We start from the raw sequence: 56934 nt of genomic DNA, 5'->3' as shown, positions 1-56934 counted from the left end.
TGTAAGACCAACTAATATCATGGGTTGTACAAAAAGAATTTGTGAACTTTATGCGCTAAGTTCAAGTTGTGAAAATTTTGAAGTAGCTTGTGTGCGTTTTGGTAATGTTTTAGGCTCAAGTGGAAGTGTCATACCTAAATTTAAAGCTCAAATTGCAGCTAATGAACCACTTACTCTTACTCATCCTGATATAGTGCGTTATTTTATGCTAGTAGATGAGGCTGTGCAGCTTGTTTTACAAGCTGCAGCTATTGCCAAAGGTGGGGAGTTATTTGTACTTGATATGGGTGAGCCTGTTAAAATCATGGATTTAGCTAAAAAAATGCTTTTACTTTCTAATAAAAAGTTAGAAATTAAAATCACTGGACTTAGAAAAGGTGAAAAACTTTACGAAGAGCTTTTAATCCATGAAGATGATTTGAAAACTCAATATGAAAGCATTTTTGTCACCACTAGTGAAATTAAAGATTTAAAAATTTTAAATCAAGAAATAGAAAGATTACTCCAAAGCACAGATCCTGCAAAAGTTTTAAAGGAAATTGTGCCTGAGTTTAATCATAACAAAAATGGAGAGTGATTAAATTCTAATTTTATTTTTAAATGGTATAATATAAACTTTTAATTGATTAATAAAAATAAAAACGATACAATTACACTTTTATGTAATTACATCAAGATAAAGGAAAAAAAGTGAAGTTATTAGTAGTTGATGATAGTTCTACCATGAGAAGAATAATCAAAAACACTCTTGTAAGATTAGGTCATAAAGATGTTTTAGAAGCTGAACATGGAGTTGAAGCTTGGGATTTGCTTTCACAAAATGATGACATAAAAATTTTAATTACTGACTGGAATATGCCCGAAATGAACGGCTTAGAATTAGTAAAAAAAGTAAGAGCGGAAGAAAAATATGCTGATATGCCTATTATCATGGTAACTACAGAAGGTGGTAAGGCAGAAGTTATCACAGCTTTAAAAGCAGGTGTAAATAACTATATTGTAAAACCTTTTACACCTCAAGTATTAAAAGAAAAACTTGAAGATGTTTTAGGAACAAACGAAGGTTGATTATAGGTTTTTATGCAAACACATTATTACGAACTTTTTTTTCAAACAGATAAGGAATATTTAGATTTATTCCTTGATCTTGTTTTTTCTCTAGATATAGATGCCATAGAAGAAAAGGATGATGGCGTTTATATACGATCAGAAGAAGATATAAAACTCATTCAAATAGCCTTGCAAAGCTTTCATCAAAAATTATGTGAAAAATTTAACACTAAGATTTATTTTCATTCTACTTTAGAAAAAAAAGAAAATAAAAACTGGATAGAAGAGTATAAAAAAGGCATACAAGCTTTAACCATTGACAATATCCACATTCACACCACTTGGCAAGAAGCTATACAAGATAAAATCAATATCATTATAGACCCTGCCCTAGCTTTTGGCTCAGGACATCATGAAAGCACTTACACTTGTATAGAATTTTTACAAAAATACACAGATGATTCTAAATTTTGCTTAGATGTAGGCTGTGGAAGTGGGATTTTAAGTATCATCATGGCAAAGCTTGGAGCTAAAGTGCAAGCTTGTGATACAGACGAGCTAGCCGTAGTTGCAAGCAAGGAAAATGCAAAATTAAATCAAGTTAACTTTGATGATATTTGGGTAGGTTCTATTAATAAAAGCTTACATAAATATGATATAGTTGTGGCAAATATCATTGCTGATATTTTAATCATACTAGAAAAAGATCTTAAAGAAAAAACCAAAGAAGGTGGAATTTTAATCTTATCTGGTATTTTAAACAAATATGAAGAAAGAATTAAAGATAAATTCAAAGATTTGACTTTGTTAGAATGTAAACACAAAGGAGAGTGGTTGAGTTTAGCTTACAAAAAGGAAACAAAATAATGAATAAAAAACCAAACGAACCAAAAGATAATCCAAACAATAATAGCTTTTTTAATAAAAATCCTATTTTTATTTTCGCTATTTTTGCCATTGTGATGATTCTTTTATTTAAAGGATTTTCAGATGATGGTAGCATGGGTATTATGGGCGGAGAAAATACCAAAAAAGTTACTTATTCTGAATTAAAAACTTTAATTGAAAACAATCAAATTGCCCAAGTTAACATAGGTCAAACTACCATAAAAGCAGTGTCTAAAGCAGGAAATATGGTATATATTACTAAAAAAGTTCCAAATGATGCTACTTTTGTGCCTTTACTTGATTCAAAAGGCGTTTCTTATGGAGCTTTTAATGAAAGTAATTGGTTTATAGATATCTTGCTTTCTTGGGTTTTACCGGTATTTATTTTCTTTGGTATATGGATGTTTTTAGCCTCTCGTATGCAAAAAAATATGGGCGGATCTATACTTGGTATAGGAAGCTCCAAAAAGCTTGTAAATTCAGAAAAACCAAAAGTTAAATTCAATGATGTTGCAGGTGTTGAGGAAGCAAAAGAAGAAGTTAAAGAAATAGTTGATTTTCTAAAATATCCTGAAAGATATATCAATCTTGGAGCAAAAATTCCAAAAGGACTTTTGCTTGTAGGCCCTCCAGGTACCGGTAAAACTTTACTTGCAAAAGCAGTGGCAGGAGAAGCTGATGTACCATTTTTTAGCGTCTCAGGTTCATCTTTCATAGAAATGTTTGTGGGTGTTGGAGCTAGTAGGGTTAGAGATTTATTTGAAAATGCTAAAAAAGAAGCTCCAGCTATTGTATTTATAGATGAAATTGATGCTATAGGCAAATCACGTGCAGCAAGTGGCATGATGGGTGGAAATGATGAAAGAGAGCAAACTTTAAATCAACTTCTAGCAGAAATGGATGGCTTTGGTACTGAAAGCTCGCCAGTAATCGTACTAGCAGCGACAAACCGTCCTGAAGTCTTAGATGCAGCATTACTTAGACCGGGACGTTTTGATAGACAAGTTTTGGTAGATAAGCCTGATTTTAAAGGCAGATGTGATATTTTAAAAGTTCATATGAAAGATGTTAAAATTTCACCTGAAGTAAAAGTAGAAGATATCGCAAGATTAACAGCAGGTCTTGCAGGTGCTGATTTAGCAAATATCATTAACGAAGCAGCTTTACTTGCAGGTAGGGATTCCAAAAAACATGTAGAACAAAAAGACTTAGTTGAAGCAGTAGAAAGAGCTATAGCAGGACTTGAGAAAAAATCACGTAGAATTAATGATAAAGAGAAAAAAATCGTAACTTATCATGAATGTGGCCATGCTTTAATCGCTGAAACCACAAAAGGTGCTAAAAAAGTAAGTAAAGTTTCTGTTATACCGCGTGGTTTAGCAGCTTTAGGATATACACTCAATACTCCTGAAGAAAATAAATTTTTAATGCAAAAACACGAGCTTTTAGCTGAAGTTGATGTACTTTTAGGTGGACGTGCAGCTGAAGAAATTTTCATTAAAGAAATTTCAACTGGTGCAAGCAATGACCTTGAACGTGCAACTGACATCATAAAAGCTATGATTTCTATGTATGGTATGAGTGAAATTGCAGGTTTAATGGTGCTTGAAAAACAAAGAAATACTTTCTTAAGTGGTGGACAAACTATCAAAGATTATTCTGATAAAATGGCTCAAGATTTAGATGAGTATGTGAAGAAAACCTTAGATGAACGCTATGCGGGTGTAAAAGAAATTTTAAAAACTTATAGCGGTGCTATAGAAGTAATGGTACAAGCACTTTATGAAGAAGAAACTATTGATGGTGCTAAAGTAAGAGAGATTATTAAAAACTATGAAGAAGAAAACAATCTTCCAACGCGCTTAGAAGAAAAAGAGCAAGAAGTTACTAAGGATAACTAATGAAAACAAATTTTATTGCAAAGGCTGGCTGGAATTTACTTATAATTCTAGCTATAGTTTTTGCAATAGCTCAATTTATATGGGGATTTTCTTGGCTTTTATGGTGTATTTTTATACTTTTTGCTTGCCTTTTTAGAGCTAGTAAAATCGATTATATAGCAGATCCAAATACTATCATAGCTCCCATAGAAGGAAAAATAAAATGCATTAAAACAAGCTCATATAAAGAGCTTGGCGAATGCATAGAAGTGCAAATTATAAACAATATCACCCATCAAGGCAGCATCATAGCTCCACTTAATATGGATATAGAAGAAACTAGACCAAGACACGGGCTTTTTTTATGTCCATTTATGAAAAATACAAATTTAATGGGCGAAAGAATGCTATTTTTAGCACGCTCTAAAGGCAAACAATGGGCATTACGCATCATTTTTGGCGCCTTAAATAGAAAAGTTTATATTGATGATTTTGGTCATCATTTAAACCATGGACAAAATATAGGTTTTATGTTTGATGGCAGTGTGAGTTTATTGCTTCCAAAAGATACTAGAATTTGCGTAAATGAAAACGATAAAGTACGCATTGGTGCATTGATAGGGTATTTAAATCCATGAATTTTAAACTAATTTATATTTTACCTAATCTTTTTACAGCTGCTTCCATATTTTTAGGCATTATTTCAGTGATTGCTTCTATTAATCAAAATTTTGATAAAGCATTAATTTATATCATTTTATCATTAATTTGTGATGGTTTAGATGGACGCGTTGCAAGAGCTACTAATTCTACTTCTAAATTTGGAGTTGAGTTTGACTCACTAGCAGATTTAATAGCCTTTGGTGTTGCACCTGCTATGCTTTTTTATATGAGTATAGGTTATGAATATGATCGTTTTGGCTCCTTAATAGCTGGTTTATTTGTAGTTTTTGGCGCTATACGCTTAGCAAGATTTAATGTCACCACAGGTACTTATGAACCTTCAGTTTTTATAGGACTTCCTATACCAACAGCTGCAGTTGTAAGTGCTTTATGGGTAAGTGCTTATTTATATTATGATTTTTTACGTGATTTTTCTTTGATGATAGTATGTATTCAAATGCTTTTAGCTTTTTTAATGGTAAGCAATATAAGATATCCAAGTTTTAAAAAAATTGATTTAAAACGGGCAAATGTTTTAAAAGTATTAATCCTTTTAGTAATCTTATTTTCCATGCTTTATTTGTATTTTTTAGAAAGTGCGTTAATCGTCGCAAGCTTATATGTACTTTATGGAATCATTCGAAGCTTTTTTACTCTAGCTCGTAAATTTAAAAAAGATTAAAATTTTATTTTCACTTCACTTTTTAACAATATACTTCTCATTATTTTCAAAAAGGAGTAAAAATGAATAAAAACAAATTATTCAGACAAATTCACATTTACATTAGCTTATTTTTCTTACCACTAGCATTTTTATATGCTGTTACTGGTTTTGCTTATATAGCTGGTTTTGATGGGGAAAGTGGAGCTAAAATTCAAACTCAAAAAGTTCAAGCCATTGTCCAAGAAGGCGCTGAAGCTGAATTTTTAATTGATTTTTTAAAGAAAAATAACTTAAAACTTCCTTCATCTTTAGAACCAAAACTTAACAAAAAAGGTGATGGTATAGAGCTTGGCACTATAAGCTATACTGCAAGTATTATTAAAATAGATGAAAACAATTATGAAATCATCACAAAAGAAAGAAGTTTACTTGGAAATATGATTTTGCTTCATAAAGATAAAGGTATGTGGTATTTTTCTGTGGCTGGGTTAGCTTTTGCACTTGCTATGATAATCCTTTATATTTCAGGACTTTTAATCACTATCATAGCTATACGCAAAGATAGAGGCAAACAAATCGCAGTTTTAGGTGCTGGTTTTGTTATAACTTTAATTATAGCTTATCTTAGTGTATAAATTTAAGGTATATCTTATAATCAATAAGATATACTTTCCCTTTTAATACGGACAGATGGGTGAGTGGCTGAAACCACACCCCTGCTAAGGGTGCAGATCTTAACGGGTCTCGAGGGTTCAAATCCCTCTCTGTCCGCCACCTTATAAAATCCATTTCCTTTCATCTATTTTAATAGTTTTTATTGCTATAATTAATACTATCAAACTGAATAACCTAAAGGTAAGTTTCACATACTATGCAAATTTATGCTTCTATTGATTTGAAATCTTTTTACGCTTCAGCTGAATGTGTTTTAAGAAATTTAGATCCTTTAACAACTAATCTCATTGTAGCAGATGAATCAAGAACAGATAAAACCATCATACTGGCAGTTTCACCTGCACTAAAAACTTACAATATACCTGGTAGATTAAGGCTTTTTGAGTTTAAACAAAAAATCCACTCAATCAACCAAGAAAGATTAAAACAAACTCAAAAACACTGCTTTAAAGCTAAAAGTTTTGATACATTAGAACTTAAAAATGATTTAAACTTAGAACTAGATTACATCATCGCCAAGCCCAGAATGGCTACTTATATAGAATTTAGCACAAAAATATACAGCATTTATTTGAAGTATTTTGATGCTAAAGATATTCATATATACTCTATTGATGAAGTTTTTATTGATCTTAGTTCTTATCTTGAAAAATACAAACTATCAGCTTATGAGCTACTTACTAAGGTTTTACTTGATATTTCACATACAAGTAAAATCACCGCAACAGCAGGCATAGGTACAAATTTATACTTAGCTAAAATTGCCATGGATATACTTGCTAAAAGACAACAAGTAGATGAAAATGGCTTACTTATAGCCTTTTTAGATGAAAAATTATACAGATATAAATTATGGCAGCATAAACCTTTAAAAGATTTTTGGCGTATAGGTAAAGGTATTGCCTTAAAACTTGCAGATTTAAACATTTATACTATGGGAGATCTTGCAAGATTTTCTTTAAAACATGAAGACTTGCTTTATAAACACTTTGGTGTTAATGCTGAACTTTTGATCGATCATGCATGGGGCGTTGAAACTTGCACAATGAAAGATATTAAAAATTACAAATCACAAAATCACTCTAAAATCATGGCTAAGGTTTTACCTTTTGCATATGATAATAATCAAACAATAAAAGTTTTAAAAGAACTTGTAGATCATTTAGTACTTGAACTTATACAAAATAACCTTAAAACAAACCATATTACGCTAGATATACAATATGATAAAAGCAATTTAGAAAATTCAAGCTTTTTGGGTTCTTACAAAGGAGCTACTACTAAAGATAATTATGGAAGAACTATACCTAAAAATGCTCATGGAAGTATAAATCTAGAAAATTTTACCCATTCTTTAAAAATCATCAATAAAAAATCCTTGGAACTTTTTTGCAAAATCAGCGATAAAAACTTAAGTATTAGAAAAATCAGCCTAAGTTTAAATAATATCACAGATAAAGCTCAAGAAAATTTCCAAGAATTAAATTTATTTAGTGATTTTAATGCAATTTTGCAAGAGAAAAATCAACTTGAAAAAGAAGAAAAGCTCCAAAAAGCAAGACTTCAAATCATGCAAAAATTTGGTAAAAAAGCTATTTTAAAAGCTTCAAGCTTGGATGATGAGACTAAAGAAATTACTTCTTTAATAGGAGGTCATAATGCATGATGATTATAAAGATATAATAAATATAAAATATCAAAAATCAAAACATTTTCCACCAATGCCAAGAGAAAAAAGAGCGGCGCAATTTGCTCCATTTTCAGTGCTAAATGGTTTTAGCAAAGCGATTTTAAAAACACAAAAAGATATGGAAAAAGCATTAGAAAATAGCAAATATCAAGAAGAAAGCTAAGTTCTTCTTGATAAAAATTTTATTTTGCGTTAGAGTATTTTTCAAACTCTCCACTTTCATCAATTTCATTGCCATAAAGTTTGTGTAATTCATAGTAGTATTTTACAAATTCCTTACACTCTTCATCAAGTGGTAAAAACACCTCATCTTCTAAAACACAAAAATCATCTAAATAATTTTTAGCATCTTCTTTTAACATATAATGTCTTGCTAATTTATAGTAATTTTGCATAAACACAGCCTTAAAACTCTCATAAGCTTCCTCATCAAATTTAATGTTTAATTTCTCATTTGCAAAAGATAACACCCCTGATTTAAACAACAATGATAAATGAATCAAACCTTCTGTATAATAAGGCTTAACCTCCTCTACTCTTTGCCAAGCAATCAATCCTATAGCCCTTTTAATAAGCTCATAAAACACTGGAAGCTTTAAATCATCTTCTTCATGTAAAAAGAAATTCACAAGCCCGCCCGCAGTAGCTTTAAACTCTTCTATATTTTTAAATACACCACTTTCATTCATTTTCTTTTCGCTATCATTTGCCACAAAGAAAATATGTCCAAACTCATGACCTATGGTAGAAACTTCATAAATTCTTTTCCATAATTTTTCATTATAAAATAAAATTTCTCTCCCATAATCTAAAAATTCTTTTTCAAATACCATAGATGAAAGCTTCATAAAAGGCTTGGTTTTAGCATTTTCATAAACATAATTTAAAAAAGCAAAAATCTTTTTGCCTGCTATATTGCTTACATACTCATCATTTGGCACTACTTGAGCAGAAAAAAGTCCCTTAAGCTCTGCCCCATAAAAGATCATAGGCATACAAATATAAAGCTGAGTTTTTTCAAGATTAAAATTCACCTCATCAAACAAAGCTTCATCTTCTTCATCTAAATTTGCATACACCATTGCAAAACTTTCTTTGATTTTATCTTTAAACTCACTCCCATTAAAATCACTCACATCTTCTAAGCGTATATCCCACTCAAGTGCTACTGCATGCGTGTAAGAGTCTTCATAGTATTCTAAAGGATGGCCAATTTGTAATGGACATTTTACTTCCATCCACGCAAGCTCTGCTTCTTGCCATTTTTTAACCACTTCATTATTATCTTTTTCACAAAATGCAAATTTTAATTTTTCTATATAGTCAATATAAGCATTTTTTTCATCATCTAACGCACAATTTCTTAGTTTTTCTAAAAGTTTATCAAACTCATATTCAAGCTTTAAAACCTCATTTTCAAAAGCCTTTGCATAAGGTAAAAATCTCCAAAGTGTTCCTATTTTAACTAAAGCCCCATAGCTTCTTTCACAAATTTCACCATCTTGATTAAGCTGATAAAGCTCATTTTGTTTTAAAAACTCCAAAGCATCACTTAAATTTGGAAATTGTTCTTTTAAAATTTTATTATTTGTATCTAAAATTTGCTTGCTCCAAACAAGCTCAAAAGAATTCATAACTACACCTATATTATGCACACCTTGAACTAAAGCCAAATAAAACTCATCAAGTAAATTTTTACTCTTAATCTCATCGATTAAATCTTGATGTTCTACTTCATAAAAGGCTCTTACTAAAGAAAAAACTTTATATTTTATTTGAGAAATTTCTTCTTCATTTAAACCTTTTTTCTCAAGTTCTTGGACTAAATTTTCCTCTTTTAAATCCACCAAACGACGCAACATTGCCAAAACATTGCTTTTTTCATTTTCAAGATTAGCTAGTTCTAAAGCTCTATCTATCAAAGGATGGCTTTGATTAGTTTGAAGTATATTATAAAGACTATTGATATTTTGTTTCCTATTTTTCACAATTTTTGCTATTTGCTTAAAATCATTCATTTTTTACCTTTCTTTATTTTTAAAACTTAATTATAATGTTTTTTTTAAAACACAAGGAGAATGTATGAAAGATATGGGAGAACCTAAGCTAAGAGTTATAGCTATGCCAAGCAATACAAACCCCGCTGGTAATATCTTTGGTGGTTGGATCATGTCACAAATTGATCTAGCCGGAGCCATTGCCGCAAGAGAACTTTCCCCACAAAGAGTTGTCACAGTTGCGGTAGATAAAATCATTTTTAAAGAGCCAATTTTCGTAGGTGATTTGGTATCTTGCTATGCAAAAATCATCAAAGCAGGTAATACCTCTATCACCGTAGCAGTAGAAGTAGTTACTCAAAGAGCTAATGAATATGGCCGTGTGTATTGTATGCATGTAACTTCAGCTGTAGTAACTTATGTGAGTGTAGATAAAGATGGAAATAAATTTCCTATTGATGCGGATTTAAAAAGATTACATGGCTTTTAATATGTTTTATTGTATTTTTAAAAAACTTTTTATATCATCACAAAAAACTTTCTAAGGCTTATATATGCGTGGATATAAAATATTTTCTGGTTCAGCAAACGAGGAATTTGCTAAAAAAATCTCAAAATACCTTTCATTGCCTCTAAGCAATGCAGGTGTGAAGCGTTTTAGCGATGGTGAAATTAGCATTCAAATAGATGAAAGCGTGCGTGGTAAAGATGTGTTTATCATTCAAAGTACTTGTGCTCCAACAAATGATAATTTAATGGAACTTTTAATCATGACAGATGCATTGCGTCGCTCAAGTGCAAGCTCTATCACAGCTATCATCCCTTATTTTGGTTATGCTAGACAAGATAGAAAAGCAAGCCCTAGGGTGCCTATTACTGCAAAATTAGTAGCAAATCTTATAGAATCAGCTGGCGTGGATAGAGTAGCTACCATAGACTTACATGCTGGACAAATTCAAGGCTTTTTTGATATACCTGTGGATAATCTTTATGGAAGTATTATTTTTAATGATTATATTAAAAATAAAAACTACAAAAATCCTATCATCGCAAGTCCTGACATAGGTGGTATAGCAAGAGCTAGAAGCGTAGCAAAAGCTTTAGGACTTGATATAGTTATAGTAGATAAAAGACGCGAAAAAGCTAATGAAAGTGAAGTGATGAATGTCATCGGCGATGTAAAAGATAAAGAAGTGATTTTAGTAGATGATATCATCGATACAGCAGGAACCATAGTAAAAGCTGCTGAAGTATTTAAAAGCAAAGGTGCAAAGTCAGTTATAGCTTGCTGTACTCACCCTGTACTTAGTGGTGTAGCTTATGAAAGAATAGCCAAAGATGCATTAGATGAGCTAGTAGTAACTGACACTATACCTTTAAAACAACAAATGGATAAAATCAAAGTCTTAAGCGTAGCACCTATCTTTGGAGAGGTAATACGCAGAGTTTATCACAATGAAAGTGTGAATTCTTTATTTGTATAAATTCTTTGCAAGGATTACCTTGCAAAGAAAATCTAAACTTCAAATAATTCTACAATTTTATATTAATTAAAACTATATTTTGCTATAATTAATAAATTATTATTAATTAAGGAGCTATTATGATTAAAAATTTAATCTTAAATTTTGGTAGAACTATACTTGATATAGCGGCTGCATTAAGCTTTATTATAGCGATTATTTATTCTATTGCGCTGATGTTTACTCTAGGATTTATAGTAGGTCTAGTAACACTTATTGGATCTTTAGTTGCGATATTTTTAAGCTTTTTTGTAATTTATCTTGTCATAGATATAAGAGATGCACTAGTTAATAAAAACTAATTACTGGTGGAGACGAGGGGAATTGAACCCCTGTCCAAAAATAAAACAACCACGGCATCTACATGCTTAGCAAAGGTGAAAATTTCATCTAGCCAAACTCACCTTCCAAAATTTCAAGCTAGACTAAGACTTTAACTTCAATCAAAACTTGTCAAATTTCAATCTACACTATCAAAAATGACCAAATTCTAAGCTAGATAGTATCACTTAAAATTCAGGCTCAACTGAACTTACGCAGCTTTAGCGTAAGCAGGAGCAAATTTAACGTTGTTTGCGTTTAATTTTAATTTGAGCTTTATACGCTTTGCTCAAAGCGACATGCCACCAAGGCCACTCTACTCCTGTCGAAGCCAAGTCGTCCCCATTATTTAGAAATTTTATCTGGAACATTTGCAATTTGAGGGTTAAATACGCTTAAAAAAGAAGCATTTTTTTCATAATCACTGCAATATCTATCAAGCTGCTCACCCACTAAAAACATCCAATCCACAAATTCATCGCTAGCAGGCCCATCAAATTTAGCTGCTTCTTGCATAATTTCCTCACAAAATGTGCAAAAATTTGCAATCTCATCTAAATTTAATCTTTTAGCAGCCCAAACTACATTGTGGATATTTTGTTCTAAGTCTTTTAAAGCTTCTTTGTATTTTAAGCTATCACTGCTTAGCTTTACTATCAAAGGCTCTAAAACATCGCAAAGACTTCTAAAAAAATACAAAAAACGCTCGATTTCTTCAAGCTCGTAATCTAACTCTAATTGCTCTAAAATTCCCATAAAAACTTCTATAATCTAAGTTTAAATGTTTATTTTAGCAAATTTTAGATAAAATTAAAATTTCTTACAAAATAAAATGGAAAAAATATGGATAGAATCGTAGAGATTGAAAAATTCTCCCCTGATGAAACTTATGAAACAAGCCTTAGACCTTCAAATTTTGACGGCTACATAGGACAAGAAAACATTAAAAAAAATTTAGAAATTTTCATCAAAGCTGCTAAAAAAAGAAATGAATGTCTAGATCATATCCTTTTTAGTGGGCCTGCAGGACTTGGTAAGACAACTTTAGCAAATATTATCTCATATGAAATGAATGCAAATATCAAAACTACCGCTGCACCCATGATAGAAAAAAGCGGGGATTTAGCTGCGATTTTAACTAACCTTAGTGAAGGAGATATTTTATTTATCGATGAAATTCATCGCTTAAGCCCTGCCATAGAAGAAGTGCTTTACCCTGCTATGGAAGATTTTCGTCTTGATATCATCATCGGCAGTGGACCTGCTGCACAAACAATCAAAATCGATTTGCCCAAATTTACTTTAATAGGTGCTACTACAAGAGCAGGTATGCTAAGCAATCCTTTACGCGATCGCTTTGGTATGCAATTTCGCTTGGAATTTTATAAAAATGAAGAACTTGCTATCATTTTAGAAAAAGCAGCTCTAAAGCTTAATAAAACTTGTGAAAAAAAAGCTTCTTTAGAAATAGCCAAACGCAGTCGCTCAACCCCAAGGATTGCTTTAAGATTGCTTAAGCGTGTAAGAGACTTTGCTGATGTAAATGATGAGGAAATCATTAGCGAAAAAAGAGCTAAAGAAGCGCTTGATTCTTTAGGGGTAAATGAGCTTGGTTTTGACGCGATGGATTTAAGGTATTTAGAGCTTTTAACTGAAGCCAAAAGAAAGCCTATAGGACTTTCTAGTATAGCTGCAGCATTAAGTGAAGACGAAAATACCATAGAGGATGTGATAGAGCCATATTTACTAGCAAATGGCTATATAGAAAGAACAGCCAAAGGTCGCATTGCAAGCTTAAAAAGCTTTGATGTTTTAAAATTAAAATACAACAAGGGTTTATTTGATGAAAAGTAGTAATTTTTTCTTGATTAGTTTTATTTTATTTATTTTATTTTGGGTGCTTTTTTTATTTAAACCTTTTTTGATGAATATAGCCATAGCAAGTTTAATGGCTGTTTCTACTTCTAATGTTAATGTTAAATTCTTAAATATATTCAAAGGTAAAAAAGTCATAGCAGCAGCAGCTACCACTGCTTTTATGTTAGCTTTATTTTTTATACCTTTTGTATATGCTATTATAGAACTTGCAAAAGCAGCTAGCGGTTTTAATATAAGTTATATTCATAATACCATAGAATATTTTAAAAATTATTCTTTGCATCTACCTGAATCTTTAAACTTTATAGAGCCAAAAATCAAAGAAGCACTAGCAAGCATTGATTTAAATTCCATCTCTAAAGATGTTTTAACCTATCTTTCAAGCGCAACTAAATTTGGGACTAAATTTCTAACTGATATGGTGTTAATTTGTGTGTTTTATTTCTTTGCTAATCTTTATGGAGCCCAACTCATTGGCTATATCAAAACCATAGTACCTATGAAAAAAGAAGAAACTCAAGGTATTTTAAGTGAAGTGAGCAATGTAATGTCTGTTGTGTTTTATTCTATGGTGCTAAATGCCATTTTGCAAGGAGTGCTTTTTGCTATCATTACTAAATTTTATGGTTATGATGCGATTTTAATGGGAATATTATTTTGCTTTAGCTCTTTAATCCCTGTAGTAGGTGGGGCATTAATTTATGTGCCTGTTTCTTTATATGAATTTGCCAATAACAATCTAAGCGGCGCTTTAGTGATTTTCATTTATAGCGTGATAATGATATCTTTTATCGCAGATACTTTAGTAAAACCTTATATCATTAAATGGATCAATGAAAAACTTGTTCAAATTCCAACGCAAATTAACGAACTTTTAATTTTCTTTGCAATGATAGCAGGAATTTCAAGTTTTGGTTTTTGGGGTATTATCCTTGGACCTGCTATTTTAACTTTCTTTATTTCTACTTTAAAATTATATGTGATTTTAAAAGAAAAGCATTTTGTATAAAAGCGATTATTTTTCAATAATCGCTAAAATTTCTTCTTCGCTTGTAAGTTTTTTATTGTATTTAATCACTAAAAATTTAGAGTTTTTATACACATCTAAAACTCCATTTATACCTTTAATATTATTTAAATCATGCTTTGTTTCTAAAGATAAATAGACATTTTTAAAATCTGCTGGACTTTGTAAAAACAAAAGCAACACAAACCAAATTACAGACAAAGCTATCAAAATAAAAGCAAGAGAAACTAAACTAAAATGGTGTAAAAAATACCCCCCTACAACACCACCTAAAAAGCTTCCAAAATAGCCAAAAGCATTAAACACACCCAAAGCTGCGCCTTTTTCATTTACTTTGGCAAATTTACTCGCACAACTTTGCATAATAGGCTCATGCAAATTAAATCCTATAAAAAATACTACAACACCCACCATAAACACTAAAGCATTATGCGAAAAAGCAAATATAATATAAGCGATGATAAAAAATGCCACACCTAAAAGCAATATCTCTTTACTTAAGCCTCTTTTTTCTCCCAAAGATCCTGATAAACCCATAGCCAAAAACCCAAGCACCATAGAGCTAACATAAACATGCCATAAATTCTCACTTGGGTAATTAAACTCATGCACCAAAACCAAAGGAATACTTAAAAACGCAATACTCATAAGCATTTTTTGCATACAATTAGTAAGATTCATCAAAGCTAAGTTTTTTTCTTTTAAAAGTTTTTTTAATGGAGTTTTAGTATTTTCATGTACTATTGTATGCTCTTTTGGCACAACGCTAAATAAAAGCACGATACAAATTAAACTCAAAATCGCACTTAAATCAAACAAACTTGAAAGTCCAAATTTAGCACTCATTAAAGGAGAAAGCACCAAAGAAGCTGCAAAAGAAAGTCCTATAAATGAACCCATAATAGCCATAGCCTTACCGCGATTTTCTTCATTGATAAAATCACTTATCATAGCAGTAGCTACTGCTCCTATGGCTCCTGCACCTTGTAAAAGCCTTCCAAACATCATCGTATAAATATCATCAGCATATGAACATACCAAAGAACCTATGATAAACACCACAAGTCCTATTAGCATAGTTTTTTTACGCCCTATTTTATCTGAAATAATACCAAAAGGAACTTGCAACGCCATTTGAGTTAGAGCATACACACCCACTAAAAGCCCTACTAAAAACTCATTGGCTCCTTTTAAATTTAAAGCATATAAACTTAAAACCGGCAAAACTATAAACAATCCAAAAAATCTAGTTCCTACAATAAAAGACAAAGGTAAAACGGTTTTTAACATCTTTTCTCCTTATAAAGGATAATTTTACTATGATTTTGATAAACTTTTTTTAAAGTCAAAACAAAAAGAGTATTTTATGAAGAAAAAATTGAAAATCATTCTAGCAACTTCTAACGCACATAAAGTAGAAGAAATCAAAAAATTTTTAACTACTTATGAAATTTATGCCTTAAATGAAATCATCACCCCTTTTGAAATCATCGAAGATGGCACGAGTTTTAAAGAAAATGCTTTGATAAAATCTAAAGCCATTTTTAATGCTTTAGGCAAAAAACAAGACGAATTTATCACCTTAAGTGATGATAGCGGTATAAGCGTAGAGGCTTTAAACAATGCACCGGGGATTTTTTCTGCAAGATACTCTCAAGAAGGCACTGATGAGGCCAATAGACACAAACTCATCCAAGCCTTACATGAAAAAAATCTACATCAAAGCAAAGCCTTTTACACTGCAGCCATAGCTATAAGTTCAAAATATGGACATTTTAGTACGCATGGATATATGCATGGCCTTGCTATTGATACTCCAAGGGGTAATAATGGCTTTGGATATGATCCTTTATTTATCCCAAAAGGTTTTGATAAAACCTTAGGTGAATTAGATGAGCAAGTAAAATTAAAAATTTCACACCGCTCGCAAGCACTAATGTTTGCTACTTATATCTTAAGAGCATTAGAAAAAATGGAGTATTAATGAAACAATTTATAAAATATATGCTTATCGCTTTTGGGCTTTATGTGATTTGGATGTTGCTTTATTATAATTTTGCTTAAGATAATGATAGCTTAAAATAAAACTTGGTAATAAAAAAAGCGAACCAAACAAAAGCAAACTCATAGCCAAAACCGTAAGCAAGCCAAAATAAATCGTCGGTATAAAATTACTGCTAATCATCACTAAAAAACCTAAGATAATCGTAACACTAGTATAATAAATCGCACTTCCTATACCCATATGTGAAGCTTTTATAGCCTCTTCTAAGCTTTTATGTTTTAACTCTTCTTTAAAACGATGAATATAATGAATCATATCATCAACCCCTATTCCTATACAAATAGCAGCTATGGTAATACTCATAATATCAAGTGGTATATTGAAAACACCCATTAAGCCAAATACTAAAGCCAAAGGTATGAGATTGGCCAAAATCGCTACAAAAGCATAAACAAAACTTCTAAAAATCACCACAAATAAAGCAAAAATCACAAGCACCACAAAGGCTAAAGTGTCAAACTGTGATGAAAAAAGACTTTGAAGCATATTATTATACAAAGGCATAATACCACTGATTTTAACCTCTACATTATCTTTTTGTAAAAGTTCTTTTAAGTCTTTTTCAAGCTGTTTTAAAAAAGCATCGCGTCTTAAATTTGGATCACTATCTAGCATACGCACGCTAAATCGCAACTCATTATTTTCTACACTTACAAAAGGAGTTAAAACTTGCTTTTTAAAATTCTCATCTAAATTTTCATATAAAAATGCTAAGGCAAAATCATCTAAAGCCTTGCCATTATTAATGCTTTTTCCAAGCTCTAGCAAACTTTGTAAGCTAAGCACAGAACCTACATATTTTTGCTTACTTAAAAACTCATGAACCTTAGCAGCTATTCTTGTTTTTTCACTACTAAAAAAATATCTATCATCTTTAGCTAAATCATCAAATTCTTGCTCAAACTCATCTAAACTTTCATTTTGTTTTGGACTTTGCTTAAACTTGATAATCACATCTAAAGGCATAGTTCCGCCTAGCTCTTTATCTATAATCAACAAACCTTGTTTAATCCTAGAACTATCTTTAAAATAACTCACAAAGCTATTTTCTACTTTGATTTGTAAAATTCCATACAAAGCAAAAGCCACACAAAATAAACTTATGCTATAGATAACTTTTCTATGTTTTAAACTTACATTTGCACAAAAACTTAAAAATTTCAACGAATTTTGATTAAGCTCTTTAAAATTTAAACGCAGCATTAGCACCAAAATGCTTGCAAAATAAATATAAGCTAAAATCAAACTCACACTAATACCAAGACTCATCATAATACCAAGTTTGATAATAGGCTCAATATCTGAAAAGACAAAACTTAAAAACCCAACAACTGTGGTTAAAATAGCATAAAAACTAGGACTTGCTTTATCAAGTAAGGTTGAGAGTAAAAGCTTATAAACACTAGCTTTTGGATGTTTGTTTAAATTTTCTATAAAATGTACGATCAAATGTATCACAACAGAAACAGTGATAATAAGCACCAAAGCTACATAGTTTGAAGACACTACGGTAATATCAAAGCCCAAAAGTGCGAAAATCCCACTTGAAGTAAAAAGCGAAATCACACAAATTCCCAAAGCCAAAAACACCAAACGCAAAGAGCCAAAAAACCACCAAAGCGCTATAAATAAAAGTCCTACTAAGCTAAAACCATAAATTTTTAAATCACTTTTTACATAATTAATCATATCATTAGCGATCATTTCTACACCGCCAAGGTGCAAAAAGTCTCCATTTTGACTATACTTAGATACTATTTTAGTAATTTCCTCTAATCTTTTTGCGCTAAATTCTCTTGAGTTTTCTTGGTGTTCTTTAATCAAAGTTCTAAAATGCTCTTTTTCATTTTCACTTTTTGCATTATCCCTTGAATTAATCAAGTTATTATAAACAAGATCAGGCGCTAGATAAATCAAAATTCCTGTTGTTTTTCCATCTTTTGAGATGATATTATTTTTATAAAAGGGTTGGTTTAAAATTTCATTTTTAGCTAGATTAATATCCACATCTTGACTAAAAATATTAGGTATATTTTGGATAAGTTCTTTTAACTCTTTACCTTTAGAACTTGTAAGTAAAGGTGCATTAGCGATAGAAAATACCTTTTGCACGCCATTGATTTTTTCTAAATCAAGAGTTAAATTTTTTATAGTTTCTAAATTTTCTTTAGTAAAAATATCTTTATCTTTAGGAGCAAAAGCAAGCATTAAAAAATTATCATTACCATAGCGTGCTGAAACTTCTCTATATAGTTTCAAACCCTCATCATGCTCTAAAAGCAAGCTTTCAGCACTTGCATCAACACTTAAATTTTTAGCAAAAAAACTAAAAAATATACAAAAGATTAAAGCAATCCCCAAAGTTAGCTTTGGGAAATTAAGAAAGATTTTTAAAATTTTACTTAGCATTATTTAGAAAAATCAACACTAGAAAGCTTTTCAAGCAAGGTTTTAAAATCGCCATTTTGCAAGACATCTTTAAATTGTGAGCGATAAGTTTGTATGATACTTATACCAAAAATATCCACATCATAAATTTGCCAATCATTATTTTTATCATAAAATTTAAAGATTACAAAATTTTCTTTGCCATCTACTATCATAGAAGTTTTTAAAAAGGCTCTTTTATTTTTTTCTTCTAAATTAATCACTTTTAATTTTTGAGAATCATACAAAGCAAGCTTATCTGTGAAACTTTTTTTAAGATTTTTTTCAAAGGCTTTATTAAATTCATTTTTTTCATTTTCACTTAATTTTTCATATCTTGTAGAAAGACTAAGTTTAGCCATAAGCTCATAATCAAAAACACCATCAAATAAAACAAAGATTTTTTCCGCCGCTTTAGCTTTATCATTTTTATTTTGATCTAGAATTTTTAAGCTCTCATCAATTTTTTCTTGCATAGTTTTAGAAATATCTTGCAAATTTAAAGCAAAAGCAAATGCTACACTAAAAAACAAAACTATGATTTTTTTCATTTATTCCCCTTATTTGATGAGTTCTTGGCGTCTTTGTTCATACGCATCGCGTATAAAAGTATAATAATCTACACTATTTTGGTAAATATCATCTATTTTTTCATACTCAAAACTTAATTCATTTAATTTTAATGCAGCATTTACGCCTGCTCCAACCCAAAGATTCTCAATATATCCCTCAGGCACCATAAACCAATTTACAGGTAAAGCTAAAGCATCTCTTACATTATAAGGACCTAAAAGTGGAAGCACTAAGTGTGGTCCACTACTTACTCCCCATTTGCCCAAAGTCGTTCCAAAATCAGCCTCATAACTTTTTAAAGGAGTTTTGCTCGCACTATCTAACAAACCGAATCCAAAAATCACATTCACACAAAATCTTCCAAATTCCTCGCCAGCTTTTCTAAATTCTAAACTTAAAAGGTGATTGATAAATCTAAAAGGCGATCTTGTGGTATCAAAAGCATTTTTTACCCCTGTTCTTATAAAACTTGGAGTAATACTTTTATAAGAAAGTGCAGCCGGTCTTAAAAAATAAGTATAAAGATCATAATTAAATTTACTCATAGCTTTATTATAGCTATAAAAGCTATCTTTGACTTCTTTTTTTTGATATTCTTGTTCAAAATCTTCAAAGTCATTTGCCAAAATCAAAGTATTAAAAAATAAACACAAACTTAGTATGTATTTTAACAAGTTTTTCCTTTTAAAATTTCACAAATTGAAATCGTAAATTATACAAAAATTAAAATAAATTTTTACATTAAAATACTTTTAAAATATTCTTTAAAAAGATTAAAAATTTTTATTTACCTATAAAATAAGTCTTAGAAAATATGCAAAAAATACAAATTTATTTTTGCTTTTAAAAATAAGCTATAATTTTTTCAAAATTTACTACTAAAAGGACAAAAAATGAAAAAAATTTTCACCCTGCTTTTTTTGTGTATTTTCGGCTATGGTGCTGATGTAAATATCGCTGCAGCTGCAAATGTAGCTTATGCTTTTAAAGCCTTGCAAAAAGAATTTCAAAAAGAAAACCCTGATATTAGTATCAATGTAAGCTTAGGCGCTAGTGGAAATTTAGTTTCACAAATCAAAAATGGAGCGCCATTTGATATATTTATGGCTGCAAATATGAAATTTGCACAAAGCTTGTATGATGATAATTTTGCTAGTACAAAACCTGTTATTTATGCTCAAGGAGCTTTAGCTTTACTCAGTGTTAGAATGGATTTAAGCAAAGGATTAGACACACTTAAAGAAGAAAAAGTCAAAATCATCACCATAGCTAATCCCAAAGCTGCTCCTTATGGTCAAGCTAGTATAGAAACTTTACAAAATGCTAAAATTTATGAGCAAACAAAAGCTAAAATCATCGAAGCAAAATCCATAGGAGAAGCACTTACTCAAACACTAAAAGCAGCCGATGTGGGTTTTATAGCAGCAAGTGCTTTATATGAAGATACACTAAAATCTTATAAACTCCAAGAAGGAAAAAATTATATTTTAATCGATCCAAAGCTTTATGAGCCAATCAATCAAGGTATTATCATCACTTCTTATGGTAAAGATAATACCAAAGCTAAGAAATTTTATGATTTTATTTTAAGCAAAAAGGCTAAGGAAATTTTCAAAGCTTATGGCTATAATATCCCATGATTAAAGCTAAAATAAACACTATAAAAAATCATGAAAATATAAACTGGGTAGAATTTCTTATAAAAAAACATAAATTATATATGCTTGCTTTAGAACTTGATGAAAAAGCAAGCATTGATCAAGAAGTTTTACTTGCTTTTAAAGGTAGTGAGTGTTTGCTTAGTAAAAAAAATTTAGAAAACTCATTTTTAAATACCTTTTATGCAAAAATCATTGATATTTTTCAAGGACAAATCATCACTATCATAAGATTAGAAAATGAAATTTGCACTTTCGAAGCTCAAATTAGCACCCATGAGTTTTTAGAACAAAATTATCAAAAAAATGATTTTATATTTGCTTATGTACATCCTAGTGCTTTATTTATCAAAGAGTATTTATGCTAAAACTTGATTTTGAAAAAATCTTTAAAAATAAAGAAAAAGAATTTAAACTTAAGGTTAAATTTGAAGTTAAAGAAGGAGAATTTTGTGCTATTTTTGGAAAAAGTGGCAGTGGTAAAACTACACTTTTAAGAATTTTAGCAGGTTTTGAAAAAGCGCAAGGAATTTGCACTTTTAACGATACTATATTTTTTGATGATAAAAACTTTCTAAGTCCACAAAAAAGAAAACTTGGCTTTGTTTTTCAAGATTATGCTTTATTTGAAAATATGAACGTAGAGCAAAACTTACTTTTTGCCAAAAAAGATCTAAAATTTGCTAATGAACTTTTAGAACTTTTAGATTTAAGCAAACACAAAAAAAGTCATATTTTAGAACTAAGCGGGGGACAAAAACAACGCGTAGCTTTAGCAAGAGCTATTATACAAAAACCCAAACTTTTACTTTTAGATGAGCCATTTAGCGCCTTAGATAATGAGATAAAACTACACTTGCATGATTATCTTTTAAATATACATAAAACTTATAAAATCACTACTATTTTAATCAGCCATGATGTAAGTGAAGTTTATAAACTAGCTAATAAAGTCATTATTTTAGAAAATGGAGCCATCATTAAAGAAGGTTCACCTAATGAAGTTTTTTTAAAAACACAAGGCTCACAAAAATTTGCTATAAAAGCACGCATTTTAAAACTACAAAAGCAAGATAGCATATTTATAGCCATACTTGCCATAGGTAATCAAATCAGCCAAGTAGCACTAAGCCCTTTAGAAGCTAAAGATTTTAAAGAAAATGATGAAGTACTTTTGAGCCAAAAAGCTTTTGCGCTAAATTTAACTAAGATATAAAAAACAATGCTAAAATAAGATAAATTATTACAAGGTTATAAATGACTTATGGATTTTTTATCTTAAAATTTTATACTAGCTTATGGACAAAATGGAAGATAAGATTATCTTGTGGTTATTTTATAGCCCCTACTGCACCACCTTTATCCTTTTGTAGTTTCATTTTTAAATTAATTTAAAAGGGTAAAAAATGCATTGGTTAGTATTAGCAATTAGTATAGTTTTTGAAGTGATTGCAACAAGCTCGATGAAGTATGCAAGCATAAGTAAAAATAATCTTTATTTAATCGTTTTTGCGGTGTTTTTTTCATTTTCTTTAGCAGGTTTGTTTTATGCTTTGAAAAAAATTGATTTAAGCATAGCTTATGCAACTTGGGCAGGTTGTGGTTTGGCACTTGTTAGCGTGGTGGGATTTTTAATCTTTAAAGAAGCAATAACCATTAATAAAATCATTTTTATTATTTTAATCATCACTGGAGTAGTGGGATTAAAACTTAGTGCTTAAGCCTTTTGGCTTAAAGCACATTCATACTTTGTATCATTACTTTTGCTTTACATTCAGCACAGCAATATAGTGTTTTTATCTTAGCTTCATCACCCATAAATCTTGGCTTCATAATGCTAGCGATTTTTTCAATGGCCTTTTTAGTAGCAAATTCTTTCCCACATTCTACACAAGCAAAAAGTTCATCTTGAGCTAAAACCATAAAAGAAAAATACTCTTTTTCTAAATCTATCCCGCTTCTTTGAAGCATTAAAGTATCTTTTTCAGCACAACTTGCCTCACAATATCCACAGGTAGTACATAAGCTTGCATTAAATTTCAAAGAATTATCCTTAGCATCAGCTACTAAAGCTCCTACGTTACAAGCTCCCACACAAGAAAGACATAAGGTACAGGTATCTGTATTGATAGTGATTTTTCCATAGCGTATCCATTCTTTGTTTGGGATATTGCCTAAATTTTCTTCTTTTATAAGCTCTCTTAATCTTATAGCAAAATCTTCTCTTTTTAAAAGTGCAGGATTATAAGAAATAAATTTGAGATTTTCTATAAAATGTGCTTGATTTATAGCCTCTAAAAGTTCTTTTTCATCTTTAGCTAGAAAAATTGCATTTTGTTTAAATTTTCTTTGAAAAATTTCATTCATCAAAGCTATTACTTCTAAAGCACCTTGCGATAAGCCATCACTATAAAAAATCACACTCGCACCACTTGTTTGAAGCATAGCTAAAAAATGTGCTTGATCAAGATAGTTTTCGCCTTTAATCATAAAAGGCATTACATCTTCTTTTAAAGTGATATTTAAATTTTCTATAGACATTTTCTCAGGGATTATTAAAATGATTTTATCTTCATAAAATTTTAAAATTTCATAAAAGCTATTACGTGGCATAGGTGCATAATCAAGCGCCCCGCTAGGACAAATCCCCACACAATTACCACAGCTTAAACAATCTACATGAGAAAATTCTAATTTTCTTTGCTCATCATCTTTTAAAATAGCTACACTAGGACAAATTTCAGCACATTTTCCACAATGAACACTTCTTCTTTCATGGTATTGACAAATGCTATCATCATAACTAATATAATTTCTAAATTTATATTTTGGAGAATTAGAATTTAAAAGCTTTATAAGTTCTTCTTGACTTAAAGTAGTTAAATCATAGCAACCACTTTGTTGATCAAAACTTTCTTTTTTTACATCATATAAGAAAAAATCACAATCAATCTCTACTTGCTCATTGTCTTTTAAAGCTATCACACAAAGCTCTCCCACGCAACCTAAAACACCCAAACATTGCTCATTACTTAGCTTTAAAACCTTGTATTCTTGTTTTTTTAAACTTTCTATAAGTTCATTTTGATCCTCATTGCTTACAATAATTACATTTTTACCCACTTCTTTGGTGTATTCTAAATCAAGTCCCAAATCATAAACTTTAGATCTAATCTTATATAAAGACTCAATAGTTTTAGCTTTTTTAAGCACATCATCTTGTGAGTTTTTAAGGTAAAAATTAATCTCAGGTGCATAAACTTCAGGGTTTAAAAGCTTTGAATTTCCTATAAAAACTTCTTCACTACAGGCTTTTTGAACTATGCTAATATTATCACTTAGAGGAATTAAATCTTCATTTTCTAAAAATACAAAATCTTTCATAACACTCTCTTTTAAATTTTTTAATCTTAATTATATAAATTTCATTATAAAAAAGTTATAATTTTACTAATTTATTCTTAAGGTTTAAGATGAACAAATTTAGAAATTTTCCTCCCATAAACACACTTATAAACGATAAAAACTTGGCTAATTATCCTTTGTATTTAAGATCTCATTTTGCAAAAATAGTTGTTTCAAATTGTAAAAAAGAACTAAGTAAAGATGAAAATTTAAATTTTAGCTTGCAAGATTTGCTAAGTAAAATTGCTCAAAGTATTGATGAGTTTTTAAATATGCAAAGTCAAAGTTTGATCAATGCTACTGGAGTTATCATACATACTAATCTTGGTCGTAGCATTATTGATGAGAGTATTTTTGAAAGAACTAAAGAAATCATCTGCTCTTATTCAAATTTAGAGTTTAACATGCAAAGTGGCAAAAGAGGCTCAAGGTATGACGCACTTAGTGCGAATTTAAAAATATTATTTGATTGTGAAGATTGCTTAGTTGTTAATAATAACGCTTCGGCTGTATTTTTAATCTTAAACACCTTAGCAAAAAATAAAGAAGTTATTACTTCAAGAAGTGAGCTAGTTGAGATTGGAGGAAATTTTAGAATTCCTGAAGTTATGCTAGCAGCTGGTGTTAAGCTAAAAGAAATAGGCACGACTAATAAAACTCATCTGTATGATTATGAAAAAGCTATCAATGAAAATACTAAGATGATTTTAAAAACTCATCGTTCTAATTTTGCTTTTAAAGGATTTTTCGAAGAGGTAAGCTTAAGTGAAATTCACGCTTTAACAAAAAAGAAAAAACTCATATCTTATTATGATTTAGGTGCTGGCTGGTGTGAAAAAATTAATAAACAACTTAGTAAAAACGAGCCAAGCGTGAAAGAGCTTTTAAAACATTGTGATATTTTAAGTTTTAGCGGTGATAAGCTTTTTGGCTCTACTCAAGCAGGCATCATACTTGGAAAGAAAAAATACATTCAACAATTAAAGAAAAATCAACTTCTAAGAATGTTAAGGGTTGATAAAATCACTCTATCTTTTTTAAATGAAACTACCAAAGCATACTTAGAAAAAGAATATGAAAAAATTCCTACACTAAAACTTTTAAATGATGATTTAAAAACCATAGAAAAAAAAGCTCTTTTTGTCAAAGAAAAAATTCCTACAAAATGTGAGTTAAAAGCTTCTAAAAGTTTAGTAGGTGGTGGCTCTATGCCTGATAAAAGTTTAGATACTTTTGTGCTAAGTTTTAATGAAAAAGCTTTGCTTTTACAAGAAAATTTTAGAAAAAAAGGTGTGATTGGCCGTATTGAAAATGGGTATTTTGTGCTAGATTTTAGAAGTATTTTAGAAAAAGATTTAAACCGTTTAATCCACGCTATCAAAGAGGTATTTCATGCATAGTATTATCATAGGCACTGCTGGACATATTGACCATGGTAAAACCTCACTTATTAAAGCTTTAAATGGTTTTGAAGGTGATGATTTAAAAGAAGAGCAAGAAAAAGGCATTACGATTAATCTTAGCTTCTCAAATTTAAAAAGTGAAAATTTAAATATTGCTTTTATCGATGTACCTGGACATGAAAGTTTAATTAAAACTATGATAAGTGGTGCTTTTGGCTTTAGAGTGTGTATGTTTGTCATAGATATAAACGAGGGTTTAAAGGCTCAAAGTATAGAGCATTTAAGGGTTTTGGAATTTTTAGGCGTAAAAGATGTGGTGCTTATTTTGAGTAAGGTTGATTTATGCAAGGATTTACCGCAAAAGCAAACTGAGCTTTTAAAAGAATTAAAAGCTTTTAAAATCAATATCTTAAAAGTTTTTCCAACAAGCATTTATGATGAGCAAAGTATATTAAATTTAAAAAACTATCTACTTAGTTTAAAGCCTAAAGAAAATGATGAAAATTTGATTTTTAGATACTACATTGACAGAATTTTTTCTCTAAAAGGTATAGGAACGGTAGTAACAGGAAGCTTAAATGAAGGAAAAATCAGCAAAAATGAAAAAATATTTTGCCTTGAAAATCAAAAAGATATCATTGTAAAAAATATACAAATTCATGAAGAAAATGTTTTAGAAGCAAAAGCTTATAATAGAGTTGCTTTGAGTTTAAATTGTGATTATCATGAATTAAAAAAAGGCTATGTATTAAGCAAAAAAGGTGTCTTTAAAAGCTTTAAAAGTATCGATGGGGTTGTTTTTAATACAGAGATTAAACACGGAAGCATTTTAGAATTTTGTAGTGGCTCAAAAAAGCTTAATGCAAAAATTAGTGTAATCAAAGAATTTGAAGATAAAACTTATATTAGTTTAGAGTTTGATAAAAGCTTACCTTTGTGTTTTGATGATAAATTTATCTTGCTTGAAAATGGGCGTATTAAAAGTGGTGGCGTGGTATTAAATGCGGTAAGCGAGCCTTTAAAAAAAGATATAAAAGCTAAGTATTTAGCACTTTTAGAACAAAAAGATTTTAAAAAAGTATTTGAGTTTTTAAAACAAACTCACAAACTTGGCTTTGGCTTACTTTCAAGCTATCAACGCTTTAAACTCACTCATGAACAAGCTTTAAACTTAGCAAAAAGTTTAGATCATGTTTTTGTCGATGAGCAAGCTTTAAATGTATATGATTTAAATGCTATGCAAACTTTGAAAGAATTTATTGATTTTATTTTCTCTAAAAATCCTTATGCTTTAATCTCACCTCATTCTATCGCCTTAAGGCTTAGCTGGGCGAGTGAAAATTTTTGTGCTTATGTACTCAAGCAAATGCAAGAAAAATTAGATTTTAAAGACGGCATATGGTTTTTAAAAGGACAAAATTTTGAAAAATTACAAGAAAAGGCTCATTGTGAGCTTTATGAAATTTTAAAAAAAGAAGGCATAAAACCTACTGCACCTTACAATCTTTATGAATACTTAGAGCTTGATAGGAAAAATGGAGATCTTATCTTAAAAAAACTCACTAAAGAAAACAAAGTCAAAAGATTAGCGCATAATCTTTTTATAGAAAAAAATGCCCTTGAAAATCTCATGCAAGAGTTTTTAAAGCTTTTGCAAAATCATCATTTAGATGTCGCTTTTGTAAAAAATCATTTTCAAATTTCAAGAAAATACGCCATAGCTTACTTAGAATACCTTGATAAAAACTATCCTCAAGTGATAAAAATCGAGGAAAAAAGAATGCTAAAAGTCTAAGTGTTAAAATTTACATTTTATAATGATAAAAATTTAAATTAAAGGAAAAAAATGAAAAAATCTCTAGCTCTTTTAACTCTTGCTAGCTCTTTATTTGCTGCAAGTAATGAAGAAATTATTAATTTTTTTAAGAAAAATCCAAATTTATCAAATGCAAATATTAGTGTTTCTAGTAGAGAAAAAATTCCTGATACTAACTTTGAAGCCGTGATAGTTAATTTTGAAATTAGTGGTAAAAATTTCCAAGAAATCGTTTTCACTCAAGATAATATCATCACAACTGAAGTAATTGATGTAAAAAAAGGTGAGTTTTATTCTCAAGTTTATCAAGCAAAACTCATAGAAAAACAACAAGCTGAATTTTCAAAAAAAGCTCTAGTGGAACTTAAAAAAGAAAAAATGTTTGTTTCTTTAGGTGATAAAAACAAACCTTTGCTTTATGTTTTTAGCGATCCTGAATGTCCATACTGTAGAATGCATTTAGATAAAATAGAAGAAACACTAAAAACTCATCAAGTTAAATTTATCTTAACCCCTATCCATGATACAAGCGCATTTGAAAAATCTGCATTAATCTATAAAGAAAGCAAAAACGCTAAAGATGATGCACAAAAAATCGCTATCATGAAAAAATACTATGATAAAGATATAAAAGATTATAAAAAGCCTAGTGAAGCTGAAGTTAAAGCAGTAAGAGAAACTTTTGCAAAATACTCTAAACTTGGTCTTCGCGCCGTACCAACCATAATCAATGCTCAAAAATAATCTTTTCTTGCTTGTGCTTGCACTATTTTTAAGTGCTTGCACAGGCCCTATGCAAACTTTTATCCAAACAAATAATGAGGGTATTTTCCTACATGCTAATAAAAATCAAAGTTTTTCTTTACACATCAATAATCCTTCAAAATTAAACACAAATTTAGAGGCCAAACTCGCTCAAAAATTACAAAATTTGGGATTGGTTTTAGATAATACTCAAAGTGATTATAAAATTTATATCAATATAGTAGATTTTAAGAAATTTTCTTACGCACAAAGACTAATTGCTTCTAATGCGAGATTTTTTTATAATGACTTTGATAAAATAGATAATGTTTTTGAAATGGAAGTAGAAAATTACTATCTTTTGCAAGTTAATTTGCAAATTAGCTCCAAAAACTCCACTCAAAGCACTTCGCTTTTAGCAAGAACTGCTTATCTTGGCAATATAGATAGAGCCAAAGAATCTTTAGAAGAAAAAATTGCTAATCAAATAACAAGCTTTTTTTATATGCATTAAAGATGGCATTTAAGCCATCTTTTTAAATATAACCATGATCAATCATCGCATCAGCTACTTTTTTAAAGCCTGCTATGTTTGAACCTACTACTAAATTTCCTTCATGATTATAAGCTTTTGCGCACTCGTATGAATTTTCAAAAATATTTTTCATAATCTTATGCAATTTTGCATCAACTTCATCAAAACTCCATTGACACATACTTGCGTTTTGTTGCATTTCAAGTTGAGAAGTCGCTACCCCGCCTGCATTTGCAGCCTTAGCTGGGGCAAATAAAAAGTCTTTTTGATTTAACATAAAATCAATCGCTTCAAGTGTACTTGGCATATTAGCTCCCTCTGCTACCATACGACAACCATTATGATATAAAGTTTTAATATCTTCTAAATTTAACTCATTTTGCGTAGCACTTGGAAAAGCTATATCACAAGGTATACTCCATACCCCATTACAACCTTGTTTATATGCACTTTTTGGAGTAAAAATAGCACCTTTTTTAAGCGCTGCATAATCACTCACCCTAGCTCTTTTTACTTCTTTAATTTCTTTTAATAAATCTAAATCTATTCCATCTTTATCATAAACAAATCCATCGCTATCACTTATTGTGATTGCTTTTGCACCAAGTTGGTGTAATTTTTCTATGGTATAAATTGCCACATTTCCACTACCTGAGACTGCACATTCTTTTCCTTCTAATGCATTGCTATATTTTGCTAGCATTTCTTGAGTAAAATACACGCAGCCATATCCTGTTGCTTCTGTTCTTGCTAAACTTCCACCCCATGGAATTTTCTTTCCCGTTAAGGTTCCATCAAAATTAGAGCTAATTTTCTTATAAGCTCCAAACATATATCCAATTTCCCTAGCACCAACCCCTATATCACCCGCTGGCACATCAGTGCTTGCACCTATGATTTTTGAAAGTTCAGCCATAAAAGCTTGACAAAAACGCATAATTTCTGCTTCACTTTTACCCTTAGGGTCAAAATTTGCTCCACCTTTAGCACCGCCTATCATCAACCCTGTTAAAGAATTTTTAAAAATTTGCTCAAAACCTAAAAATTTTAAAACATCCAAATTTACACTAGGATGAAATCTAAGTCCACCTTTATAAGGACCTAAACTAGAATTAAACTGCACTCTATAGCCAAAATGTGTTTGAGCTTTACCTGCATCATTGATATATACAACTCTAAATATAGTTGTTTTTTCAGGCATTACAATACGCTCTAATATTGCATGATCTTGATAAGTTTTGTTAGATTCAAGTAAAGGTTCTAAAGAATTTAATACCTCAGTTGCTGCTTGAAAAAAGATAGGTTGTCTTGGGGAAATTGTTTGAATTTTTTCTAAAGTTTCGTTGATATATTGTTTAGCCATACTCATAAATTGTCCTTTTTATAGTATCTTGCTGTTTGTTTTAGCTAAAAATTTTTTTAGCGCCATTTGCTCCTTTGTTCCTATTTTGTAATAAATTAGCTTTAAGTATGCGCTAATTTCCTTTTGAGAAAGATTTCTTGATTTAGAATAATCTAGCAAAATATATTGTGGGATGAAAATTTTACTTTTTGTGAAATTTTTCATCATTTTTTTATAAATAGAAAAATTTTTAACACAAGAAAAGCGTGCAAAAACAAAAGGTAGTTTTGTCTTTTCATACCATAATTCACACAAATCAATATAATCTTTTGGATTTTGCAAATAAAGTTTTAAAGCCTTATCACCGATGATAACCTCCCCTTTTTGCTTTAAAACTTTTGCAAGAGCATTAGAAGTTGCAGAACTTGCATCTTCTTTGCTTTGAGAATGTTTTTTTACTAAAACGCTTTTTACCTTTTTGCTTGCGCAAATTCCCACATTTAAGGTTTTGTATTTTTTTCTACGACTTTCAATACTTGAAATAATCGCTGCATCAATACGTCTAAAATACAAATGGCGATTTAGCTTACTAGGAACCCCTTTTTTGTATTCTGTAGTTTGCTTAACATAGCTAGGAAAAGCTGCTTTTTTAAGATAGATATGCAAAGGGAGTAAATTAAGATAATCTATCTTTCCAAAAACCATCTTAGCCTTTCTATTATTAAGTATTAGTATCCTATAAAAAAATATCTTAAATATAAATTAATTTAATTAAAAATATAATCAATACTAAAATTTATATCAAAATTTAACATTTATTGTAAAAAATTATTTTGTAATCTTAGATTATTAAGTAAAAAATTAAAATAATAGAAAAGTCAAATTGAAAGATTGAAAATAAAAATTAAGTTTTATTCAAAAAAATATTTTAAATAAAACTTAATCTATAAAAACTATTGTAAGCTTGTTAGATATTTTTGATAGTCAAATTCTTTTACCAAAGCCACTCCATCTTCAACTGCAGCTTTTGCCACAGCAGCACTAACTACAGCTTTTACCCTGCTATCAAATGGTTTTGGTATAACATAGTCTCTACCAAAGCTAAGCTCTTCTACTCCATAAGCTTGTTTTACCTCATCAGTTACTTCAAGCTTAGCTAAATCAGCCAAAGCTTTAGCAGCAGCTACTTTCATATTTTCAGTGATTTTAGTCGCTTTTACATCTAAGGCTCCTCTAAAAATAAAAGGAAAACCTAAAACATTGTTAATTTGATTTGGATAATCACTTCTACCTGTTCCAACTATAGCATCATTTCTAACCCTTTTAACATCTTCAGGCATTACTTCAGGCACAGGATTAGCTAGTGCAAAAATCACAGGATCCTTAGCCATACTTAAAATCATCTCATCATCTAAAATCTTAGGTGCACTTAAACCCAAAAACACATCAGCACCTTTTAAAGCCTCTCTTAAAGTACTATCTTTGGTATCGCTCACAAATTCTAGTTTGTATTTATTTAAATCATCTCTTTGAGTATTAATCACACCCTTACTATCTACTAAAACGATATTTTTAACCCCTAAATTTCTATACATTCTAGCGCTTGCAATACCCGCTGCACCCGCACCACTTACTACTACTTTAATATCTTCAAATTTTTTACCACTAATTTCCATAGCATTCATTAATCCTGCTGTAGAAATGATCGCGGTACCATGTTGATCATCATGCATTACTGGAATTCCAAGATCTTGCAATGCAGCTTCTATTTCAAAGCATTTTGGTGCTGAAATATCTTCTAAATTAATTCCTCCAAAGGTAGGTGCTATAGCTTTACAAAAGGTAACAATCTCATCTACACTATGAGCATTAATTTCTAAATCATAGGCATTAACATTAGCAAATTTTTTAAATAAACAAGCCTTTCCTTCCATCACGGGCTTACTTGCGCTTGCTCCTATATTGCCAAGCCCCAAAACCGCACTACCATCACTTACTATGGCAACTAAATTAGCTTTATTGGTGTATTTATAAGCCAAAGTTTCATCTTTTGCTATCTCAACACAAGGTTCAGCAACCCCCGGAGAATAAGCTAAAGATAAATCATGCGCACTATCCATAGGCTTTCTAGCAACAATATCTACTTTACCCCCTAAGTGGTATTCTAAAGCCTCTTCTTTTAAATTCATTATTTCCCCTTCATGTAAGTTAGTAAATTTTCTATTCTAAGCTTAGCTTTTTGCACTCCTAAAAATTCTAATACTTCAAATATACTAGGACTTACCGAGCTTCCAGTGAGTGCAATGCGTATGGCTTGAGCTAGATCTTTTAACTTAAGATTATTTTCTTCTAAGAATCGATTAGTTAATTCTTCAAATTCGCAAGCATTTTTTTGCTCATTTAAAACCATAGCGTATTTTTCCAAATAAGTTAAATTTGTTACATTAAGAAATTTATCTACAGCCTTTTGATCGTATTCTTTTGGGTCATTTAGTAACACTTTAGCCCCGCTAATAATATCATGCAAGGTTTTAGCTCTCTCTCTTAACATATCCAGTAAAAATCCCGCTTTTTCATACTGACTTAAATCAAATCCTAAATCTTTTAATTGTCTATTGATTTCTTCAAAAGGTAAAGTTTTAATATAATGAGCATTAAGCCATTCTAGCTTTTTAAAATTATAACAAGAAGCACTTTTATTAATATGATTTGGATCAAAAAGCTCTTGCATACTTTCTAAAGAAAAAATTTCATCATCGCCATGACTCCAACCAAGACGCACTAAAAAATTTAACAAGGCTTGAGGTAAAATTCCCATATTTTTATATTCCATCACATCAGTTGCCCCATGACGCTTAGAAAGTTTTTTACCATCTTCACCATGTATCATAGCCACATGATAAAATTTAGGAATTTTAAAGCCTAGTGCCTCATAAAGAACGATTTGTTTTGGGGTATTTGATAAATGATCATCCCCTCTTATAACATCACTCACACCCATTAGTGCATCATCAATTACAACAGTTAAATTATAAATTGGACTACCATCGCTTCTTGCAATTACAAAATCATCTAAAATATCTTCAGCCTTAAAACTAACCTCGCCTTTAATACCATCTATAAATTTAATCTCTCCACTTTGTGGTGCTTTTATACGCACCACAGGCTCAATACCACTTGGGGGAGTTCCTTTAAAATCTCTATATCTACCATCGTATTTTGGGCGCTCTTTAGCTGCTTCTTGCTTAGCTCTTAACTCATCAAGCTCTTCTTTGCTCATATAACAATAATAAGCCTTACCCTCATCTAATAATTTTTGAATGTATTTTTTATAAATTTCAAATCTTTGGGATTGATACTCAATCATCCCATCATAATCAAGCCCACACCATTTAAATGCTTCTATAATAGCTTGTGTAGCTTCTTGTGAATTTCTTTTTAAATCCGTATCTTCAATACGCAATAAAAATTTACCCTTATTTTTTCTTGCATAAAGATAATTATATAAAGCCGTTCTAAGCCCTCCTATGTGCAAATATCCTGTTGGAGAAGGAGCAAAACGCGTTGTGATTTCTTGCATATTTTTACCTTTTTTAAATTTTTATTGTTATAATGCTATATTTACACTTAAATAAAGGTTTTATATGAGAAAATTTTTAATATCTTGTTGTTTTGCTGCAAATATTTTATATGCTCAAACCCTTGGTGGCGTAGCAATGGTAGTAGAAAATCAACCTATTACTCTTTATGATATAGAACAAACCATGAAAGAATTAAAAACTGACGATAAACAAAAAGCTATAGCATTTTTAGTAGATGATAAAGTTCAACAAAGTGAAGCTAAAAAGTTAGGAATTTATGTAAGTACTTTTGAACTTAATGAAAAATTAGCCCAAATAGCAAAAGGCAATAAAACCGACATTAATGGTTTGCAATCAAAGATAGAAAAAGATGGTTTAAGTTTTGAAGTTTTTAAAAATAAGGTTAGAAAAGATCTTGAAAGAGAAAAGCTTTATAGAAGCATAATGCAAAATGCAAAAATCAATATCGATGATGAAACACTAAAACATTTTTATGAAAGCAATCTTGATAAATTTAGCACTTTTTCAAATATAGACTTAGTTGTTTATAATTCTACTAATCCTGAACTTTTACAACAGCTTGCACACAATCCTATGTATAAAAATTCTCAAATTAAATCAAAAGCCATTAGTTTAAACGCAGCTAGTTTAGATCCAAGATTACTTGCTTTGTTAAATAATACAAAAATAGGAGAATTTACTCCAGTATTAAATGGTGAAAATGCTTATATAGTATATTTTGTAAAAGAAAAATATGGTAAAAATCCTATCGAATTTGACTTAATCAAAGATCAAGTTAGCAATGTCTATACTCTAACTCAAAAAGAACAAGCCTTAAAAAATCATCTTGATAAAATAAGAGCAAATGCTCATATAGAAGAATTAAGATAGGTTAAAACCTATCTTAATTAATGTCTTGAAAGATAATTTGTATCATAATTATTATTGATAAAATCTGCATTATCCATCATTGCTAAATGAAAATCTTTTGTTGTTTTAATCCCACCTACAATAAGCTCTTGCAAGGCTATTTTCATTTTAGAAATAGCTGTGTTCCTATCTTCTCCCCAAACAACTAATTTTCCAATCATAGAATCATAATATGGAGGCACGCTATAATCTTGATAACAATGGCTTTCCATTCTTACATTGCGTCCTGCTGGAGCTACGTATTTTGTGATTTTACCTGGGCAAGGTAAGAAAGTTTTGGAATCTTCAGCAGTGATTCTACATTCTATAGAATGACCTTTAAGTTTAATTTCTTCTTGCTTTGGTAAAGGATACCCTTCTGCTACTTTAATCATAAGCTCGATAATATCTACCCCACTTACCATCTCACTCACACAATGCTCAACTTGCAAGCGCGTATTCATTTCAATAAAATAAAAATCTAAATTTTTATCCACTAAAAACTCAAAAGTTCCCGCACCCTCATAATCAATAGCCTTAGCAGCTTTAACTGCTGTTTCATGAAGTCTTGCTCTTGTTTTTTCATCTAGTAAAATTGCAGGAGATTCTTCTATAAGCTTTTGATGGCGTCTTTGCATAGAGCAATCTCTCTCACCCAAATGTATCACGTTACCAAAGCTATCTCCTATGATTTGCACTTCTATATGGCGTGGGTTTTGGATGTATTTTTCCATATACATAGTTCCATCACCAAAAGCACTCATCGCTTCACTTTCTGCTGACCAATAAGCTTTTTCTAAATCTTTTTCATCTTCAACTACACGCATACCACGACCACCGCCGCCTGCTGCTGCTTTTAAAATCACGGGATAGCCTATTTCTTTAGCAAGTTTTTTTGCTGCTTCAACCCCACCTAAAGCCCCATCGCTTCCTGGAATTACAGGTACACCTGCTCTTTGCATTACTTGTTTAGCTTTGCTTTTATCACTCATTAGTGCCATAGCAGCTACTGAAGGGCCTATGAATTTGATATTATGTTTTGCACAAATTTCAACAAAATTTTGATTTTCACTTAAAAATCCATATCCTGGAAAAATCGCATCCGCTTCGCTAATTTCAGCCGCACTAATAATAGCTGGGATATTTAAATAACTTTCTGAACTTCTAGCATTTCCTATACAAATACTCGCATCAGCGTATTTTAAATACAAAGCATCTTTATCTGCAGTAGAATACACACAAATTGCTTTTTTTCCCATTTCTTTTACAGTTCTTAAAGCTCTTAATGCAATTTCTCCACGATTTGCTATTAAAACTTTTTTAATTTCCATTTTATAATTTCTCCACCACAAATAAAGGCATACCAAATTCTACAGGCTGGCCATCTGCAACTAATACTTCTACTATCCTACAATCATATTCAGCTTCGATTTCATTCATGATTTTCATCGCCTCAATAATTGCTATAGTACTTCCTTTTTTAATAGTTTGTCCTGCTTTAGCAAAAGGTGCTGCACCTGGGCTTGGAGCTTGATAAAAAGTACCTACCATAGGGCTGTTGATAGTTGGTTTATTAGAAGAGTTTGAGCTTGCTTTGGTCTCATTAACTACATTTACATTAATTGGCTGTGGAGCTGGAGCAACAGGAGCTGGAGCCGGTAATTCACAACATAAATCTTTTTCTAGTTCTATTTCAAATCCATCTTGTTCTTTTATTTTAATCTTACTTATACTTGCTTCTGCAAAAAGTTGCATTAGTTCTTTGATTTCTTCTTTTGTCATATATTCTCCTTAATTTATAAGACTTAATTTATAATTATATATAAAAATACTAAAAATAACTTCAATTATTTATTTTTTACTTTTATTTTAAGATATAATTTAAAAATTCACTTTAATTATAAAGGACAAAAATGGGCTTAAAAGCAGATAATTGGATCAAAAAAATGGCATTAGAGCACAATATGATAGAGCCATTTTGCGAAGCAAATATAGGTAAAGGTATAGTTAGTTATGGGCTTTCAAGCTATGGATATGATATAAGAGTTGGAAGAGAATTTAAAATTTTTACTAATGTAAATTCCACTGTTGTAGATCCTAAAAATTTTGTAGAAGAAAATGTAGTAGATTTTGTAGGTGATGTATGTATAGTACCTGCAAATTCTTTCGCACTTGCAAGAACTGTTGAGTATTTTAAAATGCCAAATGATGTTTTAGCAATTTGCCTTGGCAAAAGCACTTATGCAAGATGTGGCATTATAGTAAATGTAACTCCTTTTGAGCCAGGTTTTGAAGGACATATCACTATAGAAATTTCAAACACAACCCCACTACCTGCTAAAATTTATGCCAATGAAGGTATAGCTCAAGTTTTATTTTTACAAGGAGATGAACCTTGTGATGTAACATATGCTGATAAAAAAGGCAAATACCAAGCCCAAACAGGTATAACTTTACCAAGAATTTTAAAATAATTTTATTTTCAGCCGATATAAAAACTTAGTCAAGTAATAGGAAAATATATATGTTTAATGGAAAAAGCATTTTAATCACCGGTGGTACAGGAAGTTTTGGGAAAACTTATACTAAAACTTTACTTCAAAAATACAAACCCAAAAAAATCATCATTTATTCACGCGATGAACTCAAGCAATTTGAAATGGCAAGAGAATTTAATGATAATTGCATGCGTTATTTTATAGGCGATGTAAGAGATAAAGAAAGATTAAGTATAGCAATGAAGGATGTTGATTTTGTCATTCATGCAGCTGCTATGAAACATGTGCCAATTGCAGAATACAATCCAATGGAATGTATAAAAACTAATATCCATGGAGCACAAAATGTAATCGATGCGTGTTTGGAAAATAATGTAGAAAAATGTATCGCACTTTCAACTGATAAGGCATGTAATCCTATTAATTTATACGGGGCTACAAAGCTTGCAAGCGATAAGCTTTTTGTAGCAGCAAATAACATAGCAGGAAATTCTCACACTAAATTTAGCGTTACAAGATATGGCAATGTAGTAGGCTCAAGAGGCTCTGTCATACCATTTTTTAAAAAACTCATCAATGAAGGTGCTAAAGAACTTCCTATCACAGATGAGAGAATGACAAGATTTTGGATATCTTTAGAAGATGGGGTTAATTTCGTGCTGAATAACTTTACATACATGCATGGAGGGGAAATTTTCGTGCCAAAAATTCCTTCTATGAAAATTGTAGATTTAGCTAAAACCATGGCTCCTAATTTAGCTCATAAAATCATAGGCATAAGAGCAGGTGAAAAACTACATGAAATTATGATTTCAAGTGATGATAGTCACTTAACTTATGAATTTGAAAATTATTATGCCATTAGCCCAAGTATTAAATTTACTAATATGGAAATTGATTTTAGCATAAATGCAAAAGGACAAAAAGGAAAAAAAGTTTCCAATGGCTTTTCTTATAGCTCAGATAATAATAAAGAATGGATTAGCCAAGAAGAGCTTTTAAATATAATAAATCATACAGAGCTTGAAAAATGATAACTTATTCTCATCAAAATATTGACGAACAAGACATACAAGCAGTTTGTAAAGCTTTAAAAGATGATTTTTTAACCGGTGGAAAAAAGGTTGAAGAATTTGAACAAGCCCTTTGTGAATATGTGGGTGTAAAATATGCTTGCGTGCTAAATTCAGCCACTTCTGCCTTACACCTTGCGTATTTATCTTTAAATGTAAAAGAAAAAATTGTCTTAACAACTCCCATTACCTTTGCTGCAACTGCAAATGCTGCTTTAATGGCAGGTGCTAGGATTGAGTTTATAGATGTAAAAAGTGATGGAAATGTTGATGAGAAAAAACTTGCTTTAAGATTAAATCAAGATAGCTCTAATATAGGGGCAATTTGCGTGGTTGATTTTGCGGGAAATAGCGTAGAAATGGATGAAATTTTAGCCCTAGCAAAACAATATAATATCCCACTAATAGATGATGCAAGTCATGCCCTAGGTGCTACCTATAAAGATCAAAAAGTAGGTTCTATGGGAGATTTGAGCATATTTTCTTTTCATCCGGTTAAACCTATCACAACCTTTGAGGGTGGTGCGGTTGTTAGCAATGATGAGGAATTAATCTCAAAAATCAAGCTTTTAAAAAGTCATGGTATAGTCAAAAAAAGACTTTGGGATAGTGATATGATTGAACTAGGCTATAATTATCGCTTGAGCGATGTAGCTTGTGCTTTGGGTATAAATCAACTAAAAAAACTTGATAATATGCTAGAAAAAAGAGAAATCATCACAAGTTTTTATGATAAAGAATTTAAAAAAAATCCTTATTTTAGCACCATAAAAATCAAAGATTATAAAAAAAGCTCAAGACATTTATACCCTATTTTGCTTTTTCCTGAGTTTTATTGCCAAAAAGAGATTATTTTTGAAAAATTATTAAATTTAGGCATAGGTGTGCAAGTGCATTATAAGCCTACTTATGAGTTTAGTTTTTATAAAAACTTATATGGAAATTTATTTTTAGAAAATGCGGATAATTTTTATAAAGCTGAACTTAGTATACCTGCTCATCAAGAAATGAGTTTAAAAGAAGCACAATTTATTAAAGATAGTTTATTTAAGATTTTAGAAGAAACTAAAAAGGCTTGTTGTGAGTAAAAGTATGTATGAGCTAGCTTGTGAGCTTTTTCCTATATGCAGAAGTATTACTGGGAAAGGCTTTAGACAAAGCTTAAAAATACTTGATGAGGCTATGGGGGGGGGTATATTAAAAATTCACTCTATAGCAAGCGGGAGTAAAGTGTTTGACTGGGAAGTACCTGCTGAATGGGAGATAAACGATGCTTATATCATCACTCCAAATGGAGAAAAAATTTGTGATTTTAAGCAAAATAATCTTCATGTGTTAAACTATAGCACAGGCATAGACACAGAGCTTGATCTAGCAAGCTTACAAGAACACCTTTACTCTATAGAAGATATGCCTGATGCCATACCTTATGTGACAAGCTATTATAAAAGGCGTTGGGGGTTTTGTATAAAACATGAAGATAGAGTTAAACTAAAAGAAGGAAAATATAAAGTTTTCATAGATGCAAAACACCATGAAAATGGAGTTTTAAACTATGCTGATTTACTCATACCTAGCACGCAAGAAACAAAAGATGAAATTTTAATTTCCACTTATCTTTGTCATCCATCTATGGCAAATAACGAGTTAAGTGGTCCTGTGGTAGCTGCATTTTTAGCTAAATGGCTTTTAGAACTTAAAGAGAGAAAATATAATTATCGTTTTGTTTTTATTCCTGAAACCATAGGGAGTATAGTTTATCTTAGTAAACATTTAAAGCACTTACAAAAACATACCAAAGCAGGTTTTGTACTCTCTTGCATAGGCGATGATAATACTTACTCACTCATTCACACTCCAAGTGAAAATACCCTAGCAGATAAAGTAGCTTTGCATACTTTAAAAGAAAAAAATAATTTTAAAGAATTTAGCTTTTTAGATAGAGGAAGCGATGAGAGACAATACTGCTCTCCTTTGGTAAATTTACCCGTAGTTGGAATTTGTAGAAGCAAGTATCTAGAGTATAAAGAATATCATACTAGCAAGGATGACTTAAATTTCATCAGTAAAGAGGGATTGCAAGGTGGCTTAAAAGCTATACAAGAAATCATTATGAATTTAGAGGTTAATGAAATTTATCAAAATACGATATTTTGCGAACCCAATTTAGGCAAAAGAGACTTATACCATACTATCAATACTTCTTCAACCAATGATATACCAATATCATGTAACTTTTTAGCATATTGTGATGGTAAAAACGATGTTTTAGATATAGCCTCAAAGCTAAACATGCAAGCTTATGAATTAAAAGATTTAATAGAAAAATTAAAATTTCACGGATTGATAAAATGAAATATTTCTTAGAACATAATGATAAAAAATACTCTAATATTGACTTAATAGAAGCTTTCAAAAAACTTGGCATCAAAAAAGGCGATATTTTATGTGTACATACTGAACTTTTTAATTTTGGCACACCCTTGCTTCCTAGAAATGAATTTTTACAAACTATATTAGATTGTTTTTTTGAAGTTATAGGTAAAGAAGGTACTTTAATCATGCCTACTTTTACTTATAGTTTTTGCAAAAATGAAGTTTATGATAAATTAAATTCTCCTACAAAAATGGGTGCTTTAAATGAATATTTTCGCAAACAAGCAGGAGTAAAACGCACTAATGATCCTATATTTTCCTTTGCTATAAAAGGAGCCAAAGAAAAATTGTTTTTAAAGGACACTACAAGTTGTTTTGGAGAAAATTGTGTGTATGATGTTTTAATAAAAGAAAATGGAAAATTTCTTACTTTTGGGGGTATTGGACACACCATAACCCACCATATTGAAGAAAAATATCAAGTAGATTATAGATATTTTAAAAAATTCCAGGGTTTTATTCTTGATGAAAATGGAGAAAAACAAAAAAAAGAAATCTTATATTTTGTTAGAGATTTAAACAAACACTCTCTTCCTAATATTAAAAATATTATTAAAATAGCTTTATCATCTTTTAAAAGCGATATGATAAAATTTGCCAATGATAACATAAGTATTTTTATTGCTCAAGAATATGAAAATGCCATAATAAGAGCCTTAAACATGAATAAAAATGTACTTATTCTAAAGGATAGTTAAAAAATGGAAAATAAATTTTATGAAATTTTAGAAAATATACTAGAAGTAAAAGTTGATGAAAATTCAAATTTAAACATGCAAAATTGCAAAAATTGGACTTCTTTAAATCATATTGATATAATCATGAGTTTAGAAGAAGAATTTGAAATCAAATTTAGCAAAGATGAATTAAGTCAGCTAAAATCACAAAATGAACTTTTGCAAGCTATCAAATCAAAGGTAAAAAATGAAAAATATTAAAAACTTATTTGAGTTAATAGCTATAAAAAATCCAATTCACGCAAAATATTTAAATAAAATCAGTCTAACAAATGAAGATGAAATAGAATTTGAAAATCTCATTTCATATTATCTTCAAAACAATATTTCTTTACAAGAGCAGTGCGAATGCTATTTAACTATACTTAATGACACTTTAGAAGAAACAAAATATTTCATAGAAAATAACTCATATAGATATAAAAGTTTTGAAGAAGTAAAAGATAAAGTCTATTTTAATGAAACTTATATGAAAAAATACATGATAGGGCTTGCGCTTTCATCTTATATTTGGATTGCTCATATAAAAGTTAGAAAGTATTTTGAAAATTATCTTCAATCAAAAAGCAAACATGATAATTATTTTGAAATAGGCCCAGGACATGGAGAATTTTTTACTAAAGCTGTTAAAAGTTTGAAATTTGATTATTATTTAGGTTTAGATTTATCCCCTACTAGTTGCGAATTGACAAAAAATATGGTGGAAAATCAAGTTAAAAATTTAATTAATAATTGTGAATTTTTATGTAAAGATTTTTTTCAATTTCAATTTCACAAAAAAGCTGATTTAATAGTAATTGGAGAAGTTTTAGAACATGTTGAACAGCCTTTAGAATTTTTAAAAAGAGCAAAAGACTTATTAAGTGATGAAGGTGAAATTTTTGCAACCATACCTATCAACGCACCTGCAATTGATCATATATACTTATTTACACATCCAAATGAAATTTTTGAAATGGCAAAAGAAGCAAATTTAAAAATAAAACAATATGAATGTTTTATGGCAAATGACTATTCTTTAGAAAAAGCTTTGAAATTTAAAAATGCTATAACTATGGCTGTGGTATTTGAAAAATGAATTTAAATTTACCAATCCACCATATAGGTGTAGCATGTAAATCTTTAGAAAAAGAAAGAAAAATATTTGAAAAGCTAGGTTTTATTAAAGAAGCTGAATTTATAGACAAACAACAAGGGGTAAAAGGAGAATTTATCATTCCAAAAAATAACTTATTCCCCCAATATCGCTTTGAACTTTTATCAAATTTAAATGAAAAAGGTGTATTAGATAGTTATTTGAAAAATAAAACTAAAATGTATCATATAGCTTATGAAAGCAAAAATATAGAGCAAGATTTATCTTTGCTTTTAAATGATGGTTTGATAGTTGTTGACATAATGAAAGCAAGTTATTTTGCAAAACTTTGCTTTGTAATGATGAGTAATAATTTATTGATAGAATTGGTAGAGCTAAAATGAATCTTTTTTCACCAAATTTAAAAAGAAATGATCTCATAAAACTTAGCAAAGAAAATCATCATAAAAAAATTACTATTAATGTTTTTAGAAATCACTCTTTTGAAGTGATTTCAAGCATACTAAATGCATTTTTAGCCTTTAGTAAATTAAAGGCTGAATTTAACATAAGCTCTTATGATGATAGTTTAAGTTATGATAATTTTCAAAAAGCAGAGTTAAACATCATATTTATAGATTTAAACAATTATAAAAAAAATGTAGATGATTTTATCAAAGAAAAAATACAAGAACTATCAAGCATTAGCAACGCTCCTATCATCACACTTTTACTTGGCAATACAAACTTAAAAGAATATAGTATTTGCAAAATACTAAAGCCCTTTTTAGATGAAAATCTCATCATAGATGATAGTAATTTTGAAATAAATGCAAGCAGACTTAGCAATAAAGCTTGTGTAAAATTAGCCCAAATTCTAGGACTAAAAATCCTACCTAGTTTTTTACAACCGACTTTAAAAGCAATCATCATAGATCTTGATAATACCTTATACCAAGGAATTTTAGGTGAAGATGGCATTGAAAATCTTGCTTTATCTAGCAATCATAAAGCCTTGCAAAGTGAGCTTTTAAATTTAAAAAATCAAGGTTTTTTACTCGCCATTGCTTCAAAAAACGAAGAAGAAGATGTGAAAAAACTTTTTACACAAAGAAAAGACTTTTTATTACAACTTGATGATTTTAGTATGATCAGGGCTAATTGGAAAAGTAAAGACGAAAATATTAAAGAAATTATAAATTTTTTTAATATAGCTTTTGATAGCGTGCTGTTTATTGATGATAATATAGCCGAAATTGAAAATGTATCACACCTTCATATTAACACCTTACTAGCTGATGAAAATAGTGCTTATAGTTTAAAGCTCTATCCTAGACTTTTAAAAACAAGCTTTAGCAAGGAAGATGAGTTAAGAAGTGCTGATATTAAAGCAAATTTACAAAGACAAGAGCTTAGCAAGCTTAACCCTAAAGAGTATTTTGAAAAATTACAAATTTGTTTGAAATTTCATATCAACCACGCAGATGAACTTGAAAGAATTTCACAACTGCTTAATAAAACTAACCAATTTATATCAAATTACTCAAGATTAAGCTTTAAAGAGTGTGAAGAATTTATGCAAAAACATGCTATTTTGACTATAAGTATGAGTGATAAATTAAGCGATAGTGGTATTATAGCAATTTTTGTAGCTTACAAAGATGAAACAAATTTAATCATAAAAGATCTTTGCATAAGTTGTAGAGCCTTAGGAAGAAAGCTTGAAAAAATTATGCTTTATAAAGCTATAGAATTATTACACCTGCATTTTAATACAAAAGAATGTATTTTATACTTTCAAAAGGGTGAAAGAAATATGCCATTTTTAGAATTTTTATATAGTTTAAATGCAGATATAAAAGAAAATTTTGCTCTAATCCAAAAAGAAATGATAAATTACGAAGGACTTATAATTGAAAGCTAGTTTTAATAAAGCCAAAATAGCAGGCATAAGCGTTTGCGTGCCTAATAAATGCATAAATATAGATAATTGCTTAGAAGATGTTTTTCAAAATGATGTCAAAATGCTAAAAAGAATGAAAAAAATTTCAGGCATACAAGAAAGATTTATCGCTGATGAAAATATTAGCACAACAGATTTAGCCTATGAAGCAAGTATAAATTTATTTAAAATGCTTGATTTTGATAGAAATGAGCTTGATATGGTGATTTTTGTTACACAAACTCCTGATTTTTTTATGCCATCATGTGCAAACTATCTTCACAAACGATTAAATTTAAAGCCTCAAACTATAGCTTTTGATGCAAATCAAGCGTGTTCGGGGTATTTATATGGCTTATTTATAGCTTTTTCTTTTTTAGAAAATCAAAATGCAAAAAATATTTTATTAATTTGTGGTGATACTTTAAGCAAAACCATAAATCCTTTGAATGCAAATTTAGCTCCAATCTTTGGCGATGGAGTAAGCGCAACACTCATAAGCTGTGCAAATGAAAAATCTTTTTTTAAGCTTTATTCTAATGGAGAAGGTTTTGATAAACTCATCATACCTAATAGAGCTTTTGCTAAACTTGATGAGGGTAAAAGCTCCAATAAAGAAATATTTCAAACTAATGAGCATAGAAACCTAGACAATCTTTATATGGATGGGGCTGAAATTTTTAACCAAGCACTTAATCTTGAGAGTCAAAGCATAAAAGAAATGCTTGATTTCTGTGAAAAAAATAAAGATGAAGTGGATTATTTTTTATTGCATCAATCCAATCAATTTTTAGTTGATTCTATTATAAATGATTTGGGTATTGATAACTCTAAAGCACCAAATTTTTTGATGTCAAAATATGCTAATTTGAGTGCTTGCTCTTTACCTGCTTTACTTTGTGAAATACAAAAAAATGATTTTAATGCCATTTTAAGTGCTTTTGGCGCTGGATATGCCTGGGGGAGTGCTTATATAAATTTTGATAAAAACTTTAAAACTGATACAATTTCAATTTATAAAGGAGAAAAAAATGACTAAAGAAGAATTACTAGAAGCTGTTAGCGAAGCTATGCATATGGATGAAACACTAAAAGAAGATATGATTTTAGATGATATTGATGAATGGGATAGCTTAGCTTTTGTATCTATCATGGTATTATTTAAAAACTCACTTGGTAAGCAAATTAACGGTGATGATCTTAAAAAATGTGAAAAAGTAAGTGATCTTTTAGCTTTAGCTGGTGTTTAAACAAAATATTTGTTTAAACCCTTTCCACACTTAAAGCAATCTGCTCATTTTCCTCTTTAAAAGTATATATTAAATCATCACATTTATATGAGATTTCTTTTTTACAAGTTTTATCTTTTAAAGATTCTTGTAGAATTGGTGGTAAATGCTTTTTTATAAGTAGTTTCATAGGTATACCCATACCATGAGTTAAATTTTTAATAAACTTACCATCTATTTGTTTTTCATCTATAACTTTTATAAATTCAACATCAAATCCATGTTTTTTTAAAGTATCAACATATTCTTCTTTTTCTTCTAAAGACACCCATTCATCAAATTTAGAATGATAAGCAATGTATTTTGGATTTGGATATTTTGCTTGTATATTTAGATGATCTTTATTTAATGTTTCTCTAATTAGTTTTCTAGCAAGTGAAAAATAATAATGTGATTGTTTATTTGTAGTCCAAAATGTTTTATCACAACAGCATAATCTTATATTTTGAAAGAAATTAAAAGTCGCAACCGAATAATACTCGGTAAAATCAACTTCTTTGCCAAAACCTATAACCCTCCATAAATCAGTAAGGCTAACATGGGAAGAATTATCCACCACAACATCAACAAGCCAAGGAGCTAATTTTGCACATAAATTTGCCAAATATCCTCCATGAGATGCTCCAACTAAAATATGCTTTATATCCCTCCTCACAGCTTTAAAAGCGAAATTTTTTCTAATATATAAAAGAGCATTTAGTATATCTGTTGCTTGCATGATACCAAAATTTTGATATTCATTCTTTGTAGGCTGTAAACTTGCACTTAAATCTAAATGATAACTCCTATCAATCTCCCAATCATTTTTATTTTTTTGAATTTCTTTATCAAGATAATCCATAGCAGGATGAAATTCTTTAAAAGAATTAAGTTTTGATATATCATAAGGAATTTCTATACCAATAGCCTTTACACTTGTGTCAAATATAAGTCTATCAATATCATCAAGATAAATCTTAGCTCCAGTTTGAGGACGATTTCCTATGCAATGATAATTTACATTTAAAACTGCTACATTATAATTTCTAGCACAATAATCACTTATATATAAATCATCTTTTATATCCCCACCAATGCCACTTATAATACAAACAATAGCCTCTATTTCTTTACTATCATCATAAGTTAATTTAAATTCTAATTTACTTTCTCTTTTTATATTTAATTCTACATCGTCACAAGAGTCTATGAAATAGGTTTGGTTTATGAGCATGTTAAGCCTTTTAAAATTAAAATTTAATTATACTTATTTTTTATAAAAATTAAAGAGAGTTTATGAAAAATCTTTGTATTATCCCTGCGCGTGGTGGTTCCAAACGCATTCCTAGAAAAAATATCATTGATTTTTTAGGAAAACCATTGATTGCTTATAGCATAGAAAGTGCTTTAAATTCGGGTATTTTTGATGATGTGATCATTTCAAGTGATGATGAAGAAATCATCAAAGTAGCTTTAAAATACGGAGCCAAAGCTCCTTTTGTGCGTAAAAAAGAATTAAGTGATGATTATGCAAGCTCAACCGCTGTAATCCAAGATGCTATCATCACTCTAGAAAAACAAGGTAAAATCTATGAAAATGCGTGTTGCTTATACGCTACTGCGCCACTTATAGATGAGTTTATCTTGCAAAAAGCTTTCGAACAATTTAGTCAAGAAGAATGTAAATTTTTATTTTCAGCTTGTGAGTTTGAATACCCCATACAAAGAGGTTTTTACCTTGATGAACAAAACAAAGTTTATATGTTTGATGAATCAAACTATAACAAACGTTCACAAGATCTTACCAAAGCTTATCACGATGGTGGTGCATTTTACTTTGGCAAAAAAGAAGCATGGCTAGAAGAAGATTTTATGTTTAAATCTTATTCTAAAGCCTTTTTACTTCCAAGGAATAAAATTTGCGATATTGACACCTTTGAAGACTTAGAATTTGCTAAAATACTATATCAGTTTCACAAAGGTAATAAATGTTTATAAATAAAATCAAAGGTTTTAAATACCCTGATATGGAGCTTGTAAGATGGTTTTTTAAAAATAAGCTCGACACTTTGAAAAATGCAAAAGTTTTAGAATTTGCCTCTCATAATGGCAATAATCTTTCTTTATTTGCAAATTATGATTATGAATGTATCGGCGTAGAACTTAGTAAACAAAATCATGAAAACGCTATTTATAATTTTAAAGAAATTATGCATTATCAAAAAGCAAGTTTTTTTAATGAAAATATGCTTGATTTTGCTAAAAATCATCAAAATATAAATGCGGATGTATTGTTAATACCTAATGTAATTAATTATATTAGCAAAGATGAATTTAAAATTTTACTGCAAGATACAAAACAAAACAACCTATATCAAACAAATAAATTAGGATATGCTCATTTTTTCTTAAGAGCAAGAAGTGTTAAAGATCATCGCTACGGACTTGGAGAAAAATTAAAAAACGGTAGTTTTATTTTAAACTATGATGAATTTAGTGGTGAGAAAAATTGTCTTTGCACGGCATATCAAGAACATGAACTTGTAGAAATTTTAAAAGAGAATTTAAATTTATATGATTTTGAAGTTATCACAAGTGAAAATATCAATATAAAAAATAAAGTTTATATCAAAGATAGCGATATAATCATCTATGGTAAAATCACTAAGGAGTAAAAATGTACTTAAGAGATTTAAAAGGTTTAAAATTTCCAGATTTAGCTGTAATTAAATTCTTTTTTAAACAAGGACTACATCAAAAAAGCAACCAAAAAGTTTTGGAATTTGCCTGTTCTAATGGCAATAATCTTTCTTTATTTGCAAATTATGATTATGAATGTATCGGAGTTGATTTAAATCAAGAAAATATTAACAATGCTAATTACAATTTCAAAGAAGTAATTCAATGCAAAAACTATCAGTTTTTTCATGATGATATCTTAGAATTTCCCTTAAAAAATCCAAATATTAACGCAGATATTTTTATGATTCCCAATGTGATTAACTATCTTTTGAAAGAAGATTTTTTAAAATTATTAAAAATTTCAAAAGAAAATTCTATGTATAAAGAAAATGCTTTGTTTTTTTTAAGAACAAGAAGCATAAAAGATTATAGGTATGGCTATGGAGAAAAAATAGCTCATAATTGTTTTAAAATCACAAATGATAACACCACAGGAGAGCTTGGATGCATAAACACTCTCTACCAAGAATACGAACTTGTAGAAATTTTAAAAGAATATTTAAATTTATATAATTTTAAAGTACTTACTTATGAAAATACCAATATCATGGGAGAAGATGAAAGATTAGTTAATGATAGCGATATTGTAATTTATGGAAAAATTAAGTGAAAATAGCCATTATGCAGCCAACCTTTAACCCATGGCTTGGCTATATATACATGATACAAAGTGTTGATACTTTTGTCTTTTTAGATAATGTGCAATTTGAACGCAGATCGTGGCAAAATAGAAATAAAATTAAATTACAAGATAAAACCTTTTTACTAGGATTAAACTTACAAAAAGCACCACAAAAAACATTACTTCAAGATATATTATTTGAAAAAGATGATAAATGGAAAATTAAATTTTTAAAAACTATTCATCATGCTTACTCTAAAAGTATTAATTTTAATAAATACTACAATATCTTAGAAAAAGCTTTATTTAAACATACACATTTAGCACAATTTAACATGGAGTTAATCAAAATATATTGTGAACACTTAAACATTAAAACTCCTATTTTACAAACTTCTTCTTTAAATTTAAAAAACGAAAAAAAAGAAAAATTACTACTTGAAATTTGTCAAACATTAAAAGCTGATCATTACCTCTCTCCAGAAGGCTCAAAAAACTACCTTGAAAAAGAAGCGGCAAAAGAAATTTTTAAAAATGCAAATATAAAAATTGAATATTTTGATTTTATCCATCCAACCTATACTCAATTGGGTGTAAATTTTATAGCTTATTTGGGAATTTTAGATTTTTTATTTAACGAAAAAGAGCCTTGTATCAAATTTCAAGAATGTGTCAAAATAAACGAGTGTAATAATGAGAGTTCTTTTTAGAAGCGATAGTTCTAGCGCTATAGGACACGGACATATCAAAAGAGATCTTTTGTTAGCTAAACAATACCAAGATGTATCTTTTGCTTGTTTACCACTAAAAGGCTCTTTAATAGATGAAATTCCTTATCCTGTATATGAGCTAACAAGTGCTAGTATATATGAACTCATCAATCTCATCAAAAAGGAAAATTTTGATCTTTTAATCATTGATCATTATGAGATCACTGCAGATGATGAAAAACTCATTAAACTGGAGACAGGAATTAAAATTCTTAGCTTTGATGATGAGATAAAAGAACATTTTTGCGATATTTTACTTAATGTCAATGCTTATGCTAAAGAAAGTGATTATGAAAATTTAGTACCAAAATATTGTGAATTAAGATGTGGCTTTTCCTATGCTCTAATACGCGATGAGTTTTATCAAGAAAGCAAGATAAAAAGAGATAAAATTTATGATTATTTTATCTGTATAGGGGGAAGCGATCCAAAAAATATTTCCTTGGATATAGCAAATAAACTAAATAAAAATAAAACTGTCATCATAGCTACCACAAAAGCAAATTCTCATCTAAACTTACTTCAAAAATTAAGCCAAAAAAACCCTAATATACAAATTCTCATTGACCATCCTAGCCTTGCTAGATTAATGAATGAAAGTAAAAAACTCATCATTAGCGCAAGCTCATTAGTCAATGAAGCTTTGATTTTAAAAGCAAATTTTAAAGCCATAGCTTATGCTAAAAATCAAGAAAAACTTGCAACTTGGCTTGCTAAAAAAGGCTATGAAGTGGAGAATTTTATATGAAAATAATTATTGCTACTCTTAGACAACATAATATCAACAATTTCTACAAAATAAAAGAATTATATAAAACATACACTTTTTATCTCATAACAAAAAAAGATGATCTTACTTTAGAAAAAATAACAAAAATAAATCCAGATTACATATTCTTCCCGCATTGGTCTTTCTATATACCTCAAGAAATTTACAATAACTATCAATGTATTATTTTCCACCTTGGAAATTTACCATTTGGAAGAGGAGGCTCACCTTTACAAAATTTAATCATAAGAGGTGTATATAAAAGCAAAATTTGTGCTTTAAAAGCTTGTGATACATTAGATGGTGGAGAAATATATCTAAAACACAATATTAGTTTTAAAATTTCAAATGCACAACGAATTTATGAAAAAATCTCAAAAATCATATTCTTTAAACTAATACCAAGAATTTTACATACAAAAATCAACCCTCGCATACAAAAAGGGAAAGTAGTAATTTTCAAAAGAAGAACAAAAGAACAAAGTAATATCAATACACTCGAAAATCCAAATTTGATAAAAATATATGATTTTATACGCATGCTTGATGCCATTGATTATCCAAAAGCTTTTTTGGAATTTGAAAATATAAAAATGGTTTTTCAAAACGCAAAAAAACACAATAATAAAATAAAAGCAGAGGTAATATTTTATGAAAAATAACAAAATTTTAATTATAGCAGCCCACCCAGATGATGAAGTTTTAGGATGCTTTGGAACTATAGCAAAATACATTCAACAAGGGTATGAAGCTTATACTTTAATACTTGGAGAAGGCAAAACAAGCAGAGATATAAATAGCAAAAATGAACAAGAAATTTTAGAAGATGAGTTATTTAAAGCAAATAATCTTTTAGGTATTAAAAAAGTTTTTAGAAAATTTTTTCCTGATAATGCTTTTGACAAAATACCATTGCTAGAAATAGTCAAAAGTATAGAAGAAGTTAAAAATGAAATTAAACCAAATATAATTTTTACACATTATGAAAAAGATCTTAATATAGATCATCAAATTACATATAAAGCAACAATTACTGCTACAAGATCTCTACAAGAAGAAAGCGTTAAAGAAATTTATAGTTTTGAAATTCTTTCAAGTACAGAATGGAATTATCCATTAAGCTTTCAACCTGATGTATTTTTTGATATTAGCGCGACACTTGATTTGAAACTAAAAGCTATGTCTTTTTATCAATCAGAACTAAGAAATTATCCTCACCCAAGAAGCTTAGAGGGGATAAAAATCAATGCGCAATACCAAGGAATGAGAGTTGGTCTTCAATATGCTGAAGTGTTTAAAAGTGTAAAGGTTATAAAGTGATTTTTTATAAAAATTTTACTAATCTTACAAAAGAAGAAAAAAAAGAAATTTTTTATATAAGAAATTCTCCAAATATCTCTAAATTTATGAAAACAAAAAATATAAATTATAAAAACCACTTAATATTTTTAAAAGAACTAAACAAAAGTAAAAACAAAAAATATTTTTTATTGATAAAAAATAACGAGAAGCTAGGAGTAATATATTTTAACAATATCATAAATTTATCCTGTGAATTTGGGCTTTATGGTATAAAAAAAGGTATAGGCGAGCTTTTAATGCAAGAAGTTAAAAACTATGCTTTTAATATTTTAAAAGTTCAAACTTTAAACGCTTGTGTTTTCAAAGAAAACACAAAAGCTTTAAATTTATATTTAAAACATGGTTTTAAAATTATTAAAGAAGATAATAATTTTTATTTTGTAAATTTAAACAATCCTCACAGGGATATTATTTTTTAAAAGCTCATTTTTAACATCATTTGGAGTATATTGACTAAAATGAAATATAAAAGCACCTGCTAATGCATTTGCACCAAGTTGTATAGCTTTTACTCCATCTTGAGGATTAGAAAGTCCTCCATTGATAATAAGTGGGATTTTTAATTTACCTTTAAAATATTCCAGTAATTCCCAATCATACCCTAAAGAACTTCCTTCTTTATCAACACTTGTTAAAAGTATCTCCCCTGCTCCCAAAGACTCATATTTTAATGCAAGTTCTAACGGATCAATATCTAAAATTTCATTATTAAAAACTTTAAATTTATTTTTATCTTTTTTTACATCAATTGAACATACTACACAAGAACTTCCAAAAGTATTTGCTACTTTTTTAATAAAATCTGGATCTTGTAAAGCCATAGAATTAATGCTGATTTTATCTGCACCTATATCTAGCAATTTTCTAATATCTTCTAAAGTTCTAATCCCACCTCCAATAGTTAAAGGCATAAAACACTCATTAGCTATATCTTCTAAGCTTTCAAAATCTATAACGCCATTTTTATTAATATCCAAAACTATAAGCTCATCAACATTTCTAGCATTATATATCCTAGCTGTGCTTATTACATGCCCAATAGTCCTAAAAGAAGAAAAATTGATACTTTTTACAAGCTGATGATCTTTTAATAACACGCAAGGTATGATTCTTGTTTTAAGCATATTAGGCCTTTAAATTTGCAAAATTTTCCAAAAGTTTCAAACCCACATTTTGGCTTTTTTCAGGGTGAAATTGCACAGCAAAAATATTATCTTTTTCAAAACTTGCACAAAAAGGTTTTTCATACTCACAAAAAGAAGTTTCCACCCTCTCTAAACATTCTACATAATAAGAATGCACAAAATAAAAATCACTTTTTTCTAAAATTCCATCAAATAACTTGCTTTTTTTATCACTAAATTGTAAATCATCCCAACCACTGTGCAATAATTTTTCTTTACTTAAATCAAATTTCAAAACCTTTGCTTTTATAAAATCAAGCCCTTCACACTCTCCGCCCTCATATCCCTTACTGGAAAAAAGTTGCATACCAAGACAAATTCCTAAAATAGGCTTTTTATCTTTTAAAACACATTCTTTTAAAAGCTCATCTAGTGCAAGTTTTTTTAAATTTTCCATACCTTGTTTAAAAGATCCAACGCCTGGCAAAACTAATTTAGAAGCATTTTTTATATCTTCTTTTTTAGAACTTATAATCACTTCTTGATTAAGTTTTTCAAAAGCTTTTAAAACAGATTTAAAATTTCCAAGATGATAATCAACAATACAAATCATTTCAAAATAAACTCATCTTTTTTTATCAACGACCCATCACTATCTCTTAAGAATTTACCATTTTCATCGCGTTTAAATATCTTTTTATTAGTAAAAGAATCTACAATTTTTTCAAATTCTTTTTCACTAAAACCACTAAATTCCAAATACTTCTTAATAGCCTTTTTAGGTGGCTTTCCATCATATTTATTTACAAGTCTCACACCCTCTTCACGGCTAATATAGCCAAGTCTTATATCCAAACACGCATTATCTGTAGCTCTTCCAAAACCATATTTGCAGTATTTTAAATAATCATGCACATGATTTGAATAACAATCTAAATTTTCAAAATTCTCATAAGTAGTTTCAACTGGTTTTGTACTAGTTTTAAAACCATTTTCTTGAGCTAATTTTAAATTATACTTATAATCCCATTTAAAATAATATCCCAAAAATAACCCTGTAACTCCTACTCTTTGAAGCTCTTCATCACTTGGATAAGTGTAAAAATATAAATCCTTCTCTCTAATACCATCAACTCCAATCATATCAGAAATTCTATTACCCAAAAGTCCGCCAAATTCTTCAAGCCACTCTCTACCTAAAGTGTTTTTTTCTTTAGAACTAGCTGGCCCACCATATTCAATCTGCGGACTTTCCCCCCAAATAATCAAAGGAATGTCAAAAGCAACAGCTACTTTTGGAACACAAGTAAAAATCCCCAAATGGTTTTGCCATTCATTATCGCCCGTTCTTACAAAAGCTTCACGGGATAATTTTTTATATACCAAAGGATTTCTTTTTATATGGATCAAATCAACACCAAGATTGTTTAAATTTTTTAAATTCTTTTTACCTATTTTAGTAGGGATACTTGGTTCAAAACAAACACACAAAGGATTAAGCCCAAGCTCAAGACATTTTAAAACTTGAAAAGTAGAATCCTTACCGCCACTTACTCCTATAACACAATCATACACGGGGTGTTTTTTATATTTTTTCACAAGTTCTAGAAATTCTTTTTCACGCTCTTGCCAATTTATCTCATGATTTTTCGCTTCTTGCGAGCAACACGCATCACAAATTCCCTCATCATTAAAATGCAAATCAGGCTTAGTATCTGGCATAACGCATTTTTTACAAAATTTCATATTAACTCCAAAAAAATATTTATAATCATCATAAATCGACTATGATTATATTTTCTAAAGCTAAATAAATTTTATTTTGTTACAATTTTTTTATTTAAAGGTTTATAGATTATGGATTTAACTTTACTTCCTTATATGATTATAGGGATTTTTTCAGGTATGGCTTCAGGGGTTTTTGGTATAGGTGGTGGTATGATTATCGTTCCTTTCATGCTTACTTTAGGGCTCAGCTCTCACCATGCTGTTGCAATTTCTGTTGTACAAATGATTTTTGCTTCTATTTTTGGTTCTTATTTAAACTATAAAAAGAAAAATTTAATCTTAAAAGATGGACTCATCATAGGCTTTGGAGGCTTTTTAGGTGCGATGTTTAGTGGGCTTTTGCTCTCATATTTTTCAGATATAACTTTAACAAGTATTTTTCTATGCGTGAGTATTGTATTTTTTTTAAAATTTGCTTTTAATCAAAAAAGCTCCATTGGAAACATCAACCACTCTAATATCTTAAAAAATTCCATTTTGCTAATTTGTGGCGTATTTACAGGAATTTTTGCTATATCTTTAGGGATTGGCGGTGGGCTTTTAATCACCCCTATTCTAGCTTATTTTTTAGGCTATGATACTAAAAAAGTAGTGCCGCTTAGCTTATTTTTTGTGATTTTTGCTTCCATTTCAGGAATTAGTTCTTTTGTATATAATGACATCATTGATAAAGAAGTCTTGCAAAATGGAAGCTTAGTAGGACTTAGTTCTATGCTAGGGGTTTATCTTGGTATTAAAATCATGGAAAAAATCAACCTTAAATCCCACCGCATAGCACTTTTGGGCATCTACACTCTTTCTATAACTATGACTATTATAAGCTTGATTAAAAAGCTAAATTTATTTTAATCTATCAGCAAATTTTTGTCTGTTAGAAGTATAGACAAAGCTTAAAACTTCCGCCACTGCTTTAAAAAGCTCTGGTGGGATAAGATCATTTACCTCACATGCTTTATAAAGTTCTCTTGCTAAAGGAGGATTTTCATAAATCATCACATTATATTCATATGCCATATCTTTTATACGCAAAGCTAAAAAGTCCACTCCTTTAGCTAAAACTTTTGGCGCAGCTTCTTTAGAACTATCATAACGCAAAGCAACCGCATAGTGAGTGGGGTTAGTAATCACCACATCAGCACTAGCGACATCTTGTACCATTCTGCGTCTTGCTGCTTCCATTTGCAAACGACGAATTCTTCCTTTTACCAAAGGATCTCCTTCACTTTGTTTATATTCATCTTTGATTTCTTGTTTGCTCATACGCAAATTTTTAAAGTACTGATACCTTACCAAAAGCACATCTAAAAGTCCAATAACCAAAAAAGCTATAATCACAATAGCCGCAAGGATAATAGCCTTATCCCTAAGCCATAAAAGTTGTGGATAAATCGTATAAAGCTCCACTCTAGGAAGTTCTTTCATAAATTGTAATAAAAAAACAAAGGCTATTCCAAAAACCACTCCAACTTTAAGAGTAATTTTTAAAGCTTCAATGATTTTTTTCAAAGAAAAAAGATTTTTAAGACCATTAATAGGGTTAATTTTGTTAAAATTTGGAGTAATAGGCTTGGTGGTAAAAATAAAACCAAATTGCATTAAATTCCCAAGTACACCTGCAACCATAATCGTTAAAGTAATAGGTAAAATCATAATAAACATTTCTATCATGGTTTTTATAATAATTTTTTGCAAGATTTTTAAATCAAGTTCTATACCTATAAAACTTTGATAAAACCTATACAAACCGCTAATTCTCTCACCTATAAAAGGCAACATAAACAACACCACAACCACAGCTATAACAAGCACAGCCACAGCAGATGCATCTTGGCTTTTTGGGACATTGCCCTCTTTACGAGCATCTTCTATTTTCTTGGACGTGGGTTCTTCTGTTTTTTCTTGATCATCAGCAGCCATAAAAAACCTTTAAATTTTTAAAGCAAAATTATAGCATTTAATCCGAGTATCAACAAATTTGACTACTTGGATTTAGCTTATCCCAGCCACTAAAACT

The 56934-nt window shown here is 29.7% G+C and carries 62 protein-coding genes, 1 tRNA gene and 1 other RNA gene (1 of these 64 only partly in view); 45 read left to right on the top strand and 19 right to left on the bottom strand.

Annotated features, from left to right (window positions below; translation table 11 throughout):
• The 10 genes from pglF to L8X24_RS02240 all read left to right on the top strand — a co-directional run.
• Positions 1 to 577: the 3' portion of a UDP-N-acetylglucosamine 4,6-dehydratase (configuration-retaining) gene (pglF, locus tag L8X24_RS02285; protein WP_263663429.1), read on the top strand. The gene continues 1187 nt to the left of window position 1, outside the view; only the last 577 of its 1764 coding nucleotides appear in the window; the start codon falls outside the window, past its left edge; its stop codon occupies positions 575 to 577.
• A 113-nt stretch (positions 578 to 690) separates the two neighbouring features.
• Positions 691 to 1068, top strand: coding sequence for a chemotaxis response regulator CheY (locus tag L8X24_RS02280; protein WP_039619063.1), 378 nt, complete (start codon positions 691 to 693; stop codon positions 1066 to 1068).
• 12 nt (positions 1069 to 1080) lie between these two features.
• Entirely contained in the window at positions 1081 to 1917 is an 837-nt protein-coding gene (locus L8X24_RS02275; RefSeq protein WP_263663427.1) for a 50S ribosomal protein L11 methyltransferase, read from the top strand.
• Positions 1917 to 3839, top strand: coding sequence for an ATP-dependent zinc metalloprotease FtsH (gene ftsH / locus L8X24_RS02270; protein WP_263663426.1), 1923 nt, complete (start codon positions 1917 to 1919; stop codon positions 3837 to 3839). The genes L8X24_RS02275 and ftsH overlap by 1 nt, the downstream gene beginning before the upstream one ends.
• The gene (locus L8X24_RS02265; protein ID WP_263663425.1) at positions 3839 to 4456 is read left to right on the top strand and encodes a phosphatidylserine decarboxylase; all 618 of its coding nucleotides are present in this window, start codon (positions 3839 to 3841) and stop codon (positions 4454 to 4456) included. The genes ftsH and L8X24_RS02265 overlap by 1 nt, the downstream gene beginning before the upstream one ends.
• On the top strand, positions 4453 to 5163 hold the full coding sequence (gene pssA / locus L8X24_RS02260; protein ID WP_257399294.1) for a CDP-diacylglycerol--serine O-phosphatidyltransferase: 711 nt from the start codon (positions 4453 to 4455) through the stop codon (positions 5161 to 5163). Before L8X24_RS02265 ends, pssA begins: the two co-directional genes overlap by 4 nt.
• A gap of 62 nt (positions 5164 to 5225) precedes the next feature.
• On the top strand, positions 5226 to 5780 hold the full coding sequence (locus L8X24_RS02255; protein ID WP_263663424.1) for a PepSY-associated TM helix domain-containing protein: 555 nt from the start codon (positions 5226 to 5228) through the stop codon (positions 5778 to 5780).
• Positions 5781 to 5829: 49 nt separating this feature from the next.
• Positions 5830 to 5919, top strand: a tRNA-Ser gene (locus tag L8X24_RS02250).
• A gap of 97 nt (positions 5920 to 6016) precedes the next feature.
• Entirely contained in the window at positions 6017 to 7486 is a 1470-nt protein-coding gene (locus tag L8X24_RS02245) for a DNA methylase (RefSeq protein WP_263663423.1), read from the top strand.
• Positions 7479 to 7673: a hypothetical protein gene (locus tag L8X24_RS02240; RefSeq protein WP_263663422.1), complete on the top strand. Its 195-nt coding sequence runs from the start codon at positions 7479 to 7481 to the stop codon at positions 7671 to 7673. Before L8X24_RS02245 ends, L8X24_RS02240 begins: the two co-directional genes overlap by 8 nt.
• A 19-nt stretch (positions 7674 to 7692) precedes the next feature.
• Here L8X24_RS02240 and ciaB read toward each other — a convergent pair whose 3' ends face one another.
• Positions 7693 to 9528, bottom strand: coding sequence for an invasion protein CiaB (gene ciaB / locus L8X24_RS02235; protein WP_263663421.1), 1836 nt, complete (start codon positions 9526 to 9528; stop codon positions 7693 to 7695).
• A 64-nt stretch (positions 9529 to 9592) separates the two neighbouring features.
• Here ciaB and L8X24_RS02230 point away from each other — a divergent pair, with 64 nt between their 5' ends.
• The 3 genes from L8X24_RS02230 (at position 9593) to L8X24_RS02220 (ending at position 11332) form a co-directional block, all read left to right on the top strand.
• The gene (locus L8X24_RS02230) at positions 9593 to 9997 is read left to right on the top strand and encodes an acyl-CoA thioesterase (RefSeq protein WP_012661971.1); all 405 of its coding nucleotides are present in this window, start codon (positions 9593 to 9595) and stop codon (positions 9995 to 9997) included.
• Between the two features lie 64 nt (positions 9998 to 10061).
• The gene (locus L8X24_RS02225; protein ID WP_039619082.1) at positions 10062 to 10991 is read left to right on the top strand and encodes a ribose-phosphate pyrophosphokinase; all 930 of its coding nucleotides are present in this window, start codon (positions 10062 to 10064) and stop codon (positions 10989 to 10991) included.
• Between the two features lie 119 nt (positions 10992 to 11110).
• Positions 11111 to 11332, top strand: a complete 222-nt coding sequence (locus L8X24_RS02220; protein ID WP_214135152.1) for a hypothetical protein — start codon at positions 11111 to 11113, stop codon at positions 11330 to 11332.
• A gap of 4 nt (positions 11333 to 11336) precedes the next feature.
• Here the strand turns inward: L8X24_RS02220 and ssrA are convergent.
• Together ssrA and L8X24_RS02210 are read right to left on the bottom strand one after the other, a co-directional pair.
• Positions 11337 to 11695: a transfer-messenger RNA gene (gene ssrA / locus L8X24_RS02215) on the bottom strand.
• A gap of 1 nt (position 11696) precedes the next feature.
• Complete coding sequence (locus L8X24_RS02210; protein WP_257399298.1) at positions 11697 to 12107, bottom strand: histidine phosphotransferase; 411 nt, start codon at positions 12105 to 12107, stop codon at positions 11697 to 11699.
• A gap of 87 nt (positions 12108 to 12194) precedes the next feature.
• Here L8X24_RS02210 and ruvB point away from each other — a divergent pair, with 87 nt between their 5' ends.
• Together ruvB and L8X24_RS02200 are read left to right on the top strand one after the other, a co-directional pair.
• Positions 12195 to 13205 (top strand): Holliday junction branch migration DNA helicase RuvB, encoded by a 1011-nt coding sequence (gene ruvB / locus L8X24_RS02205; protein WP_039619088.1) that lies wholly within the window; start codon positions 12195 to 12197, stop codon positions 13203 to 13205.
• Positions 13195 to 14238 (top strand): AI-2E family transporter, encoded by a 1044-nt coding sequence (locus L8X24_RS02200; protein ID WP_263663420.1) that lies wholly within the window; start codon positions 13195 to 13197, stop codon positions 14236 to 14238. The genes ruvB and L8X24_RS02200 overlap by 11 nt, the downstream gene beginning before the upstream one ends.
• 6 nt (positions 14239 to 14244) lie before the next feature.
• Here the strand turns inward: L8X24_RS02200 and L8X24_RS02195 are convergent, their stop codons facing one another.
• A complete protein-coding gene (locus L8X24_RS02195) occupies positions 14245 to 15546 on the bottom strand; it encodes an MFS transporter (protein ID WP_263663419.1) in 1302 nt (433 codons plus the stop codon).
• An 88-nt stretch (positions 15547 to 15634) separates the two neighbouring features.
• On the opposite strand from L8X24_RS02195, the gene rdgB reads away from it, so the two are divergent.
• Positions 15635 to 16240 carry an RdgB/HAM1 family non-canonical purine NTP pyrophosphatase gene (gene rdgB, locus L8X24_RS02190; protein ID WP_263663511.1) on the top strand — a complete coding sequence of 202 codons (606 nt, stop codon included), beginning with the start codon at positions 15635 to 15637 and terminating at the stop codon, positions 16238 to 16240.
• 24 nt (positions 16241 to 16264) lie between these two features.
• On the opposite strand, the gene L8X24_RS02185 is transcribed toward rdgB, so the two are convergent.
• From L8X24_RS02185 to L8X24_RS02175, 3 genes are read right to left on the bottom strand one after another with little or no spacing between them, the layout of a single operon-like run.
• Complete coding sequence (locus tag L8X24_RS02185; protein ID WP_263663418.1) at positions 16265 to 18730, bottom strand: efflux RND transporter permease subunit; 2466 nt, start codon at positions 18728 to 18730, stop codon at positions 16265 to 16267.
• Positions 18730 to 19299: an ABC transporter substrate-binding protein gene (locus L8X24_RS02180; RefSeq protein WP_263663417.1), complete on the bottom strand. Its 570-nt coding sequence runs from the start codon at positions 19297 to 19299 to the stop codon at positions 18730 to 18732. Before L8X24_RS02180 ends, L8X24_RS02185 begins: the two co-directional genes overlap by 1 nt.
• A 9-nt stretch (positions 19300 to 19308) precedes the next feature.
• Positions 19309 to 19995, bottom strand: coding sequence for a VacJ family lipoprotein (locus L8X24_RS02175; RefSeq protein WP_263663416.1), 687 nt, complete (start codon positions 19993 to 19995; stop codon positions 19309 to 19311).
• Positions 19996 to 20214: 219 nt separating this feature from the next.
• Here L8X24_RS02175 and modA point away from each other — a divergent pair, with 219 nt between their 5' ends.
• From modA to L8X24_RS02155, 4 genes are all read left to right on the top strand, one after another.
• Positions 20215 to 20961, top strand: a complete 747-nt coding sequence (gene modA / locus L8X24_RS02170) for a molybdate ABC transporter substrate-binding protein (protein WP_263663415.1) — start codon at positions 20215 to 20217, stop codon at positions 20959 to 20961.
• Positions 20958 to 21347 carry a hypothetical protein gene (locus tag L8X24_RS02165; protein WP_263663414.1) on the top strand — a complete coding sequence of 130 codons (390 nt, stop codon included), beginning with the start codon at positions 20958 to 20960 and terminating at the stop codon, positions 21345 to 21347. Before modA ends, L8X24_RS02165 begins: the two co-directional genes overlap by 4 nt.
• Positions 21341 to 22195 (top strand): ABC transporter ATP-binding protein, encoded by an 855-nt coding sequence (locus tag L8X24_RS02160; protein ID WP_263663413.1) that lies wholly within the window; start codon positions 21341 to 21343, stop codon positions 22193 to 22195. The genes L8X24_RS02165 and L8X24_RS02160 overlap by 7 nt, the downstream gene beginning before the upstream one ends.
• Positions 22196 to 22385: 190 nt before the next feature.
• The gene (locus L8X24_RS02155; RefSeq protein ID WP_263663411.1) at positions 22386 to 22700 is read left to right on the top strand and encodes a DMT family transporter; all 315 of its coding nucleotides are present in this window, start codon (positions 22386 to 22388) and stop codon (positions 22698 to 22700) included.
• Positions 22701 to 22710: 10 nt separating this feature from the next.
• Here L8X24_RS02155 and L8X24_RS02150 read toward each other — a convergent pair whose 3' ends face one another.
• Positions 22711 to 24363 (bottom strand): 4Fe-4S dicluster domain-containing protein, encoded by a 1653-nt coding sequence (locus tag L8X24_RS02150; RefSeq protein WP_263663410.1) that lies wholly within the window; start codon positions 24361 to 24363, stop codon positions 22711 to 22713.
• A gap of 89 nt (positions 24364 to 24452) precedes the next feature.
• On the opposite strand from L8X24_RS02150, the gene selA reads away from it, so the two are divergent.
• From selA to L8X24_RS02130, 4 genes are read left to right on the top strand one after another with little or no spacing between them, the layout of a single operon-like run.
• Entirely contained in the window at positions 24453 to 25784 is a 1332-nt protein-coding gene (selA, locus tag L8X24_RS02145) for an L-seryl-tRNA(Sec) selenium transferase (protein ID WP_263663409.1), read from the top strand.
• Positions 25777 to 27582, top strand: coding sequence for a selenocysteine-specific translation elongation factor (gene selB, locus L8X24_RS02140; protein ID WP_263663408.1), 1806 nt, complete (start codon positions 25777 to 25779; stop codon positions 27580 to 27582). Before selA ends, selB begins: the two co-directional genes overlap by 8 nt.
• 51 nt (positions 27583 to 27633) lie before the next feature.
• Positions 27634 to 28347 carry a thioredoxin fold domain-containing protein gene (locus L8X24_RS02135; RefSeq protein WP_263663407.1) on the top strand — a complete coding sequence of 238 codons (714 nt, stop codon included), beginning with the start codon at positions 27634 to 27636 and terminating at the stop codon, positions 28345 to 28347.
• A complete protein-coding gene (locus L8X24_RS02130; protein WP_263663406.1) occupies positions 28334 to 28861 on the top strand; it encodes a hypothetical protein in 528 nt (175 codons plus the stop codon). Before L8X24_RS02135 ends, L8X24_RS02130 begins: the two co-directional genes overlap by 14 nt.
• A 22-nt stretch (positions 28862 to 28883) precedes the next feature.
• Here L8X24_RS02130 and gdhA read toward each other — a convergent pair whose 3' ends face one another.
• The 4 genes from gdhA to gltX all read right to left on the bottom strand — a co-directional run bounded on the left by gdhA (position 28884) and on the right by gltX (position 33804).
• A complete protein-coding gene (gdhA, locus tag L8X24_RS02125; RefSeq protein ID WP_263663405.1) occupies positions 28884 to 30251 on the bottom strand; it encodes an NADP-specific glutamate dehydrogenase in 1368 nt (455 codons plus the stop codon).
• Positions 30252 to 30263: 12 nt separating this feature from the next.
• The gene (locus L8X24_RS02120) at positions 30264 to 30929 is read right to left on the bottom strand and encodes an MqnA/MqnD/SBP family protein (protein ID WP_263663404.1); all 666 of its coding nucleotides are present in this window, start codon (positions 30927 to 30929) and stop codon (positions 30264 to 30266) included.
• 248 nt (positions 30930 to 31177) lie between these two features.
• Positions 31178 to 32413, bottom strand: coding sequence for a malic enzyme-like NAD(P)-binding protein (locus L8X24_RS02115; RefSeq protein WP_263663403.1), 1236 nt, complete (start codon positions 32411 to 32413; stop codon positions 31178 to 31180).
• Complete coding sequence (gltX, locus tag L8X24_RS02110) at positions 32413 to 33804, bottom strand: glutamate--tRNA ligase (RefSeq protein ID WP_263663402.1); 1392 nt, start codon at positions 33802 to 33804, stop codon at positions 32413 to 32415. Before gltX ends, L8X24_RS02115 begins: the two co-directional genes overlap by 1 nt.
• Before the next feature lie 64 nt (positions 33805 to 33868).
• Here gltX and L8X24_RS02105 point away from each other — a divergent pair, with 64 nt between their 5' ends.
• Positions 33869 to 34696: a peptidylprolyl isomerase gene (locus tag L8X24_RS02105; protein ID WP_263663401.1), complete on the top strand. Its 828-nt coding sequence runs from the start codon at positions 33869 to 33871 to the stop codon at positions 34694 to 34696.
• A gap of 17 nt (positions 34697 to 34713) precedes the next feature.
• Here the strand turns inward: L8X24_RS02105 and L8X24_RS02100 are convergent, their stop codons facing one another.
• Both L8X24_RS02100 and accB read right to left on the bottom strand, forming a co-directional pair.
• Positions 34714 to 36045, bottom strand: a complete 1332-nt coding sequence (locus L8X24_RS02100) for an acetyl-CoA carboxylase biotin carboxylase subunit (protein ID WP_087685488.1) — start codon at positions 36043 to 36045, stop codon at positions 34714 to 34716.
• A gap of 1 nt (position 36046) precedes the next feature.
• Entirely contained in the window at positions 36047 to 36496 is a 450-nt protein-coding gene (gene accB / locus L8X24_RS02095; protein ID WP_173787016.1) for an acetyl-CoA carboxylase biotin carboxyl carrier protein, read from the bottom strand.
• 131 nt (positions 36497 to 36627) lie between these two features.
• On the opposite strand from accB, the gene dcd reads away from it, so the two are divergent.
• The 11 genes from dcd to L8X24_RS02040 are packed head-to-tail and all read left to right on the top strand — an operon-like array spanning position 36628 to position 45725.
• A complete protein-coding gene (gene dcd / locus L8X24_RS02090; RefSeq protein ID WP_012661997.1) occupies positions 36628 to 37188 on the top strand; it encodes a dCTP deaminase in 561 nt (186 codons plus the stop codon).
• A 50-nt stretch (positions 37189 to 37238) separates the two neighbouring features.
• The gene (gene pseB / locus L8X24_RS02085) at positions 37239 to 38246 is read left to right on the top strand and encodes a UDP-N-acetylglucosamine 4,6-dehydratase (inverting) (RefSeq protein ID WP_263663398.1); all 1008 of its coding nucleotides are present in this window, start codon (positions 37239 to 37241) and stop codon (positions 38244 to 38246) included.
• On the top strand, positions 38243 to 39373 hold the full coding sequence (gene pseC, locus L8X24_RS02080) for a UDP-4-amino-4,6-dideoxy-N-acetyl-beta-L-altrosamine transaminase (RefSeq protein WP_263663397.1): 1131 nt from the start codon (positions 38243 to 38245) through the stop codon (positions 39371 to 39373). Before pseB ends, pseC begins: the two co-directional genes overlap by 4 nt.
• Before the next feature lie 4 nt (positions 39374 to 39377).
• On the top strand, positions 39378 to 40640 hold the full coding sequence (locus L8X24_RS02075; protein ID WP_263663510.1) for a DUF4910 domain-containing protein: 1263 nt from the start codon (positions 39378 to 39380) through the stop codon (positions 40638 to 40640).
• Positions 40637 to 41419, top strand: coding sequence for an AAC(3) family N-acetyltransferase (locus L8X24_RS02070; protein ID WP_263663396.1), 783 nt, complete (start codon positions 40637 to 40639; stop codon positions 41417 to 41419). Before L8X24_RS02075 ends, L8X24_RS02070 begins: the two co-directional genes overlap by 4 nt.
• A 3-nt stretch (positions 41420 to 41422) precedes the next feature.
• Complete coding sequence (locus L8X24_RS02065; RefSeq protein WP_263663395.1) at positions 41423 to 41659, top strand: acyl carrier protein; 237 nt, start codon at positions 41423 to 41425, stop codon at positions 41657 to 41659.
• The gene (locus L8X24_RS02060) at positions 41646 to 42536 is read left to right on the top strand and encodes a class I SAM-dependent methyltransferase (protein WP_263663394.1); all 891 of its coding nucleotides are present in this window, start codon (positions 41646 to 41648) and stop codon (positions 42534 to 42536) included. Before L8X24_RS02065 ends, L8X24_RS02060 begins: the two co-directional genes overlap by 14 nt.
• Positions 42533 to 42937 carry a VOC family protein gene (locus L8X24_RS02055; RefSeq protein WP_263663393.1) on the top strand — a complete coding sequence of 135 codons (405 nt, stop codon included), beginning with the start codon at positions 42533 to 42535 and terminating at the stop codon, positions 42935 to 42937. The genes L8X24_RS02060 and L8X24_RS02055 overlap by 4 nt, the downstream gene beginning before the upstream one ends.
• Positions 42934 to 44457 carry an HAD-IIIC family phosphatase gene (locus L8X24_RS02050; protein ID WP_263663391.1) on the top strand — a complete coding sequence of 508 codons (1524 nt, stop codon included), beginning with the start codon at positions 42934 to 42936 and terminating at the stop codon, positions 44455 to 44457. The genes L8X24_RS02055 and L8X24_RS02050 overlap by 4 nt, the downstream gene beginning before the upstream one ends.
• A complete protein-coding gene (locus tag L8X24_RS02045; RefSeq protein ID WP_263663390.1) occupies positions 44447 to 45514 on the top strand; it encodes a beta-ketoacyl-ACP synthase III in 1068 nt (355 codons plus the stop codon). The genes L8X24_RS02050 and L8X24_RS02045 overlap by 11 nt, the downstream gene beginning before the upstream one ends.
• Positions 45507 to 45725, top strand: coding sequence for an acyl carrier protein (locus L8X24_RS02040; protein ID WP_263663389.1), 219 nt, complete (start codon positions 45507 to 45509; stop codon positions 45723 to 45725). The genes L8X24_RS02045 and L8X24_RS02040 overlap by 8 nt, the downstream gene beginning before the upstream one ends.
• 13 nt (positions 45726 to 45738) lie before the next feature.
• On the opposite strand, the gene L8X24_RS02035 is transcribed toward L8X24_RS02040, so the two are convergent.
• Positions 45739 to 46977: a DUF2920 family protein gene (locus L8X24_RS02035; protein WP_263663388.1), complete on the bottom strand. Its 1239-nt coding sequence runs from the start codon at positions 46975 to 46977 to the stop codon at positions 45739 to 45741.
• A gap of 62 nt (positions 46978 to 47039) precedes the next feature.
• On the opposite strand from L8X24_RS02035, the gene pseF reads away from it, so the two are divergent.
• From pseF to pseH, 8 genes are read left to right on the top strand one after another with little or no spacing between them, the layout of a single operon-like run.
• Positions 47040 to 47741 carry a pseudaminic acid cytidylyltransferase gene (pseF, locus tag L8X24_RS02030; protein ID WP_263663387.1) on the top strand — a complete coding sequence of 234 codons (702 nt, stop codon included), beginning with the start codon at positions 47040 to 47042 and terminating at the stop codon, positions 47739 to 47741.
• A complete protein-coding gene (locus L8X24_RS02025; protein WP_263663386.1) occupies positions 47732 to 48418 on the top strand; it encodes a class I SAM-dependent methyltransferase in 687 nt (228 codons plus the stop codon). The genes pseF and L8X24_RS02025 overlap by 10 nt, the downstream gene beginning before the upstream one ends.
• Positions 48419 to 48420: 2 nt before the next feature.
• Entirely contained in the window at positions 48421 to 49095 is a 675-nt protein-coding gene (locus L8X24_RS02020) for a class I SAM-dependent methyltransferase (protein ID WP_263663385.1), read from the top strand.
• A complete protein-coding gene (locus L8X24_RS02015) occupies positions 49092 to 49817 on the top strand; it encodes a WbqC family protein (protein WP_173787027.1) in 726 nt (241 codons plus the stop codon). The genes L8X24_RS02020 and L8X24_RS02015 overlap by 4 nt, the downstream gene beginning before the upstream one ends.
• Entirely contained in the window at positions 49801 to 50625 is an 825-nt protein-coding gene (gene pseG / locus L8X24_RS02010; RefSeq protein WP_263663384.1) for a UDP-2,4-diacetamido-2,4,6-trideoxy-beta-L-altropyranose hydrolase, read from the top strand. Before L8X24_RS02015 ends, pseG begins: the two co-directional genes overlap by 17 nt.
• Complete coding sequence (locus tag L8X24_RS02005) at positions 50622 to 51308, top strand: methionyl-tRNA formyltransferase (RefSeq protein ID WP_173787029.1); 687 nt, start codon at positions 50622 to 50624, stop codon at positions 51306 to 51308. Before pseG ends, L8X24_RS02005 begins: the two co-directional genes overlap by 4 nt.
• A complete protein-coding gene (locus L8X24_RS02000; protein WP_263663381.1) occupies positions 51298 to 51966 on the top strand; it encodes a PIG-L deacetylase family protein in 669 nt (222 codons plus the stop codon). Before L8X24_RS02005 ends, L8X24_RS02000 begins: the two co-directional genes overlap by 11 nt.
• The gene (gene pseH / locus L8X24_RS01995; protein WP_173787031.1) at positions 51963 to 52427 is read left to right on the top strand and encodes a UDP-4-amino-4,6-dideoxy-N-acetyl-beta-L-altrosamine N-acetyltransferase; all 465 of its coding nucleotides are present in this window, start codon (positions 51963 to 51965) and stop codon (positions 52425 to 52427) included. Before L8X24_RS02000 ends, pseH begins: the two co-directional genes overlap by 4 nt.
• Here pseH and L8X24_RS01990 read toward each other — a convergent pair.
• The 3 genes from L8X24_RS01990 to L8X24_RS01980 are packed head-to-tail and all read right to left on the bottom strand — an operon-like array spanning position 52395 to position 54878.
• Positions 52395 to 53132, bottom strand: coding sequence for a HisA/HisF-related TIM barrel protein (locus L8X24_RS01990; protein ID WP_263663379.1), 738 nt, complete (start codon positions 53130 to 53132; stop codon positions 52395 to 52397). The two genes, pseH and L8X24_RS01990, sit on opposite strands and share 33 nt — an antisense overlap.
• Before the next feature lies 1 nt (position 53133).
• Positions 53134 to 53745 (bottom strand): imidazole glycerol phosphate synthase subunit HisH, encoded by a 612-nt coding sequence (gene hisH, locus L8X24_RS01985; RefSeq protein ID WP_263663377.1) that lies wholly within the window; start codon positions 53743 to 53745, stop codon positions 53134 to 53136.
• Positions 53742 to 54878, bottom strand: coding sequence for an N-acetyl sugar amidotransferase (locus L8X24_RS01980; protein WP_263663376.1), 1137 nt, complete (start codon positions 54876 to 54878; stop codon positions 53742 to 53744). The genes hisH and L8X24_RS01980 overlap by 4 nt, the downstream gene beginning before the upstream one ends.
• A 111-nt stretch (positions 54879 to 54989) precedes the next feature.
• Between L8X24_RS01980 and L8X24_RS01975 the strand changes: the two genes are divergently transcribed.
• On the top strand, positions 54990 to 55769 hold the full coding sequence (locus L8X24_RS01975; protein ID WP_263663374.1) for a sulfite exporter TauE/SafE family protein: 780 nt from the start codon (positions 54990 to 54992) through the stop codon (positions 55767 to 55769).
• Here L8X24_RS01975 and flhB read toward each other — a convergent pair.
• Complete coding sequence (gene flhB / locus L8X24_RS01970; protein ID WP_263663373.1) at positions 55761 to 56837, bottom strand: flagellar biosynthesis protein FlhB; 1077 nt, start codon at positions 56835 to 56837, stop codon at positions 55761 to 55763. The two genes, L8X24_RS01975 and flhB, sit on opposite strands and share 9 nt — an antisense overlap.
• Positions 56838 to 56934: the final 97 nt, after the last annotated feature.

The sequence above is a fragment of the Campylobacter sp. CNRCH_2015_0814 genome, from assembly GCF_025772765.1.
In the GTDB taxonomy this organism is placed as follows: domain Bacteria; phylum Campylobacterota; class Campylobacteria; order Campylobacterales; family Campylobacteraceae; genus Campylobacter_D.
Note: the sequence above shows the minus strand (reverse complement) of the source record. Positions and strands in the feature narration are given on the sequence as shown.

What these genes read in the sequence shown, in the direction of transcription:
- L8X24_RS02075 (WP_263663510.1), top strand. Translation starts at nt 39,378, where the DNA reads ATGTATGAGCTAGCTTGTGAGCTTTTTCCTATATGCAGAAGTATTACT.
- L8X24_RS02040 (WP_263663389.1), top strand. Translation starts at nt 45,507, where the DNA reads ATGACTAAAGAAGAATTACTAGAAGCTGTTAGCGAAGCTATGCATATG.
- L8X24_RS02150 (WP_263663410.1), bottom strand. Translation starts at nt 24,363, where the DNA reads ATGAAAGATTTTGTATTTTTAGAAAATGAAGATTTAATTCCTCTAAGT.
- L8X24_RS02160 (WP_263663413.1), top strand. Translation starts at nt 21,341, where the DNA reads ATGCTAAAACTTGATTTTGAAAAAATCTTTAAAAATAAAGAAAAAGAA.
- gltX (WP_263663402.1), bottom strand. Translation starts at nt 33,804, where the DNA reads ATGCAAGAAATCACAACGCGTTTTGCTCCTTCTCCAACAGGATATTTG.
- L8X24_RS02100 (WP_087685488.1), bottom strand. Translation starts at nt 36,045, where the DNA reads ATGGAAATTAAAAAAGTTTTAATAGCAAATCGTGGAGAAATTGCATTA.
- L8X24_RS02220 (WP_214135152.1), top strand. Translation starts at nt 11,111, where the DNA reads ATGATTAAAAATTTAATCTTAAATTTTGGTAGAACTATACTTGATATA.
- L8X24_RS02135 (WP_263663407.1), top strand. Translation starts at nt 27,634, where the DNA reads ATGAAAAAATCTCTAGCTCTTTTAACTCTTGCTAGCTCTTTATTTGCT.
- ruvB (WP_039619088.1), top strand. Translation starts at nt 12,195, where the DNA reads ATGGATAGAATCGTAGAGATTGAAAAATTCTCCCCTGATGAAACTTAT.
- L8X24_RS02000 (WP_263663381.1), top strand. Translation starts at nt 51,298, where the DNA reads ATGAAAAATAACAAAATTTTAATTATAGCAGCCCACCCAGATGATGAA.
- L8X24_RS02060 (WP_263663394.1), top strand. Translation starts at nt 41,646, where the DNA reads ATGAAAAATATTAAAAACTTATTTGAGTTAATAGCTATAAAAAATCCA.
- L8X24_RS02025 (WP_263663386.1), top strand. Translation starts at nt 47,732, where the DNA reads ATGTTTATAAATAAAATCAAAGGTTTTAAATACCCTGATATGGAGCTT.
- L8X24_RS01990 (WP_263663379.1), bottom strand. Translation starts at nt 53,132, where the DNA reads ATGCTTAAAACAAGAATCATACCTTGCGTGTTATTAAAAGATCATCAG.
- L8X24_RS02115 (WP_263663403.1), bottom strand. Translation starts at nt 32,413, where the DNA reads ATGAATTTAAAAGAAGAGGCTTTAGAATACCACTTAGGGGGTAAAGTA.
- L8X24_RS02065 (WP_263663395.1), top strand. Translation starts at nt 41,423, where the DNA reads ATGGAAAATAAATTTTATGAAATTTTAGAAAATATACTAGAAGTAAAA.
- L8X24_RS02255 (WP_263663424.1), top strand. Translation starts at nt 5,226, where the DNA reads ATGAATAAAAACAAATTATTCAGACAAATTCACATTTACATTAGCTTA.
- pseC (WP_263663397.1), top strand. Translation starts at nt 38,243, where the DNA reads ATGATAACTTATTCTCATCAAAATATTGACGAACAAGACATACAAGCA.
- L8X24_RS02035 (WP_263663388.1), bottom strand. Translation starts at nt 46,977, where the DNA reads ATGCTCATAAACCAAACCTATTTCATAGACTCTTGTGACGATGTAGAA.
- L8X24_RS02245 (WP_263663423.1), top strand. Translation starts at nt 6,017, where the DNA reads ATGCAAATTTATGCTTCTATTGATTTGAAATCTTTTTACGCTTCAGCT.
- pseB (WP_263663398.1), top strand. Translation starts at nt 37,239, where the DNA reads ATGTTTAATGGAAAAAGCATTTTAATCACCGGTGGTACAGGAAGTTTT.
- dcd (WP_012661997.1), top strand. Translation starts at nt 36,628, where the DNA reads ATGGGCTTAAAAGCAGATAATTGGATCAAAAAAATGGCATTAGAGCAC.
- flhB (WP_263663373.1), bottom strand. Translation starts at nt 56,837, where the DNA reads ATGGCTGCTGATGATCAAGAAAAAACAGAAGAACCCACGTCCAAGAAA.
- L8X24_RS02070 (WP_263663396.1), top strand. Translation starts at nt 40,637, where the DNA reads ATGAAATATTTCTTAGAACATAATGATAAAAAATACTCTAATATTGAC.
- pseF (WP_263663387.1), top strand. Translation starts at nt 47,040, where the DNA reads ATGAAAAATCTTTGTATTATCCCTGCGCGTGGTGGTTCCAAACGCATT.
- selB (WP_263663408.1), top strand. Translation starts at nt 25,777, where the DNA reads ATGCATAGTATTATCATAGGCACTGCTGGACATATTGACCATGGTAAA.
- L8X24_RS02050 (WP_263663391.1), top strand. Translation starts at nt 42,934, where the DNA reads ATGAATCTTTTTTCACCAAATTTAAAAAGAAATGATCTCATAAAACTT.
- L8X24_RS02105 (WP_263663401.1), top strand. Translation starts at nt 33,869, where the DNA reads ATGAGAAAATTTTTAATATCTTGTTGTTTTGCTGCAAATATTTTATAT.
- L8X24_RS02240 (WP_263663422.1), top strand. Translation starts at nt 7,479, where the DNA reads ATGCATGATGATTATAAAGATATAATAAATATAAAATATCAAAAATCA.
- L8X24_RS02195 (WP_263663419.1), bottom strand. Translation starts at nt 15,546, where the DNA reads ATGTTAAAAACCGTTTTACCTTTGTCTTTTATTGTAGGAACTAGATTT.
- ciaB (WP_263663421.1), bottom strand. Translation starts at nt 9,528, where the DNA reads ATGAATGATTTTAAGCAAATAGCAAAAATTGTGAAAAATAGGAAACAA.
- pseG (WP_263663384.1), top strand. Translation starts at nt 49,801, where the DNA reads ATGAGAGTTCTTTTTAGAAGCGATAGTTCTAGCGCTATAGGACACGGA.
- L8X24_RS02005 (WP_173787029.1), top strand. Translation starts at nt 50,622, where the DNA reads ATGAAAATAATTATTGCTACTCTTAGACAACATAATATCAACAATTTC.
- L8X24_RS01975 (WP_263663374.1), top strand. Translation starts at nt 54,990, where the DNA reads ATGGATTTAACTTTACTTCCTTATATGATTATAGGGATTTTTTCAGGT.
- L8X24_RS02055 (WP_263663393.1), top strand. Translation starts at nt 42,533, where the DNA reads ATGAATTTAAATTTACCAATCCACCATATAGGTGTAGCATGTAAATCT.
- L8X24_RS02130 (WP_263663406.1), top strand. Translation starts at nt 28,334, where the DNA reads ATGCTCAAAAATAATCTTTTCTTGCTTGTGCTTGCACTATTTTTAAGT.
- L8X24_RS02155 (WP_263663411.1), top strand. Translation starts at nt 22,386, where the DNA reads ATGCATTGGTTAGTATTAGCAATTAGTATAGTTTTTGAAGTGATTGCA.
- modA (WP_263663415.1), top strand. Translation starts at nt 20,215, where the DNA reads ATGAAAAAAATTTTCACCCTGCTTTTTTTGTGTATTTTCGGCTATGGT.
- L8X24_RS01980 (WP_263663376.1), bottom strand. Translation starts at nt 54,878, where the DNA reads ATGAAATTTTGTAAAAAATGCGTTATGCCAGATACTAAGCCTGATTTG.
- selA (WP_263663409.1), top strand. Translation starts at nt 24,453, where the DNA reads ATGAACAAATTTAGAAATTTTCCTCCCATAAACACACTTATAAACGAT.
- L8X24_RS02230 (WP_012661971.1), top strand. Translation starts at nt 9,593, where the DNA reads ATGAAAGATATGGGAGAACCTAAGCTAAGAGTTATAGCTATGCCAAGC.
- L8X24_RS02275 (WP_263663427.1), top strand. Translation starts at nt 1,081, where the DNA reads ATGCAAACACATTATTACGAACTTTTTTTTCAAACAGATAAGGAATAT.
- L8X24_RS02180 (WP_263663417.1), bottom strand. Translation starts at nt 19,299, where the DNA reads ATGAAAAAAATCATAGTTTTGTTTTTTAGTGTAGCATTTGCTTTTGCT.
- L8X24_RS02020 (WP_263663385.1), top strand. Translation starts at nt 48,421, where the DNA reads ATGTACTTAAGAGATTTAAAAGGTTTAAAATTTCCAGATTTAGCTGTA.
- pssA (WP_257399294.1), top strand. Translation starts at nt 4,453, where the DNA reads ATGAATTTTAAACTAATTTATATTTTACCTAATCTTTTTACAGCTGCT.
- ftsH (WP_263663426.1), top strand. Translation starts at nt 1,917, where the DNA reads ATGAATAAAAAACCAAACGAACCAAAAGATAATCCAAACAATAATAGC.
- L8X24_RS02120 (WP_263663404.1), bottom strand. Translation starts at nt 30,929, where the DNA reads ATGGTTTTTGGAAAGATAGATTATCTTAATTTACTCCCTTTGCATATC.
- hisH (WP_263663377.1), bottom strand. Translation starts at nt 53,745, where the DNA reads ATGATTTGTATTGTTGATTATCATCTTGGAAATTTTAAATCTGTTTTA.
- L8X24_RS02200 (WP_263663420.1), top strand. Translation starts at nt 13,195, where the DNA reads ATGAAAAGTAGTAATTTTTTCTTGATTAGTTTTATTTTATTTATTTTA.
- L8X24_RS02165 (WP_263663414.1), top strand. Translation starts at nt 20,958, where the DNA reads ATGATTAAAGCTAAAATAAACACTATAAAAAATCATGAAAATATAAAC.
- L8X24_RS02265 (WP_263663425.1), top strand. Translation starts at nt 3,839, where the DNA reads ATGAAAACAAATTTTATTGCAAAGGCTGGCTGGAATTTACTTATAATT.
- gdhA (WP_263663405.1), bottom strand. Translation starts at nt 30,251, where the DNA reads ATGAGTATGGCTAAACAATATATCAACGAAACTTTAGAAAAAATTCAA.
- L8X24_RS02185 (WP_263663418.1), bottom strand. Translation starts at nt 18,730, where the DNA reads ATGCTAAGTAAAATTTTAAAAATCTTTCTTAATTTCCCAAAGCTAACT.
- accB (WP_173787016.1), bottom strand. Translation starts at nt 36,496, where the DNA reads ATGACAAAAGAAGAAATCAAAGAACTAATGCAACTTTTTGCAGAAGCA.
- L8X24_RS02210 (WP_257399298.1), bottom strand. Translation starts at nt 12,107, where the DNA reads ATGGGAATTTTAGAGCAATTAGAGTTAGATTACGAGCTTGAAGAAATC.
- L8X24_RS02225 (WP_039619082.1), top strand. Translation starts at nt 10,062, where the DNA reads ATGCGTGGATATAAAATATTTTCTGGTTCAGCAAACGAGGAATTTGCT.